Consider the following 57,671-nt stretch of genomic DNA (forward strand, 5'->3'; position numbering starts at 1 on the left):
TTGCAAAAGATATAATAAATCATGTTTTACCCATTCTGAAATCCAGTGACACCGTTGGAGACGCTTTGGGGTGGATGGAGGATTATAAGGTTGGGCAACTTGCAATTGTAGAAGATACCGAATACAGAGGATTGATAAGTCAAGATATACTGTTAGATGCTGATGAATCATTGCCGATGGTGGCCTTGCAGCCTGAGTGTCCAGAGGTTTTTGTATTAGAAACCCAACACCTATATGAGGTATTGGCTCAATCTCAAAAATTTGACTTAGAAGTGATTGCGGTAGTTGATCACGAACATCGTTTTGTGGGAACTATCCTTGTGAACGAGCTCCTCAATGAGCTAACCAAAAAGTTAGGTTCGCAAGAGTTAGGGGCTATCATCGAAATTGCTATCAGTAATCGAGACTATTCGCTCTCTGAAATCAGTAGGTTGATAGAGGCAAACGATACCAAAGTCATTAGCAGTTATTACACAAGTGGAGATGAATCGTCGAATTATCGAGATATTTTAACACTCAAGCTCAATCGAAGAGATATATCACCAGTGGTAGCTACTCTCGAACGTTTTGAGTATCACATAATTGGAGCTTATGCCTTTGAACCAATTGTGACTCCCGACAAAGAGCGATTCGACATGCTGATGAAATATTTAGATTTGTAATAAAATATTGAAAACCCATAAGAATGAACTAAATCTTATGGGTTTTATTATTTCTTGCAAAATCAAGCCTTAAATTTGCCTTTTCCAAAATGAATCTCTTCTTTTGTTTATGGGAGAAAAAAAGCAAAATACTATTTTCTTTGTGTTTTGTTGAAAAGCCCCTTTTGTTTGATTTTGTAGTAATATAAGAATTTGTAGTAGAATGAAAATAGCCATTCATGGGCGTAATTTCAACGATTCCGTAAAGCCTTTTGTACAAACAATGTTTGATACCCTCGATGCAAAAGGGGTATCGTTGCAAATCTCTGAATCGTATCATAAATTTCTCCAAGAAAAAGGAATTGTTTACAATTCAACCTCGATATATACTTCTCAAAAAGACCTAGCTGGTGCCCAATTTGTTTTTAGCTTGGGTGGCGATGGTACTTTGCTCGATGCTGTTACGCATGTAGGAGATTATGAAATACCAATTTTGGGTATCAATACTGGTCGTCTTGGTTTTTTAGCGACTATTTCACCTGATAAAATTCAAGAGAGCCTAGATGAGCTATTCAAAGAACATTATAGTCTCGATAAACGTACGCTTGTGAGTATTAGCACACAATTGAACGGAAACGCTGTTGATATATTCGATGGCTTGAATTTTGGGCTCAATGAATTGGGAATCATGAAGACCGACACCTCTTCTATGATTGTTGTTAAGGCATATCTTAATGGCGAATATCTCAATGCTTATTGGGCTGATGGCTTGATTATCGCTACTGCTACAGGTTCTACAGGATATAATTTGAGTGTTGGTGGACCTTTAGTAATGCCAAGTTCTGATATCTTTGTAATAGCTCCAATGAGTCCTCACAATTTGAATGTTAGACCATTGGTTGTGACAACAGACTCAATATTAGATTTTGAAGTAGAAAGTAGAAGTGCCAATTATTTGATTTCACTAGATGCACGGTCGAAAGTAGTGGATGGAAATGTGAAAATCAGAATGGAAAGAGAAAAGTTCAAGGCTAATTTGGTGAAATTATCCAATACTAATTTTCTCAATACGTTAAGAAGTAAATTGAATTGGGGACTTGATATTCGAAATTAGTAGGAGTGGTGTATTCGATAATTAACGTTTCAAAAAATTAGTCAGCATACCAAAAGCAAAATATTAACGTTTATTAACATATATTTACCTTAACAATCGCAAATAATCACGCTGTCAAACCAGAAGTTATTCAGACCCGACTTATGAAAAAAAATATTGCACTAGTGTTTTTCTTGATGTTAGGTGTGTTTGGTTTCCATGAGAGTCATGCTCAATTCAAGTTTTCGAACTTATTCGGAAGTAAAGACCAGCCAAAGAAAAGAAAGACATTCGAGGCTTATTCGTCAGTGAGCATTGGTGTAGGATCATCACACTATTATGGAGAACTATCGCCATACAACCGCTTTTTACAGTCCACTATCAATGGCGTTCGCTGGAATGCCTCCTTTAATTTTACTCGTCAGTTATCCCCACAATTTGGCTTAAGATTTGGCTTGACATGGGCTCGAATTTTTGGTGATGACAACTACATGGATGGCGTGGCTGGATACGAGGCAAACTTTATGCGCAATCTTCATTTTCGAAATGACATCAAAGAATTCTCAATTGTTGGACAATATGACTTTGTAAGAACTGCCAAAGGCTCTGCTCGTCGTGCAGCGGTTATTCCTTATATTTTTGGCGGAGTAGCTGTTTTTGCTCATGATCCTATGGCAAAACCTGATAAAACTTTGTTTCCTGACCAAAGTGAGTGGGTACGTTTACAACCTCTTCATACCGAAGGACAAGGTTTGCCAGGGTATGCGCAACCTTATTCGTTAATCAGCGTTTCGGCACCACTTGGGATTGGTGTGAGATACAAACTCAATCATAATTTTGACTTAGGATTTGAAATTGGTTATAGATTTACGATGACCGATTATCTTGATGATGTAGGTGGGTATTATGCCGATCCAGCCGATTTAGGAACACAAAGTGCCTTGTCTGTAGCGATGGCAAATCGTACTTTAGAGAGAACTGCAGCGTATTCGGGTAAAGACCGTACGAATGGTGTTATCAACTATCTTACTTCGATAGGTGTTTATAATCCAGGTTCAGGGGTGGATCCATTTACCTATCAGTCGGTGCCCGGGTTTTCAGATCGTACAGATTCTCGTGGTAATAGCAAATATAAGGACTCCTACATGCTTACTTCTGTGAAGTTGATTTATTATATTCCAACTAAAATAAAGTGTCCGCCACTTCGTTAGAAGATTATAAAAAATTGATATATTTTTTACTTATAAAAGTAATTTAAAAATACTCTACAAGCCTAAAAGTCAGGATTTAATGCCTGACTTTTTTGTTCCGTAAAAAACTACTTTTCCATTATTTTATGACCAACTTGAGAGTTTATGTGTTGATTGTCGCCATTGCTAGTGTGTACTCTACGCAGTTGTGGGCTCAAAAAATTGAAATTGGTGCAGGATTAGGGGCAATGAACTACAAAGGCGATATTTCCCCAGATTTACAAATAGGCACGGCAAAGCTGGGGGGAAATTTGTTTTTTCGTTACAATCTCAAAAAAGATTTGTCATTTCGGGCAAGTGCTTTGATGGGAAGTATAGCTGGGGATGATAAAAATAGCAGTGACCCGTTCAATCAGCAACGAGGAAAGAACTTTTCAACAACCATCAATGAATTGAGTTTGACAGCTGAGTATAACTTTTTTAATTACCAGTATCATCGCTATCATAAAGATTGGTCTCCGTATGTTTTTGGAGGTGTTGGTTTTATGAAGTTTTCCCCAAGAGATAACCCTTCGGCTGACTACAAACAAAATCAGATTGTCTTGCCTTTTGGTGTGGGTATCAAATACAACATTAAAGGACCTTGGGATTTGAATTTGGAGTTTGGAACAAGGAAGACCTTTACAGATTATTTGGATAATTTAGGTGGAAATGATCCTTCTTTACCTAAAACACAACAAAACGATTATTCTAAAGGCGATATGTATTATTATACAAGTTTGACGCTGAGTTTTAAATTCATCAAAATTTATTGTCCACCAAACTAAGTTGCAGAGTACGAGAGAAGAAACAAAAGAGGACTTAATTAAGCCTTAAAATATGATACCAGTGATGGCGCTCATTTAGGTAATACTAAATGGGCGCTTTTGATTTTTATAGTTCAAAGACCACTGGAAGTCCCCAATATGGCTTCCTGTCATTTTGAATAGGGGGTTTATTTCGTTAAATTTGCAATAATCTTAATAGATTCATGTAAATTAGAGGCTTTTAGGGCATTTTAGGATAGAATAGAGCTAGAGTTGAAAGCTTTTTGAAACCATCAAATTGGTTCAAAAACTAGCAAATGAGCGTAGAATAAGCCCTTTTGAATCCAACTGTTTGTTAAAAAGTGTTAAATCAGTGAAAGAACAATTAGACCGAAACAATCTACCAAAACACATAGCCGTTATCATGGACGGAAACGGCCGTTGGGCCAAGCAAAAAGGCTTTACTGATAGAATTTTTGGACATCGTAATGCCCTTAAAGCAGTTAAAGACGTGATAGAAGGCTGTGGCGAATTAGGAGTGAAATACTTAACGCTTTATGCTTTTTCTACCGAAAACTGGAATAGACCTAAAGCAGAGGTAGATGGTTTGATGAATTTGCTTGTAAAAACGATTAAAGAGGAGGTTCCAACGATGCACAAAAACAATGTGCGCTTGGACACCATCGGCGATACAAGCGCTTTACCTGATTATTCACGTAGAGAATTGTTGTCAGCTATTGAGGATACCAAAAATAATACAGGCTTAACCGTGATTTTGGCGTTGAGCTACAGTGGCAAATGGGATATTGTTAATGCAGCTAAGAAATTAGCACAACAAGTGAAGGAAGGTTCGATTGGTCTTGACGACATCAATGAATCCGTTTTTGAACTTTCACTTGACACAAAAGGTATCCCGAACCCAGATTTAATGATTCGCACAGGTGGCGATCACCGTATAAGTAACTTTATGCTTTGGCAACTAGCTTATGCGGAACTCTACATCTTTGAGGATCTTTTCTGGCCAGATTTCCGTCGTGAGCATCTACATATTGCGATTGGCGATTATCAGGCAAGAGAAAGAAGATTTGGCCGAACATCCGAACAGATTAAAAAAAGTATATAAAACAAAGAGCGTGTCACAGAATAGTTAGCCAAAGGTATGCCACACACAACATACCTCTAATTATGACTAACAAAAACTATACAATGAAGAAATATTCCTTTCTGTTTTGCTTAACCCTTCTTTCATTTATTACGCAAGCTCAGTTGAGATTTGGTGGTATGGGGCGTCCTGCAACTCCAGCTCAAACAGAGCTTAACTATGCTTCACCTCAAGAGTATGAAATTGCGGATATCGTGGTAACGGGTTCTAAATTTTATGATGGAAACTCGATGATTACCCTTTCGGGGCTTCGCGTTGGCGATAAAATCAAAGTACCTGGAGATGCTGTTTCTTCTGCTATCAAGAAATTAATGGATCAAGGTATTCTTGAAGAGGTAGAAGTACAAGCTGCGAAAATCGAAGGTGATAAAATTTGGTTAGTGATCCACCTAAAAGAACGCCCACGTCTTTTCAGAATCGAATATAACGGTATCAGAAAAGGAGAACAAGAAACGCTTTCTGATAAAATTAAGACCTATAAAGGTAAAATTATTACAGCCACAGTAAAGAAAAATATTGAGCTGGCTATCAAAAAGCATTATCAAGAAAAAGGATATCTGAATGTAGGTATCAAGATTGCAGAAAGAACAGATACGTTGCGTGGTAACAATGCTACCATGAAGATTTATATTAAGAAAGGCGATAAAGTAAAAATCTCGAAAATTGAGTTTGATGGTGTGTCAGAAATGAAACTTAGCACTTTGAAACGCAAGTTGAAAGGAACTAAGGAAAAGAAATTTTGGAGAATATTTACCCCTTCAAAATATGTCCCTAAGAAATTTGAAGAAGACAAAGGCAAGCTGATTGAGTACTACAATAAAAAAGGTTATCGTGATGCTCAAATTTTGAAAGACTCAGTATTTAAGGATAGCGATAAAACGGTAAAGGTGATTTTCAGAATGGAAGAAGGTCGTCAGTATCACTACCGTAATATTTTCTGGGAGGGTAACTATATCTATCCTGACTCAGTACTTACTGAAATTTTAGGGGTTAAGAGAGGTGATATCTACAATACAGAAGATTTAGAAAAACGCTTGAACGGAAAACCTCAGGAAGACGTAAGTTCGGCATACATGGACAATGGTTATTTGTATTTCCAATGTGAACCAGTTGAAACGGCCGTAGTAGGTGACTCGATCGATATTACTTTCAGAATCACTGAAGGTAAACAAGCAACTATCAACAAAGTAATTGTAAATGGTAATACCAAAACTTCTGACCACGTAGTAATGCGTGAGATTAGAACATTGCCAGGACAAAAATTCAATAAGTCGGCGATTATTCGTACAGTTCGTGAATTATCAACAATTGGATACTTCAACCCTGAAAAGATTACGCCAAACCCAATTCCAAAAGCGGATGGTACGGTAGATATTGAATACAACGTAGAAGAAAAACCTTCTGACCAAATTGAATTGTCTGGTGGTTGGGGTGGTTATATCGGATTTGTGGGTACGCTAGGAGTAACTTTCAACAACTTCTCTGCCAAAAATATTGGTAACTGGGAATCTTGGAAACCACTCCCTTCAGGTGATGGACAAAAATTATCAGTACGTTTCCAAGCGAATGGGGTTGCTTATCAAAACTACTCATTGTCATTTACGGAGCCTTGGTTAGGTGGTAAAAAGCCAAACTCATTCTCTGTAACCTTGAGCCGTAATATCTCGTATCCGTATAAGATTCAGCAATACAATTATTTGTCTAACCCTTATGCCTACGGTAGCTATGGTTATGGATACGGCTATGGATATGGTACAGGAACATCAACCTCGACTTTGACAACAGCACAACAGGATAGTGCTACAACTGCTCAAAACAGTGCTCACTTCAACAGTACAAGTTTGTCATTTAGTTTAGGAAAACGTTTGAAATGGCCTGATGACTATTTCTCATTGAGTAACTCACTTTCATTATCATTGATTGATATTGCGGGCTTAGGTTCAAGTTATTATGGATACCCAGAAGGAAAATCATTGTCAATTGCTTTTGTAACAAACTTGTCTCGTAACAGTATTGACAACCCAACTTTCCCTCGTTATGGATCTAGTTTCTCATTAACAGCATCTTTAACACCTCCATACTCGTTAATAAGTGGTAATACCAATAGTACTTTGATTGAATATCACAAATGGATGTTTGATGCCAGTTGGTTTACGGCAATTACTAGTAAGCTAGTGTTCCACATGCGCACGCACATGGGTTTCTTGGGTAGTTATAACCCTAACAAAGCAATCTCTGTATTCGAGCGTTTTGACGTAGGTGGTTCGGGTATGATGACAGGTTATACGATTGCTAGCCGTGACATTATTGGTTTGAGAGGTTATAAAGATCGTATTTTAGGTTCGCAAGGAACAGTGCCAAATGGTGGGGTTGCTTACAATAAGTTTGTAATGGAAATGCGTTACCCAGTATCGCTTAACCCATCGGCAACGATTTTCTTATTAGCTTTTGCTGAAGGTGGTAACAACTTTGCCAACTATCAAGAATACAACCCATTCAAGTTGTATAAATCAGCGGGTGTTGGTGCACGTATCTTCATGCCAGCGTTTGGTATGATTGGTATCGATTATGGTTGGGCATTTGATAAAGTTCCTGGTGTGTCAGATTTTGGTCGCCAAGCCTTTACTTTCTCAATCGGTCAACAAATCCGATAGTTTATTGATACTTAGCAAAGGGTAATAGGAATTATGGTTCTTATTACCCTTTGTTTCTGTAAAGGATAGAATCCATAGTTTCTGAAGGAGTTTTATCAGTAGTAATTTTACACTTGGCAAATTCAGTATATATTTGTTAAGCATTTGTTAATCTCTGAATTTAGGGAATTCAAGATTCAATATTACGAAGAGCTTCGACGTTAATGTTCTACCAAATGCTAATCAGGAACTGTAGATGCCACCTCAATTAATACATTTATAAGCACATACAGAACCTTCCTTAGTTTCAACTAAATAACCCTTATCACCGTGAATAAGCAGATTTTTTTACTAATTTTGGTTTTCTTTAGTGCTTGTATGAGTAGCTTCGGACAAAAGATTGGCTATATCGATACAGAGTACATTACTTCCAAAATGCCTGAATACCAAAAGGCGCAAGAAGATATAGAAAAACTCACGACTAAATGGGTGAAGGAAATTTCTGAGAAAAACGAGGAAGTTGCCAAACTTGAAAAAGCGTATCGTGCCGAAGAAGTATTGCTTACAGAGGAAATGCGTCAGCAGAGACTCCGAACCATCGCTGATAAAGATAAAGAGGTAAAAGAACTTCAAAATCGAGTATTTGGATTGAATGGAGAGCTTTTTAAGAAGAAACAAGAAATTATGCGTCCTATTTTGGACCAGATTGTGAAGGCTACAGAAAAAATCGTTAAGCTAAAAAGACTTGATTTTATCTTTGATAAAGCCTCTGATAGTCTAGTAATGATTTACACAAATCCTACCCATGACTATACCGATTATGTGATGGAAGAATTGGGTATCTCGGTTGAACAGTTAAAGGAAAAAGAAAAAGAAGAACAAAACAATGCCAAAGAGGAGCCAGCAGGAAACTCAAAAGCGAAAACAAACAAAAAAAACTAATTAACAAATCCAAATGACAAAAATGAAGAACAAATTTTTTATCGCCTTGTTTGCTATTGTGGCATTGGCTACCTCTAACGTAAATGCACAAACAAAAATTGGTTACATTAGCTTAGATTACGTATTGAACCAATTGCCAGAAGCAAAACAAGTAGAAGCTGAATTGAAAACTACGCAAACTCAATATGAAAACTTGTTGCAAGGTAAAATCAAAGATTTTCAAGCTAAATATGCTGATTACGAAAAAAATCAAGCTACAATGAATGACGTAATCAAAGCTGACAAAGAGAAAAACTTGCAAAACCTTCAAAACGAGATTGAAGAGTTCCGTCAATCTTCAGCAACTTCTTTGCAAAAGAAACAAGCTCAATTGTTGCAACCATTGTTGAAAAAAATCGAAGACAATATGCACGTAGTAGCTAAAGAAAATGCTTACACTTACGTATTCAACTACGATGCTGGTCAAGGTACAACACCAATCGTATTGCATGCTCCAGACGATGCTAATATCTCTGATTTAGTATTGAAGAAAATGGGTGTAACTCCTAAGCCAGTAACTGCTGCTCCAGCGGCAACTACTCCAGCTGCTCCAAAGAAATAATCGTTGATTTTTCGATAATAAAAAAGCCCAAGATTTATCTTGGGCTTTTTTTATGGGGCGCTTGTAATTAATTCTAACAACATTTCAGACCAGACTTGATAGGCATTTTTTTGTAAATGAACGCCATCAATACTAAAGGCACTCAATAAAAAACCATTTTCGCTAAGTTTAGTATTTATATCGCAGAATGGGATTTTTTCTCGATTACAGAGCCGTAACAAACCTTCATTGAGTTCTTTTACCTTTTGATTAATTTCAGCCTGATTTTCGGTATATATACAGCTATTGATGATAAGTTGGATAGACTGTTTCTTTGACTGCTGAATAAAAAACGCATAATTATCCAGAATATGCTCTACAGGTACTCCCGAAAATAAATCATTAATTCCACCATTCAGGATAACGAGCTTTGTTTTTTCAGGAAACCCTTTACCTATATTCCATCTTATTTGCTGCGTAATTGCCCCTCCATAAGCTTGATTACTGATATCAAGCCTTCTCAACCATTTACTCCAATTTTCTTGTGCAAGAATAGAGTCTCCAAGTAGGAGAATTGTAGCATTTTCTGGAAATAACTTTTGCATAAACTTATCAGAATACTTTCTTAAAAGCCAAAAAAAAGCTGCTACAAACAGAAGGTTGAGCAGCAAAGATATTTTGAGAGCAAGTTTCATTTTCGAGTATACTTCCTACAGTTTTGGAATTAACATAGGAACTTCCTTTTGGTATTTTTCATAAGTTTTACCAAAAATTTGGACCAACTTTTTTTCTTCAAAATAAATTCCAATACGAATATAAGCAGTCAATGCCAATGCCATAGCAAGATTGTTGGCTGTTCCTGTGATACCAAATACCCCCCAGACAATAACAAGCGTGCTTAAATAGAGTGGATGTCTAACAACACTCATAAGACCATCAGTGATTAGTTGAGCAGGAGCCTCGGCCTGTATGCCTAGAAATGCTTTTAAATCGTACTGTTTGAAGGAAATAAACAACATGTAAACCCCCAGAATAATCATCAATCCTCCAAAAATACTATTAGCAGTGCTTGTAGGCATTAATAACTGAGAAGGAGTTGTTATTTGAAAATATAGGATAGGAATCATTAGTACTACAGAAAGTATTGTATAGGCTAATCTGTAGTAAGGAAAGTTAATTTTATTTTTTACTTCATTGGATGCTAAAGCAGAATGAAGTGCTCCATACACAATCCATAATATGCCAATGATAATTTCTATTTTCATATTTTTATCAATTTATAGCTATTCTTGAGAAGATACAGGTTCACTTGTATCAGTGGCGTTAATGTCAGTATCCTCTGTTTGTTCTACTTGTACAGGTTTTGCTTCCAAAGAGGCAAAGAAAGTATTTTGCCAGATCATAATAGCCATCACACCACAGAAAATCGCAGCATCGGCAAAATTGAATATCGGCGTTGAATACCAACTTCCTCCCCAAACAGGAACCCATTCTGGAATCCATCCTTGATAGAAGTCAAAGAAAAACATATCGATTACTTGACCATGAAACCATGGGGTAGGAGAGTCATACGGAGCATTGTGTAATAATACACCATAAAATGTACTGTCAATTACGTTTCCAATTGCTCCACCCAAAATAGCTGCAATACTCCAAAGCAAACCCTCATGAGCGTTCTTTTTAGCAAGTTTTGTTAGATAATAACCAATACCAATCATAGCAAAAACTCTGAAAAGACTCAATACAATTTTGCTATATCCTTGCGGAAGAAAATCAAGCGTAATACCGAACGCCATTCCTTTATTAAGAACGTAATGAAGTTTAACAAAATCGCCAATGATAGGAACTTCGTTGCCTTCATATTTCAAAAAATGATAAATAGCAAGCTTAATAATTTGGTCGATGACGATAAGTAAGAAAGTAAGCCAAAAATATTTGTATGGGGAACGAAACATTTTGTTTAGAATTTTGCCACATCAAAACTCTCACAAGTCCATGAGCTAGGTGGCAGTTAGTACATTAAATGGTTGAACAAACCCGAGGGGTTGCTTTTGAATCGCAAAGGTACAAAATAAAAACGCCACGATGACAAAATAGCTCGTGGCGTTTTTATTTTTATTCTTTAGTAAATCATCCACTATCTTTTCTGACGACGTACCATCTCTTTTTTAATCAAGGTAAACTCACGACTTGCTTGTCCAGCTACAGAGGTATTTTCGGCAGCACGACGGAACAAATAAGGCATAACGGCTTCTACAGGGCCATACGGAACATATTTGGCAACATTGTAGCCTGCGTGAGCTAAATTGTAAGAAATGTTGTCGGACATACCCAATAACTGTGCAAAATAGAAATGTTTGTCCTTGGCGTCAATTCCGTTCTTTTCCATTAATTGCGCCAAATACTTACAGCTATATTCGTTATGAGTACCTACACAAATCGAAATAGCATCACGATTTGTTACAGCATATTCAACGGCTAGATTAAAATCTTTGTCCGTATTTTCCTTTGTTTCGTGAACAGGCTCGCAGTAATTACCTTCGTGAGCACGTTGTCTCTCTTTCTCCATGTATGCACCACGAACAAGCTTTACCCCTAGCAAATAACCCTTTTCACGAGCAGTTTCAGTAGCACCTTTCAAATTCTCAAGCATATCTTTACGATACATTTGGAAGGTGTTATAAACAATACATTCTTGCTTGTTGAAGCGAGCCATCATGTCGTAAGTCAGGGCATCAATTGCATCTTGAATCCAAGATTCCTCAGCGTCAACAAAAATACGAACATGCAGTTCAGCAGCTCTACTACACAAATCAAACATTCTTTGGTGAACTCTTTCAAATGCAGAAGATTCTTCGGCAGTCAATGGAACTTCACTTTGCACTTTTTCAAGTAATTCAGTACTGCTAATACCTGTTACTTTGAAAACGGCGAAGGGAATAGCACTATTATTCTGCGCTTTTTCAATAGTTTTGAGGATTTCTTCTTTTGTAAGCTCAAAACTAGATTCACTATCTTCTCCCTCCACGGAATAGTCCAAAATTGTGCCAATCTTAGCTTTGTCCAAATTTTCTATTGCTTTATTGCATTCCTGCAATGTTTCGCCTCCACAAAACTGTTCGAATACAGTAGATTTAATCAGTTTTTTGATAGGAAAATGAAGAAAAATGAACAGTTTGATAAAAAAAGTTCCTAACTTTACAAGCCAGTTCTGATTCATACTTGCAAAGATGAGATACATCTTCTTTAATTGTAAATCAGATTTGTCTGAAAATGCGATAGACATGTCCTCAAAGGATATTTTATCGGCCTTCATCATCGGTTGTGAAATGGATGTTTTAGTCATGTTCAAAGACGAAAAATCGACTAATATGTTGTTAAATGGTGATCGAGTTTTCAAATAATGTTTTAATTAAAAACCCGTTAGTATCACATTGTTAAGTAGTGTGTTAATTGCTTAAAATTAATTAAAACGTGCAAATATAGTATATTAGAATAATACAAAAATACATTGGGGTAGGATTTTTTTATTAATCCCCTGTTTGGTTAGAATTTGCAGTTCTTTTGGTGTTAGAACTGGAACCTATCTGGGCTCAATCAAATTGTCATTATGAAGCAAAGATAATAGTAATCTTTGAAGTTGCGTGATGCTTTATTGATATCCTAGTGTATCATGTAAGTTTATATTTTTTTACTTGAATTAATACTGTTTGCCAATGAACGCAAATTTAGACGTAGTGCCGATGCAGGAATGGATTAATACTGACGGCAAACCCTTAATTATTGCAGGTCCTTGTTCTGCTGAAACAGAAGAGCAAGTACTTGAAACAGCCAACCGAATCAAAGCGGAAGGTTATGCACACATTATGCGTGCAGGTGTATGGAAGCCACGTACTCGTCCAGGTAGTTTTGAAGGCATGGGAGAACCAGCTTTACAATGGTTAGCTGAAGCAAAGAAACAAACTGGATTACCATTAGCAATTGAGGTAGCAAATCCTGAACATATTGAGTTAGCATTGAAATATGGTGTTGATGTATTGTGGATTGGTGCAAGAACAACTGTAAACCCATTCAACGTACAAGATCTAGCTGATGCATTGAAAGGTGTTGATATTCCTGTATTAGTGAAAAACCCAGTTAACCCAGACTTAGCTCTTTGGGTTGGTGCTTTTGAACGTTTACAAGGTGCTGGTATCAAGAAAATTGGTGCTATCCACCGTGGTTTCTCTAATGCTCAGGAAACAAAATATCGTAACTCTCCAATGTGGCAAATGGCCGTTGAGATGAAACGTTTGTTCCCACAATTACCAATGATTGGTGACCCGTCGCACATGGCAGGTAAGCGTTCGTTGTTGATGGAATTGTCACAACGTATTCTTGACTTGAACTACGATGGTATGATTATCGAAACTCACCGCGATCCAGATAAAGCTTGGTCTGATGCTTCTCAGCAATTGACTCCTGAAGCTTTAGGCGAAATGTTGCGTGAGCTTGAGGTTCGTAAAGCTAACTATGGCGTTGAATTTACAGACGAATTGGCTGGCTTACGTGCTAAAATCGACAATATCGACCGTGAGTTGATGGAGGTTTTGGCTGCTCGTATGGCAGTAGTTGAGAAATTGGGCGAATACAAGCGTGATAACAGCGTTGCTGTATTGCAATTGGATCGTTGGAAACAAGTACACGCTGATCGTGCAAAACAAGCTTCTGGCTTAGGTTTGTACCCTGAATTTGTTGAAGAATTATTCAAACTTGTTCACTTAGAGTCTATCAGAAAACAAACTGAAGTTATGCACTCTTCTTTGGCATAATCTAGCTCTGAGCAATAAATAAAAAAGTGGTTGTCATGAAAATGGCAACCACTTTTTTTTCGGCATTGATTATCTCGGGAAAAACCTCTATTTTGCCTTTTCCACATGATACCCGTATAGTCTATGAAAAATACACTACTAATTCTATTCAATCTTCTGTTTTTGAATAACTTACTGACGGCACAAGTAGCTAAAGCTGACGATAGTAATGGGGTATTTTGGAAGCCTATTGTCGAAATGGACGATAAGCTTTATCCTTCCTATGTACTTGCCAATGTCAATCGGAATTATCTGAAAGATAATGATACGCCTCAAGACAAGAAAACCTATTTTGGCGATAGTGAAGGGCAATTTGGAATAGAAATTACCTACTTAAAATTGGGACCTGCAAATGTAAAATTGGTTATAGAATGCCCCAAAATAATGGAAACAAGCTCGTTTTCTGTTTACTTAAATGGTAAAAGTTCGAAATATCAGATTTTTCCAGAGATTGCCTACAAATGGGATGTTTTGACCAATATCGCACAACCTTTTCCTGTTAATGTCAACTACTATGTATATGTCAATGATGTATTAAAAGAAAAGCAAACCAAAATTGTGACTGTCAGGAGTATCAACGATTGTCCGTTTATTTTTATTCATAGACAAAAAGTAATACATGATATGAATTTTATGTACGCAGCTTATGTCAACGAAAATCATCCTGTAATTACCAATCAGCTTATGCCTGAAATTATGCGTACTGGAATTGTAAACAGTATTACAGGGTATCAGACAAACGATAGAATGGAGGTGCTTAGACAAGTATTTGCCGTTTGGAACGTGTTGCGACAAAGAGGCGTAAAATATAGTTCTTTAGTATCATCGAATAACGAACCTGCTCAAAAATATCCCTTAGTAGTTCATCAATTTGTGAGAAGACCTAGTGAATCACTGGCTTCGCAGCAAGCAAATTGCGTAGATGGGACGGTTCTTTTTGCTTCCATTTTATACAGAATGGGAATTCATCCATTGATTGTGACTACTCCCAATCATTGTTGGTTGGGTTTTTATACCAATGCTCAACATACAGATACGATGTTTTTAGAAACTACTATGATGGGAAGTTCTTTTTCGGCTGATCAACTTGAAACAGCGAAAGGTTTGGATGTATATAGTCTCATACTAGATCGACTATATCCTGATTCTTATAAAACCTTTTTACTCGCAGTGAAAGTTGGATTTTCGAATTATTCGAAGGATAAAAGTAAATTTCTAGTGGACTCGAAGGTAAAGTTTTTACCAGAAAATGCGGATATAGAACCTTTACAATACCAGATTTTTGAAATAGAGCGATATAGGAGAGAAGGGCTTTTGCCAATAATCTCAAATTAACTAAAAGGAAGTTATCAGTTAATAGTATATCAGTTATTATAATGTGTTAATAATCAGAAAAATACACTCAATGTATGCTACAGGTATATTATTCGTGTAATCTTTCCTGTTGCTTATATCTTAGTCATTATTCTGGCAGTAGAGACGCAATGATTGCGTCTCTACTGCTTTAAATTAATCACTCATTCATTCAATCGCTAAATCACTAAATTCGGGATGATTCATGTGTCTCTGATATCTAGTTCAATAAATTTTTATTCATGTCTTACTACTAATTTTTCTACAATTGGACTACCTACATTTTGACTTACACGAACGAAGTACATTCCTGAGCGAAGGTTTTCTACAGAAATTGTAATATCATTTTGATTTCCTGCCAAAGCTTCCTGTTGATAAACGGTTCCATCCATTCCAATCACTGCTAGCTCATTAGCACGTGCTGATACTTCTGGACTAAGATTTACTTTAGCATAGCTAGTAGTTGGGTTCGGATATAATTGCAAACTCATAGCGCTTGCATTTTCTTGTGTATTTACCTTGAAATCAGTAACTGATAAAGAAGCATTATTGGTATGTGCTACAAAACGGATGTTTTGAGTACCTCTTGGCAATTCACTAATATTAAAAGACAGGTTTTGCCAAGCGCTATTTGATTCTATGAATAGCACTTCTTTTGAGGTTAATAGTTTTCCGTAAGCATCGTAAGCTTGATAACTAAATCCAGCATTGTCCGATAATGTTTTCGCTTGAAGATTCACCGTATAATTAGCGTTGTCGTTAGTCACACGATAATCAAACCAAGCACTAAAATGATTGGCGAAGCTCTGAGGGTTTAGTACTAAAGCACTTTTTCCTAATTCGCTTCTAAATTGGGTAGATTGAGCTGGTGTTGCTTTCCATCCAAGCGTCTCTATTCGTTGTCCAATAATATTGAATGATGCTATTAGCGAAAAATAAATGATAATCGCAGAATGAAAGAAATTTTTTGGTACGATTATTGTAGCTCTTTTAAGCAAAGACGCATATTTGTCCAAATGGGAAGGCGTACATGCAGATACACCATACCCTGAGCTTTGACGAGCAAAGCTTACCAGTAAGTTTGTCATAAGTAGGAGTGGGCAAAAATGTTTTACAGGTATTAGTTTGTTTTAAGGGCAACTAATACACTGCACAGAATATCTACTCAATAATGACCGTGCAGGGTTACATTGATTTAGCATTCTGAAAAATTATTCCATACTCAGCTAGTGCATTCAATTTGAGTGTGCAGCCCAAAATAATGTGCTAGTTGAGTTAATTTTTTTGTTCGATGTGCAGTCGAACAAAGATTCTATTATGGTTTTTGTGCAGAAAACCACAATGAACAAATATATCAAAAGCGTTTGATAATGAAATAACCTTGTAATCAGTTATTTGTAAATAAGCTAACGAAGAAGCCAAAATACTTAATTTTAAGTATTTTGGCTTCTTCGTTTTATTTTGGTATAACTAATAAATTGAGGGGTAAAAATGTGCACTCATCAATACTTATATAGCCATAATAAGGATAGTTTAAGAAATTTTAAGGTATTTTTAATCTACCGAAAACTCATCCAAGAATCTAGCGCAGTAGAAATTAAATCTTAGAAAATTATTAAAATATACTACTGTAAATGAGTTAGTTATCGATAAATAAAATTGAAAAGTGCAATTGCTTTTCTATTTTTGCTGAGTTTTTCCGAAATTTGTACGTAAAATAAAAATGCAATAAAAGCAGGTCAAAGATGGTTAGAAACTTAGAAAACGTTTTGTAACTTTATTCGACCTTAAAAAAAGCATTGCTTTTGTACAATTAACATCAATTTTTATCATGAAAAAATTAGTTCTTTTTATTGCGCTACTACCTCTAGTATCGTCTTGCGTAAGCAAGAAAAAGTTTGCTGAGGCGCAGGCTAAGCTTGTAGAACTTGAAAAAAGCAGAGACGAAGCTCTTGCTAAAATTAAATCTGACGCTGCTGATTGCGACAAAAGAGTAGGTGACTTGCGCGCTGACTTGCAATCAAAAGACAATGATTTGAATGCAAAAACTAAACAAGTGAAGGATTTGTCAGATCAAGTTGATTACTTGAAAAAGACAAACACAAACTTGTTAGATCGTTTATCTGATTTATCAGTTGTTAGTAAGTCTGGTGCTGAGAGCATTAAGAAGTCTTTGGATGCTTTGAACGATCAAAGCAAATATATCCAAAACTTGAACTCTTCTATCCAACGCAAAGACTCTATCAACTTGGCATTGGTAATGAGCTTGAAACGTTCATTGGCTGATGTTAATGATGATGATGTAACTGTTGAGGTGAAGAAAGGTGTTGTTTACATCTCTATCTCTGACAAAATGTTGTTCCGTTCTGGTTCATCAGAAATCAACGCGAAAGCTGAAGCTGTGTTAGAGAAAGTTGCTAAAGTTGTAAACGATCATAAAGAACTTGACATCTTAGTAGAAGGCCACACTGATAGTGTACCTATCTCTACTGAATGTGTGAAAGATAACTGGGATTTGAGTGCTAAACGCGCTACTTCTGTTGTTCGTTTGTTGCAATCTAAATTTAGCGTTGCTCCTGAGCGTATGACTGCTGGCGGTCGTTCGGAATACTCTCCGAAAGAAAACAACGACAATTCTGCTGGTCGTAAGTTGAACCGTAGAACTGAAATTATCGTAACTCCTAAATTGGATCAATTCTTCCAATTGTTGACTAACGGTAAATAATTTTAATTACCATGTAAAAAGGGTTGGAAGCGATTCCAACCCTTTTTTGTTTTTGTATCATTAAACAACAATGTGAATTGTTGGGCTTTCTGAAATCTGCTATGAGTGCACGGCAAAATGCTTGCATGGTTTTCTAAGAAACTATAGCTTAGAGCCTATGGCAGGTAAAGTATCCGTCGAATTTTGATATTATCCTTCTAATGGTAACAGATATACGATTAACAAATAACTTCCTGATTACAAAAGTGCCGCACCAAAAACGCCTGCACTATCACCTAATAATGGTTTTACGATAGGCGTTGTGATTTTTTTATCGTTAAAAATATATTTCTTAATTCGCTCATATCCTTCTGTGTAAAGCAAATCAATATTGCCTACACCACCACCAATCACAATTAAGTTAGGGTCTAAAACATTGGTCAATGTAGAAATCGCACGACCAAAATATTCAAGTAGTCTCTCGATAGTTGCAGTAGCGACTGGGTCGATACCTGCCTCGTGGCGTTCAAGTATTTCTTTGAGTTTTAATGGTTTTTCTGCATTATCGGCATAATACTTTTCCAAGGCAGGACCAGCAATGACCTTTTCGACACAACCTGATTTGCCACAATAGCATGGCTCACCATTTTCTTCAAGGATATTATGCCCCCATTCTCCACCAATGCCGTGTTGTCCTCCAATTACTTTTCCATGAACCACTAATCCACCACCAACTCCTGTACCCATGATAACTCCAAATACAACTTCAGCATTAGGGTAGTCTTTACCTGCCCCCATCAAAGCTTCTGCAAGCGCAAAGCAGTTGGCATCATTAGCAAGTTTGACTGGTATGCCCAACACTGCTTCAAGGTCCTTATTCATAGGATTCCCATTCATGCAAACTGTATTGCAGTTTTTCATAGTTTGAGTAGCAGGGTCAAGAACTCCTGGTGTGGCAAAGCCAATTTTCTGAGGTCTTTCGCCAAGTTCATCGGCTACTAAATCGACTAATTTTTTGATTTGAGAAATAATATGCTCATATCCTTTGTCTGCTTCGGTCGGAATCCTCTTACGAATCAAAACATTCATATTATCGCTGCTCTCTAATACAGCACATTCGATTTTGGTTCCGCCCAAATCAATACCCCAAAGTTTCATTTTCTTAAATTTGTTAGAATAATTAGTTTAGATAGAAATTGAGTAATAGTCATTGTTAATAGCTAAGTATGAGTTGAATTATGAATTAATAGTGTAGGAAGGAAAAACTATCTATTTCGGATATCGGATTGCGGAAGTGTAACTTACTTTTTAAATTAAATTTTGTAAAAAATAACGGTATAATTCCATATTTCCGAAATCAGAAATCCAAAATCTGCGATAGCTTGAAATCCTTTGTACACTACTAACTCACAATTCATCACTCAAAACTCAGCATTAATACTAATGAAGCTCTTTTGATTATCTTCTGTTGTCGTCGTCATCCATCATTGACAGATAACTCATATAGCGACTTGCCGCTATTTTGCCCTCTCCAACAGCTTCGATTACAGCACATTTGGGTTCGTTAATATGCTGGCAATTGTTGAATTTACATTCTCCCATAAGTGCTCGCATTTCTGGGAAAAAATGTGAAAGCTCTTCTTTTTCAATATCAATGAGTCCTAACTCTTTAATGCCTGGCGTGTCGATGATAAAAGAATTATCAGCTAATTCGAACATTGTGGCAAAAGTGGTTGTATGAACTCCTTTGTTGGCAAAATTGGAAATCTCTGAGGTTTTTAAGTCCAAATGTGGAGCAATTTTATTGACTAAAGTTGACTTTCCTACACCCGAATGACCTGAAACTAGAGAGATTTTATCTTTCAATAAATCTCTAAATCCATCTATTCCAATGTTTTCTGGCACAGATGTGAAGATACAAGGATAACCAATTTCTTCGTACATTGCTGCCAAATCAGCTAATTCATCTTTTTCTTCTTCCGAAAGTAAATCTACCTTATTGAAAACAATTGTTACTGGAATCCTGAATGATTCTGCTGAGACTAAAAAACGATCGATAAAGCCTTGTGATGTTCTGGGATAATTAAGCGTGGCAATGATAACCGCTTGGTCAAGATTGGCAGCCAAAATATGCCCCTGAGCAGTTTTGTGTACCGATTTACGAATGATATAATTTTCTCTTTGTTCAATTTCGTAGATAATCACCGTATTTTCAACGGTATCTTCGATAGTGAACATTACTCTGTCGCCTACAGCGAGTGGGTTTGAAGTTTGAAGTCCTTTGATTTTGAACTTACCCTTCAAACGACCTTTCCAGACGTGCTTGTCTGAGTCGGCCATTACCTCGTACCATGAGCCAGTTGAGCGTATGACTAATCCTCTGTGCATATATTAAATCGTAAGAAAAGTAATTCATTCGAAACGTATTTCTTCTTGCAATTACTTTTCAGTGAATCACTTATTCGTTGTTTGAATAAGATTTTTTACAAAATTGATAATGGTTTGAGTACTTCCAATATTACTTTTAACATAGGTTAAAATCTTGTCAGAAACCTCTTTCCGTTTGTTGGAATCTTGATATAAACTGGTGAAAATACTTTCAAAAGTTTGAGTGTTATCAATTACCTGAGCACCTCCTATGGCAATTAAATCCATAGCCTCCTGGAATTTGGTATAAACCTTATTTCCAAAAAAGATTGGGAGTCCAAAAGTGGCTGCCTCCAAGGTATTATGTAAACCTTTACCATAAGCTCCTCCAATCCAAGCATAATCGGCATATTGATAAAGCGATGAAAGCATACCAATATTATCGATAAATAGTACTTCGGCGTTACTGAGTTCTTTACCATTCAGTGCTTCAGAATAGCGAATACTTGGCTTTTTGAGCTGTTTTTGCCATTGTACGATTGCTTCTGGATGAATTTCGTGAGGTGCAATGATTACCTTTAATGGATGTGCAAAACTATTGATAAGAGGGCAAATTACGTCAAAATCTTGTTGCCAGCACGAGCCAACAATTAAAGTTTGAGTATCGTTTTTAAACTGTTCTGCAATAGGAATTACTCTTTTATTTTGGGCAATTTGAGCAACTCGGTCAAAGCGGGTATCACCTGCAATACTTACATTTTCTTGAATTTGAATACCAGCTAAAAGAGATGCCGATTTATCGTTTTGTACAAAAATGTGAGTTAATAATCGCAGAATACTACGATTGAATTCACCATAAGATTTAAAGTAAACCTGATTTTCTCTAAATATAGTCGAAAATGAAATACTTGGAATGTTGGCTTGTTTGAGACAATTCAGATAGTTATACCAAAACTCATACTTTACAAAAAATGCCACCGTGGGGTTGATAAGTTCCACAAAGCGCTTGGCATTACTTGGAGTATCGGCTGGAAGGTAACAAATAAAATCTGCCCCTTCGTAATTTTTTCTAATCTCGTATCCAGAAGGGGAGAAGAAGGTTAGTAATATGTGATGATTGGGAAATTCTTTTTTGTAAGCTTCGATCACAGGACGACCTTGCTCGAATTCACCCAAACTTGCACAATGAAACCATGCAATAGAAAGTGGGCTTTGTGATTTTTGACGAGCTTGTGTTAGTTGATATTCGAGTTTTTCGAAAAGTCCCTCTCGACCCTTGAGCCATAGCTGAGCCTTTTGATTGAAAGGACTTGCCAGACGAATTAGCCATTGATACAGCTCAATCGATAAATTATATAGTACTTTTGCCAATGCGTTATTAGAATTGTATCATGAAATTTGAATCAAATTTACTAGGATTTCGTTTAGCAATAAAACAATTATAAAAGACAAACAACAAAAATACCATAATCCTTGATAGAAAAATGATAATTAGGTCATAGATAGGTTATCATTTTGGTATCTGTAACACATATTTTACCCCATGAACTGGAATCAATTAACCACAGTAGAGCAATTACAAGCCATTAAAGAAGAGTCATTTAATCAACCAGTGTTGATTTTTAAACATAGTACTCGTTGTTCAATTTCATCTACAGCCTTAAGTCGTGTTGAGCGTAATTGGAAACAAGAAGCGGTTGGCGAATTAAAGCCTTATTATTTGGATTTGATTGCTAATAGACCTATATCAAATGCTATCGTAGAAGAATTTGGCGTAGAGCATCAGTCGCCACAAGTGATTCTAATCAAAGACGGAGCAAGTGTGTATGATGCTTCTCATTTTGATATTCGTTTCGAAGAAATTGCAGAAACAGTCTAACGATGTCGGATTGGAGATTTCGGATTGACGATTAGAAATTAAATGGCTTTTGAGTTTAATCTTTGCAAATCGCTGACATCAGAAACTATAAAGGCTACCTAATGCAAATAGGTAGCCTTTATAGTTTTTATCCCAAAAATATTTGGGTAAAATGGATGAATTTCTTTGAAAATTAGGCAAGTATGCCCTAAGAATACTTTCAAATAACAAGTACACTGCTAACAAATAACATTCATTTACCTATAGCCATTGAATATCAATTACTTGTTCGACATCAGGATGAAGGCTCAACGATACAGGACATTTGTGTGCTGTATTTTCTAATTTTTTAATATGTGCATCGTCCAAGGCAACATTTGTCTTCATTTTCAGGTTAATCTCTAAGCGAGCGATTCTGCGTGGAGGAGTTTGAGACATGATTTTGGTAACCTCAACCTCCGAACCTGCTAATTCGATTCCATCTCTTTGGGCAACGATTGCCATCGTTGTAAGCATACAAGTCCCCGTGGCAGTAGCTACCAAGTCGGTTGGAGAAAATGCTTCGCCTTTGCCCATGTTGTCGGTAGGAGCATCGGTAATGAGCTGATTGCCTGATTGTAAGTGAGTAGACTCTGTACGAAGTTCTCCAAGGTAAGTTGTTTTTACTGTGGGCATATTAATAGAGTTGTTATGATGATTGTAAGAAAAAGGTAATTTTAATTGAAAATAACCAAGCTCCAAAATAAATTGCTTTATATTTCGTATTGCTTAAGAAGCATTGGCTTTTGTTTTTCTTGAATACAAAGGTCAATATTTGTATTACCGAAATTTCCTGTTTACTTTTCCTAAAATTACTCAAAAACCTTGATTTTTGATGATTTTAGGCTAAAATGAAAAGTTTATCGTGAAAAAAACTACCCAATATTTAGCAATGAGTTTACTGTTGATGGCTTGGTCAAATTTGTCACAAGCGCAACGTAGAAATACTCCTGCCAACACAACAACAACTACTACTACCAAGTCTGCTGCTCCTAACCGTGCGCCTTCTGCCAAACCTAAAAAAGAGGTGGATGAAGAAAACTTTAACTCGATTTTCTCGGTGGGTATCACTACCAATACCAATTCTGGATTACTGGGCGGTTTTATGGTACGCAAAGAAATCGTTATTGACAATGGTGCGGCACGTAGACAGATGCACTATTTCAACGTCGAATTGGTGAATGTAGATAATTACCAAGAAAGTACGCTTCATGCTGGAGGAAATGGCTCGGGCTACGCCTATGGTAAAAAGAACTATTTGTTTGCTTTGCGTCCACAGTATGGCCGTGAAATAAGCTTATTTAGAAAATCTTCAGATGGAGGTATCAATGTGAATGGGTTCATTGCAGCTGGACCAACGCTTGGTTTCTTGAAGCCTTATTACGTAGATGTGTACTACGGAAGAGGCTATTTGGTAAGCGAACCTTATGATCCCAATGTTCATTCTATCAATAATATTGCTGGAAGTGGAGGCTTTTTTAAAGGATTTGGTAATATGAAATTTACGCCAGGAATCAATATCAAAGCTGGTTTGAATTTTGAGCTAGATGCTTTCCGTCAGAGCAACATTAGCCTTGAAGTGGGCTTTTTAGCTGATATTTATAGCAAAAAGGTAGAAATTATGGCACTTTCTGATAATCAAAGTGTCTTTACTTCGGGATATTTGACAATTTTCTTCGGGGGTAAAAAGTAAGTTCGTATTTTTGCACATTGTTGAATCAAAAATAGGGTAGAGTTTGTTAGAAGTATAGATTACTTTTTCAACATACCTCAATTTATTGTAATGATAGAACTTCCAGTAGTAGCTCCTAGTGCTACCAAGCATAACAAAAAACCAGATTGGTTGAGAGTAAAATTGCCAATCGGTAAAGAATACGCAAAAGTTCGTAGTATTGTCGACGAATATAAGCTACATACCATCTGTCAATCAGGGAATTGTCCAAATATGGGCGAGTGTTGGGGAGCAGGTACAGCTACCTTTATGATTTTGGGTAATGTTTGTACTCGTTCGTGTACATTTTGTGCGGTGGCTACCGGTCGTCCAAACGAATATGATGCTGATGAGCCACGTCGTGTAGCTGAGGCTATTAAGTTGATGGGAGTAAAGCACGCTGTTATTACTTCAGTAAACCGTGACGAATTGAAAGACCGTGGCGCTGAAATTTGGTATCAGACTGTAGTGCAGGTAAAACAAGAGTCTCCAACAACTACCATCGAAACGCTGATTCCAGATACAAAAGGTAATTGGGACGCTCTATATCGTATGATTGAAGGTGGACAAGAGGTGGTTTCGCATAACATGGAAACGGTTGAGCGCTTGTATCGCAATGTTCGCCCTCAGGCAAAATATGCGCGTAGTTTGGAACAAACTAAACGTACCAAAGAATTTGGTAAACGTACCAAAACTGGTATTATGTTAGGTTTGGGCGAAACTAAAGAAGAGGTTTTCAAAGCGATGGACGATTTAGTGGAAAATGGCTTAGATGTTTTGACTTTGGGACAATACTTACAACCAACTAAAATGCACCATGAGGTAATTGAGTGGATTCATCCAGATACTTTTGCCATGTATAAAGAAGAAGGTTTGAAAAGAGGTATCCAGTATGTTGAATCAGGTGCATTGGTTCGTTCAAGCTACCATGCCGAAAGACATATCTAGATATAACAGATAAATGGAATAATTATAAATAGGTAGTAAGTGTAATACTAATGCTTACTACCTATATTTTCTTTTAGGGGTTTATAACATGGCTATGTTATGTACATTAACCATTTTCAAGTGACTTTTTAATTTTTAAATACTGTTTGTTTTGAGTTGGTCGTTAAATACTAGTAGAAATGTAAAAATCTAAAAGGATCTAAACACAATATTTAAAGTAAAAAAGTATTTCTGACTAAATACAAATTTATACATGATGTATTTTACCAATGTAAACCTGAGAATTACCTCTCTAATTTATTTATTTATACCCAATTTAATCTTTACTGGTGCATGGTTTAAAGACATAATATCACTTCCTCTTGCATGCTTGTTACTACTTTTTGTTTTCGACTCAGTTAAATCAGAATTAAATCAAGATAGGTTTTCTGTTCAAACTACCTACCTCCCTTTAAAAGATATTGTAATTTTATTATTGTTAAGTTTAGGTCTCTGTCTTGTCTTTGGAATAGGAGAATATCGCCAACAAACTGTTGACTGGGGTACCAATAACTTTAAAGTTTATGATTTGGTAAATTATAAATGGCCAACATATTATGATAAATACAATACTTTCTCTAGTTATTATTGGGCATATTACTTACCAACGGCTTTTCTAGGAAAACTACTAGGAATAGCATCTTGTAGATATATCATTTTGTTATGGTCTTGGATAGGCGTTTTTTTGATTTTGATAGGACTATATAAAATTGAGAAGGGATTAAAATTTGTTTTTTTATTTTTACTTTTCAACAATGGAAACACTTTGATGTTTATTATTCAGATGTTGAATATTCCATATTTGAATCAATTTATAATAAATAGTAATGTTCGACTAGCTGATTTTAATATAACATTCTGGTCACCGATGATAGCATCTCTACAATGGGTGCCACAGCATTTAATACCTGCAGGTGTAACAACATTGCTAATATTAAATTCAGAAAGCAGCAAAAATTACAAACTTGAAATTCTAATATTGCTTTGTAATATTATTTGGAGTCCTTTGATTTGCATCGGACTACTTCCTATAGTAATTGCTAGGTATTTTGATAAAATTACCACTCCTCAATTTTATAAATTATTACCTTATTTTTTACTAATGATTGTTCCATTTATTCCTTCAGTTCTATATCTTACTTCTAATAGAGCCATAGAGTTGAGTGATACAAATGGCTTTATTTGGACAAAAAGTAATTTTTGGATAGAAGGATATTTAGCCTTTTGGTTTTTAAATATTGCTGTTTGGTTTTTTTTAATAAAAGAATCATTGAAGTCTTCTAAGCAAAAACAATATTTATTTTGCGCTTTAGGTGCATTCGCTTTATTACCATTATATAGAGTAGGAATGTTTAATGATTTGTTACTAAGAGGTATAATCCCTTCTACTTTTGTACTGGGTGTTTTTATTACACAACAACTAGCAAATCTGAAGATTCAGAGCTTTAAATTTATTGCTTATGTCTGTCTATTATGCTTTTTGTCAGTCCCTTCTTTTATAAGAATTTTTGAAGGAATTAGACCTAGCTCTCCTGTGACTTCTATTACACATCCTTTTCAAGGAGATATGAAAAATACAATGGATTTTTTAAAAGAAGTGTACACTGAACGAGCATTGGTACAATATCAATTACAGTCAGACTCTTTCTGTGAAAAATATTTATTGGATACAAAAAAAGATTAGTTGGATAGATGGCAGAGATTATCTGCCATCTATTATTTTTTTAGGAGGTACTTTTCAAAAAAACTGTCCTTCTTTAATAGATATTGCTCTCCTTCTTGTTGCGAATAGTTTTTTACCAAAACTTCATACATATCTCCTGTATCTGTCTTTTTAGACATTGTTCCGATTAATTGATTATTGCTCAATTGAAAAAAAACTATTTTAAGTAATGGAATAGTCACTAACATATATATAACCAATAGAAGAACTTTTTTGGGAAAGTTTTTGGTATGTACGATTTGTGAACAAATATAAATTGAAAAAATGAACATTAAAGGGATATTTCCTCTAGCCATCAGATCATTCCAAACTCCATATTTTGTTAGACATAAAAGACAGAAAATAATGATGCTAACATAAAATAAATAAGATAGTTCTTCTGGTAATTTTGCACTAAATTTTGTGATTAGGAATATAGCAATAAAAAGGAATCCAATTTCGGAAAGAAGATAACCTACTAAAATAGCGAACCAGTCAGCATTATAGTTCCATACAAATCCACTTACTCCAGAGCTAGAAGTTGCTGATAGATAAATTGCAATAGGAGCAAGGAATAAAAAAATTAAAATACCAATCTTAACAAAACTTACAAACTCATTTAACACATGGTAATGTTTTTTGAACAGAATTAACAGATATAAAAGTGAGGCTATAAGTGTAGGAAAAGGCGCCCAAAAAAATGAGCAAGAAATATAAAATAATGGCAATTTTATATTGTCATTACGGGCCGAAATTAGAATGACAATAGCACACAATAGACTTGGAATAATTTGATTTGGAACCCACATTGCACTACCAAAAATTGAATAGGCAACGTAATATATTTGATCAGCGTTGGCTGAGATTAATAAATTAGAATGAATAAATTTTTGATTGATATAAAAGACAAAGCTATAACTACCTGAAAAAAACAACGATAGAATTAATACCTTTAAATCTTTTTGTAGATATAGATATACTAATGACATACTAAAAAACATTCCTAATGTTGCCCATAGAATCCAGATAACGTTTGTAATAAATACGTTAGCAAATATCTTACTGAAAAATGCTGGAGCTAAGTAATATCCAAAATAATAACATGGATAACGATTAACTTTTGCATAAGTAAACGGCCAATCGTACTTTACTAAATCTTGAATTTTGGCAGTATGTCCAATATAATCTCTGATTTGACTTGCAAAGTCTCCTACACCTGAAAGAAGCACTATTGTTAATGATAATATGAATAATAAAACCACTTCGTTCAGATAGAGAGTTGAATAATGTTTACGATTTCCTAACGTGGCATTAAATTGTTTTACTACAATAAGAAATGCTGTGATAGAAATAAGTGCAAAAATCAATTTTACCCAAGTTGTGATGAACAGAATGCAGGGAAAAGCTAAAAAAAGAAAAGAACCAAATAATAGCGTTTTTTGAGAAGTAATAACCTTATTGGAGTACATTATTTACAATATTAGAAAAACAAAAATGTATTGAGTGTGTTACTCAAGTAAAGAAATACAATATTACTAAAACTACATAGTTTTCCAAAGTTTCGTTAGAATATGAATCAACGTGATATTAATAACACTCATTACCTGAATGTATCAAGAACATCGTAAACAGTTTGATTTTATTATAGCAGGAGGAGGCTTGGCGGGTCTGTCGTTGGCTTATTATCTATCTCAATCGAGTTTAGAGAACGCTAAGATTCTAATTATTGATCAGTCAGAGAAAAAGGAAAATGATAAAACATGGTGCTTTTGGGAAGCTCAACCTAATGCTTTTGACGAAATTGTCAGACAGAAATGGAATGGTGTTTGGTTTCATGGAAGCAGAAATTTTAGTCAATTTTTGCCCATTGACGAATACCAATATAAGCTAATTCGAAGTCCTGATTTCTATCAATTTATCTATGATGCTATTTCTCGAAAAAAAAATATTAACTTTTTGATTGATAGTGTATTCTCAGTAGAAAAGGATATTGATGATAAACCACAAGTTAAAACTGTAAAAGGTATCTATAAGGCGTCTCAAATAGTTTTTGACAGTACATTTCGTTCGCCATACGATGATAAGCGATATAGCCAAATGCTTCAGCATTTTAAAGGTTGGGTTATCGAAACTGATGAGCCTTCCTTTGATGAAACCAAGCCTACCATGTTTGACTTTAATGTAGAACAGAACGATGAATGCCGATTCGTTTATGTATTACCTTATAGTAAAACCAAAGCCTTAGTTGAATACACGATTTTTTCAGATAATTTACTTGAGGACTCAGTCTATGACAATGAGTTAAAGGATTATATCACTCACCAGCTAAAAATAGCTCATTATCGTATTGAGGAGGTAGAAAAAGGAGTAATCCCGATGTCTGATGAGCCTTGTATTCAAATACCTGACCATGGCATTGTTCGCATAGGTACGTCTGGGGGCTATGTGAAGGAGTCGACAGGGTATAGCTTTACTCGCACACAACGTATTTTAAAGAACCTTGTGCGAGATTTAGAGCGAGCAAAGGGCAATTTTGATTCTTTTGAAAAAGAAAAAAAGGCATGGCGGAAAGGTACATATATTCCCAATTGGAAAGCATTATTAGATAGTATTTTGCTAGATGTAATGCTCAAAAATCGCCATTCGTCAAAAGATATTTTTACTTGTTTGTTTAGTAAAAATCGACCAGCCCAAATTTTGAAGTTTTTGGACGAAGATACAAGTCTATTAGAAGACTTGGCTATAATGCACACTGTTCCGATAATTCCATTCTTGAAATCCGCATTTGTAGTGATATTTAGAAAAATATGGTTATTTTTAAGATAATTTATCTATAATCTAGTAGTCAACTAAGCTAAATTGTCATTTAAAAATATTAGTTGTAGTTTTGTAATACAATTCTGACCCTTGGCTGTAAGCACTGAGCTAGATACAAGAATTTTGAGCGTTTTTCCGCTTATTTTTGTCGATAATTTCGCTAGTAAGCTTTTGTGCTTGGGTCGAATATTTCCGTAGAATTTCAAAAAAAAATTAATTGTAGAAATGGCATATCTTTTCACCTCTGAGTCAGTTTCTGAAGGACACCCAGATAAAGTTGCTGACCAAATATCGGACGCTCTTATCGACCACTTCATGGCGTTTGACCCTTCATCAAAAGTAGCTTGCGAAACTTTAGTAACCACTGGTCAAGTAATTTTGGCGGGTGAAGTAAATACTAACACTTACTTAGACGTACAGAGTATTGCACGTGAAGTAATCCGCAAAATTGGTTATACAAAGTCTGAATATATGTTCGAAGCAAATTCTTGTGGTATCCTTTCGGCTATTCACGAGCAATCTGCTGATATTAACCAAGGTGTTGATCGCAAGAACCCAGAAGAACAAGGTGCTGGTGACCAAGGTATGATGTTCGGTTATGCTACAAAAGAAACCGAAAACTATATGCCATTGGCATTGGATTTGGCTCACAAAATCTTGCAAGAACTTTCTTACATCCGTAACAATGAGCCAGCTTTGATTGGTTATTTGCGTCCAGATGCTAAGTCACAAGTAACTATCGAATATTCTGATAACAACGAACCTCAAAGAATTGATACAATCGTAGTGTCTACTCAGCACGATGATTTCGACTCGGAAGAGGCTATGTTGGCAAAAATCAAAGAAGATATCATTGCTATTGTTATTCCTCGTGTGAAAGCAAAATTGACTCCTGAGCTTCAAGCTTTGTTTAGCGATGAAATTACTTACCACATCAACCCAACAGGTAAATTTGTAATCGGTGGTCCTCACGGAGATACAGGTTTGACTGGTCGTAAGATTATCGTAGATACTTACGGTGGTAAAGGTGCTCACGGTGGTGGTGCATTCTCTGGTAAAGATCCTTCAAAAGTTGACCGTTCTGCTGCTTATGCTACTCGCCACATTGCGAAAAACTTGGTAGCTGCTGGTCTTTGTGACGAAGTATTGGTTCAAGTTTCTTATGCAATCGGTGTTGCTAAACCTTGTGGTTTGTATGTAAACACTTACGGTACTGCTAAGGTTGATTTGACTGACGGTGAAATCGCTCGCAAAGTAGAAGAAATCTTCGATATGCGCCCTTACTTCATCGAACAACGTTTGAAGTTGAGAAACCCTATCTATTCTGAAACTGCTGCTTACGGTCACATGGGACGTAAAAATGAAGTTGTTACAAAAACGTTCAAGTCTCCAGATGGTAAAGTTGTAGAGAAAGAGGTAGAGTTATTTACTTGGGAAAAACTTGACTATGTAGATGCAGTAAAAGCTAAATTCGGTTTGGCATAATATTGACATTCTTGATAAACAAAAAAGGCAAAGTCCACGGACTTTGCCTTTTTTGTTTACCTTAAGTGAAATGCTTATCGATAGCTTTCTAATTTCATTAATGGTGTTTGTCCATTAAAAAGGGTTAATTCTCCACCGACGATATCAAAGCGATTAGCTTTGCCAAGTGCTTCAATAAAACGAGTTTCAGCTTGTAATTTATCGCAAGCCATTTTGGTACTTATAATTTGGCTGAAAGTAACGTTTGTGCCATTGGCCTCTAGGTCTCCTCTCAGTCTGTTGCAACCTCCAGTTCCAGAAAATCCTTTTAAGTCTCTCGCAATTGTCAAATAAGCTGACTTCGAATTGGTTGGCTCCCAAGCACTACCTGTGTAATAAGCCGATAAAATCCATTGTGATGCCAATGGAAGTTTGGGTAACTCAGGTTCTTGCTTAGAAACTACTCTTACCAAGGTCCATTTGGTATCTGGTGCGTCGGCAGGAGGGTTTTTAAGTTTAGTTTCTTTTACCTTGATTTGATATTCAAATCCTTCAACAAACTTAAAACGGTCAATTGCTCCTGAGTACGTTTGCCATTCTTCTTGAGGACTATATTTTACCTGAAAACATTTGAGAGGCGCTACGCCATTACAGTCGACTTGATGCGGGGCAATCCACACAGATTTGTAATTTCCTCCTCCACTTGAGCGACGAACTACACGAGTCACACGGTGTTTACTACGTTTTGATTGATGTTTTTTGCGACGAGGGCGTGCGTCAACTAATAGGATGCTACTTAATAGAAGCGATAAGGTTAAAATCCAATATTTCATGAAAATTTAATGGTTTAAAAAACCTTGTATCTTCACAAGCGGGATGATACAAGGTTTTTGAAAGTAGTCGTATTTACGCAAATTAGTAAAACTCCTTTAGTTTATCGATAACAAATGGTAATTTTCGAATAGTCTGGATAGAATATATTTAAGATGAGAGATGCTAAAATAAAAAAAGAGGTTACCTTTTGGGGCAACCTCTTTTTTTTATTATCCTATTTCGTCCAAATTGATTGGTAAATTTCGAAGTCGTTTACCCGTTAGGTTGAATATCGCATTACAAAGTGCAGGAGCAATAGGTGGTAAGCCTGGCTCGCCAACACCTCCTGGTTCTTCGGTGGAATCAATGATATGAATTTCCGTAGCTGGCATCTCGTTGATGCGCATTACGTTATATTCATGGAAATTGGTTTGTTCAGTGATACCATCTTTGATTGTGATGCCATTTTTGATGGCTGCTGTCAATCCCATTACGATATTTCCTTCTGTTTGAGCTTTGATATTGTCAGGGTTTACTGTCATACCACAGTCAATAACAGAAACAACTTTTTCAATTTTTACTCCTTTTCCTTGTTTCGAAACCGTAATAGCGTGTGCGGCTATGGTACCAAACGAACGAGCAACAGCAATACCTATAGCCTGATTGTTTGGTAACTTCTGATGATAGTTCGATTTTTTGGCTAAAGTTTGTAAAACTCTTGAGAAACGTGGAGAATCTGCTAACATTTCGAGTCTGAAAGCCAATGGGTCAATCTGAGCTGCATGTGCTAATTCATCCATAAACGATTCTTGTCCAAAAGCAGTAGTCGATGAATATACCGAACGCCACCAAAGGATAGGAATATCAGTTTCTGCTAAGTTGAAAGAAAGCTTTCTATTGGCAATATCATAAGGACTATCTTCAAAGTTAGCCGTCTCATGTGCCCAATCATCGGCTTTATCCTTGAGCGGTACTCCGAATACTTGATGTTGGATAGAAGAACCAACAATTTGGTGATGGTGAGCCACTAAAGCACCTTTTTCATCAATAGCACCTTCCAAGCGGTCAAGCATTCCCGGACGGAAAGGCCCTTGCGTCATATCGTCTTCACGCGTCCAGATTACTTTAATTGGTGCGTTGAGTTGCTTAGAAATATGTGCAGCTTCCATCACGTAATCGAAATAGGCTTTTCTACCAAAAGCCCCACCCATGAATGGCACGTTTACCTTAACATTTTCAGGCTTAATTTTCAAATAAGCTGACAATTGTTGAATAAGCCCATCAGGTCCTTGAATTGGCGCCCATACTTCTACCTTGTCGCCTTGTACCCAAACAGTTGCATTTTCTGGCTCGAGAGGAGCGTGTGCTAAGAAAGGAGTTTCATAAGAAGCCTCTAATTTCTTAGTTGCTTTTTGGAATGCACCTTTAAAATCACCTACTTTTTCTGGATAATCAATCCCGTCTTTTTGTGCTAACTGACGAAGATTGGCATAATAAGCATCTGTCGAAGTTTTGTCTGAACCCTCTGCATCCCATTGAATTTTAAGAGCTTTTCTTGCTTTCAAGGCTGCCCAATAGGTATCTGCTACAACAGCAACGGCTTCTACAGCACGATGAGGCATTTTGCGTTCGGTTTTTACGACCTTTTTCACACCTTTTACCTTCATGGCCTCTGCGCTATCTATACTTTTGACTTTGCCCAAAATCGTTGGAGAGCGTTGAATGCTTGCATATAACATGCCAGGAACTTCAGCATCAATACCAAAAACAGCAGTACCATTAATTTTAGAAGGAATTTCTGGTCTTGGAACAGATTTGCCCAATAGTCTAAAATCTTTCGGGTCTTTTAGCTTGGGGTTTTTAGGTACTTCTAATTTTGAAGCTTCTTCTACCAACTCCCCGTAGGTATAAGACTTGCCAGAAGGTTTGTGATACACTTTACCTAACTGAGCGTAACAGTCTGTAGTAGGAACATTCCATTTTTTTGAAGCAGCCGTAATCAACATTTCTTTTACCGCTGCACCTGCTTTACGCATAGGTTGCCAGCGTGTGCGAATAGATGATGAACCACCTGATAACTGCGCACCATATTTACCTTGACCGTCGGTATTACGGATTTGTACTTGAGATAAATCTACCTCTAGTTCTTCTGCCAACAATAGTGGTAAAGATTGATAAGTACCCTGCCCCATGTCTGGACGAGCATTGAATAGAACAATCTGTCCGTCGTCGTTAATTAAGATATAAGGGTTGAGTTCTAGTCCTGCTAATGAACTCGTTGTGTCAATTTTGGTAATGGTTGCAGCTTGCCCTTGTTGCCAAGGCAACGAAAAGCCGATGGCTAACAAAGCCCCAACTTTTCCTGTAGATTTCAAAAAGTCTCTACGACTTGAAGATTCTAATGATTTTGTCATGATGTTTTGCGAGAATTTAAGATAAACAATGGTGCTAGAATATTCTTATCTACCAGTTGTATTACCTGAATCTTTCATTAATTCTGCCGCACGGTGAATCGCTTTGCGAATACGTGGATAAGTTCCGCAACGACAAATATTACCAGACATAGCCTCATCGATATCCGAATCACTAGGATTAGGATTAGTTTTTAAAAGTGCCACCGCAGACATGATTTGTCCTGATTGGCAATAACCACATTGAGGTACTTGGGCTTCAATCCATGCTTTTTGTACAGCATGATCGGTATTATTAGAAATTCCCTCAATAGTTGTGATTTTATTCGTTGCCTTTACTGTAGAAACTGGCGTTGAGCATGAGCGAATTGGTTGTCCGTCTAAATGAACAGTACAAGCACCACAAAGTGCCATTCCACAGCCAAATTTAGTTCCTTTCAAACCCACATAATCACGAATCACCCACAAAAGAGGAGTGTCTGGGTCTGCATCTACAGTATATTTTTTGCCATTTACAGAAAGATTGTACTTTGCCATGATGTGCGAAAGTTTAGGAGTTGATTAGTATCTAGAAGGATAGTGTTTGTAAAAGCATCAAGAAAGTCGTCTGACTTTGTCTTTAACATTTATAAAAATACAATTTGTCCTTATTTTGTTCAAATTTTTTAGATGAAAGACAAAGTATTTCAGATTGCGGATGATTGATTGGAGATTTGTTACAATATGAAGATAAAAAAAGAGACGTAATTCCTTACGTCTCTATAATTTACTAAAATTAAAAATGTCATATTACCAGTCAGGTGTTACACCTCCACGTACTCTTGAGTTGAGAGAAATACGAATAATAGGAGTAATTCTCGAAGTTGGGGTGTCTTTGGTAAATGTACCATTTTCGAGTCTATAGCCAAATTCCAATCGGAAAATACGAGCAATACCATCGATACCATAACCAAATTCAGCATAATGAAAATTCTTATTGGCAGTGTACATGTAGTTGGCAAAAAACTCCTCACGTAAAGCTAGCTTTCGAGCGATATTTAGTCTTGAAACCAAAAACTTACGCATCCCCACCATCGTCATAATATCGATATAAGCTCCGTTGGTCGAATACAAAAATGGATCAATAAATTTCTTACTAGCTCCCCAAATATAGTTGTCATAAAAACCGACTAATCTATGTGTTGTAAGCATATTTCCAATCGAAATCATGTTGTTATTGCCATTAAAATGCTTGTAGTCGGCAAAGGTCATATTCTTTACGTCGAAAAATGTACCAGCTTGTGCGATGTAGTTAAAATTGGTATTGAGCGATAACGGAAAGTTATGTGTAATACCTAATTCAACGGTATGAAAGTCAATGTCTGTATTAAGAACTTCGCTGAAAGCACCACGATATTTGAACATAATTAATGGCGACGAAGACAAATCGACCATTCGAATGTTGTTACGATATTGCTTTTTGAGGGTAGGACGATAGTTTACCTGAAAACTGACCGAAAAAGCTGTATTGGTCTTAAATTCGGTATTGCCAATTTCTTTATTTTCTGGGTTATTAGGCAAATATGGCGTATTCTGGAAGTTAATCCAGTAATAATTGGTGGTGTTTTCCAAAGGAAACCTTCTTGCCCATTCAGCCGAACCTCGAATGGCAAAGGCATTTGAAATTCTTTCGACTAAACTAAAATTGATAAACTCTTTCTCGTAAATCTTTACATAGTTTTTCTTTAGTAATAAAGTCGATAGTGAGTTCAGGTCAAAAGCAATTGGGGTATCTACATTGTATTGCGATACAAATTTTCCACCAGTGATACTGATATCGTCTTGTTGGGTTTTCCAACGAAGCTTTAGTGTTCCTGATGACTTATTTAAGTTGTAAGAATATCGCCACGTTGGGTCTATTTCGAACCAATCATAACGAGCTTTTCTAAAGCGATATAAAGCTCCCGTATTTTGAACAAATCCTTCAACGGTATTGAAGTTGAAGTCTAAAACAGGAGATTTATAGTAAATTTCGTGTGGATAAAAACCTCTTGTATTATCTCCCCAAAAATATGAGCGACTAAATAAAACACTTCCGACTCCAAATTTAAGGTTGGTTTGACGATAGGTAGCATACTCGTCAGGTTGCGGAGGCAGTGTTGATTTGGAAATCGCCGAAATAGAGAGACTTGGGAGGTAGGTTTTTGTTTGGTAAGATTTTTTTAGGTTATCCCACCATTCTTGCGATTGTGATTCAGGCAAAACCTCCAAATTTATCTTATCATATCGTTTTAATCCTGAGCCAATATTGGCATCACTCCAAGTGTTTTCCAGATTAGAGCCAAGCGTTCCCATGACTTGCTTAAACTGCTGAACTTCGAAGTTACGTTCTTGGATATTATAAACTTCACGAAATTGATGTTCCGCAGGTCTTACAATAGGCTCGATGTTGCCAAGCTGATAATTCCAAACGTGGGCTATGTACTGGTACTCACCCTGAAATCCCATGAGTTTGCCAGTGGTAGAAATTTGATATTTTTGAGGAAGAACCACAGATTGGACAGATTCAAAATCTATTTCAAAATGATACTGAATTGCATAGTGATTTACCGAAACATCTAATCCGACAATCCATCCTTCGTCAGTAGACAAAGCAATTTTACCAGAAAAAACTTTCTCGTCATTATTAAGTTTGGGCGTAATTTCAAACCAATCAGCTTCTTTTCCAGCCAGAAAAGCCTTGCCTATCCACTTAAAATCATAATAGTGAAAAGCTTTAGGCGAGAGAGGAGAAATAGCTTTTGGTCCCACATTTGCCTTATAAAAGTTGGGATTTACAAACTTGTCAGCACGAGCTTCTGCATGATAATTGTTACGAGCAGCCTTAAAATCAAATACATAATTATAAGCAGTATCTACCCGAAACTTGCCATAAGATTCTGATTGATATGCTAATTTGCCCTCTATCCCTTCCTTTTTGAGAAGTCCCTTCCAAATACTAGGGATACGATTCCATTTACCTGTATTTTGGATAAAAATCTCAGCAGAAAAATTAGCCTGTTTTTGGTCATGCTTACTAGCATTCAAAATAGCTTTTTCTACGGCTTGATGAGCATATAATGAAGAATCAGTCGTATTGATTTGAAAGGCATTAGCAGTATAAATTTGGCAGCATATAGATAATAGTAATATCAGTGGCCGAATGAATTCTTTAAACATAAGGACTTGCAAAGCAAGGCTTTGCCTCAATGGTTGATATGGAGCGTATCTCCAAAATTTAGTAAACGGAAAATTACCCCCTTTTAGTTTTGTTTATCTGAAAAAAAATGTGATATTTAATTAAAAAGAAAATTTAAGCAAAAAGGCTTATTTTTTCATGAAATAATACCATTACTCTTAACCTAGGACTAAATTACTAAATAAAAAAAGGCAAAGCAAATTTAAGTACTTCTTCCATAGCCCTCAATGAGAAAGCTCATTAAAGGAAAAAATTCTAATCTAAGATTAATGTCAGTCTCCCGATTGCGAGTAAAATAATAAGTAATTTTGTGCGTTCGATTTTATTTAGATTCTTTCCAAACTGTTCGGACAAACTAATACTTCGTTGTTAGTTAACTATTAACCTTTAAAAAACCAACAACCACATGCAAAGCACTCAGTTAAGCCTTATCGTTAAGAAACTGACCGAGTTTTACGGCACTGAATTTAACAATTTCACATATCAGTCACCGCTATCACCGACCCGAACCTACGCTAAGGATAGCATTTATGATTTTGTGAATGACCTTATCCAAGAGGCCAGAAAACAACAGTTTTTAGTCGTCGAAAACTACGCAGACGCCAAAGAGTTCCACGTTCTAATCGAGCAAAGCTCTCATCCAATTATATTTTTTGATGATTCTCACGGAGAGATTAGACCAATTTTAGCATCCAGAAAGCTCAAAGATGATGCGCCGTTCTTTTGGCGGATTTTGGATAACGAAACAGAGGCTATTTCCTCGTCTTCTTCATTTAGGCCAGCTACCGTTTCAAATGCTCCCGACAAATCGAATAATGGAAAAGTTAGATTTTTGAAGGTCTTTCCCCTCGAAAATATTTCGGAGGATAATGCCTTCGAGCAGTTATCTCCTGTACAGAGGCTGTTTAATATGCTTCGTAAGGAGAAAAAAGATATTACCACTATCTATATTTATGCCATTGTAGTGGGTATCATTAGCTTAACCTTGCCACTTGGCATTCAGGCCATTATTGGGCTTGTATCTGGAGGCCTTTTCTTTAGTTCTGTTTATGTTTTAGTAGGTGTCGTAATACTTGGAATTGTTTTTTCGGGTATCCTACAAATTTACCAACAAACGCTCGTCGAAATTCTTCAAAGAAGAGTTTTTGCTAAAGCTGCCTTCGAATTTACCTATCGTATCCCTAGAGTCAAATCTGAATCCTTATTAGGGGTCTACGCACCAGAGTTAATGAATCGCTTTTTTGACATTCTGAATGTTCAAAAAGCACTTCCCAAAGTACTTATCGACGTAACAGCAGCCGTAATCCAAATTTTGTTTGGAGTTATCTTGCTATCGCTTTATCACCCTTACTTCATTGCATTTGGGGCTATTATGGTCATTGTTGTATCATTGGTAGTCTATTACAATGCACCCAAAGGACTTGAATCTAGCTTGATTGAATCGAAGTATAAATATAAAGTAGCACAATGGCTCGAAGACATTGCTCGTACTTTATATGCCTTCAAATCGGCTGGCTCTACCAATTTGCCTATGCAACGCATGGACTATCTGGTGAATAACTATCTCAAATACCGTAAAAAACACTTCAATGTACTGCTAATCCTTTTTGGAAATGCGGTATTCTTCAAAGCATTTATTACTGGTTTGCTCCTGATTTTGGGGACAGCCTTAGTCATCGACAGACAAATTACGCTTGGGCAGTTTGTAGCTTCTGAAATTATCATCGTATTGGTAGTAAACTCTGTAGAAAAATTGATTGGTAGTATCGAAACAGTTTTTGACTTGTTGACGGCCGTTGAGAAAATGGGAACTGTAACAGACCTTCCACTAGAGCGCCAAACAGGCTTAAACTACGATTTTAATCAACATTCAGAAGGAATGGCTATCAAGTTGCAAAACTTGAGTTACAAATATCCAGATGGAAATAAAAAGGTGTTGAAAAACCTGAATTTGGATGTTCAGCCCAATGAGAGTATCTGTATTACTGGGACTAACGGGTCAGGTAAAGAAACTTTACTCAAAATCTTATCTGCCATTTTCACCGAATACGAAGGCTCTGTTTCTTACAATGGTATTTCGATTCGTGATTTGGACCTAAATGCTGTTCGTGATGCCATTGAGCGTAACCTTGCTATAGACTTGATTTTTGATGGCTCCTTAATCGACAATGTGGTAATGGGACGCAAGAATATCACTTTCGATGATTTGCAGTGGGCGCTCCGAAGCCTTAATATGCAAGATATTATAGCTGAGCTCCCTGATGGACTCAGTACCCAAATGATTGCGGGAGGTAAGCGTTTTTCTGAAAGCTTTATCGCCAAAGTATCAGTTGCTAGATGCGTAGTTGAAAAGCCAAAATTGCTAATGATTACTGACATCTATCGCGAGCTTCACAAGGCTGAACGTATGAAATGTATCTCATTCTTGACCGACAAAGAGAATCCTTGGACATTACTCACTATCTCAAACGACCCGATGGTTATGGCGGCCTGTGATCGAGTTTTAGTAATGAATGAAGGCGAAATCGTGTTGGACGGGCCATTTGACGAGCTTATGAAAAACGATAAGTTTATGTCATTGGTGGACTAGTTGTTGAAGAATAGGCTTTGAGCCAAAACAATTATTTCAAACGTAATCTTAAGAATTTACTCATGTTAAATATATCAAAACAAAAAGTTCACGACCGTGTTCATGAGGAGTTTGATTTATACTCCCTCAACACTTTGCATACGCCACGGTCAGCGGTCGTCTTAAAAAGATGGCTTATCGGGATTGGGGTTGTTTTGTTGCTTATAATGTTTTTGCCTTGGCAACAGAATATCAATGGCAAAGGCGATATTACAGCACTTACTCCCAAAGACCGTCCCCAAAATATTCAAAATATCATTGCAGGTCGAATTGAAAAATGGCTTGTGAAAGAAGGTGACTTTGTCGAAAAAGGAGATACCATTTTGGTGATTTCTGAAATTAAAGATGATTACTTTGATAAAAACCTTTCGAAACGTTTACAGGAGCAACTTGCTGCCAAAAAATCTGCTATTGAAAGTTATCATATCAAAGTAAAAGCCCTTGAGTCGCAAATTGTGGCTTTGCAACAAAATCAGCAGTTTAGTTTACAAAAAGCTAAAAACAAGGTCAAACAAAACCAAGCCAAAGTGGTGTCGGATAGTACCGATATGTTGGCAGAGCAAGTGCAAGTTAATATCGCACAGGTACGTTATGACCGTGGTGAAGATCAATACAAAAATGGAGGAATTGTATCGTTGAGCGAACTAGAATCTCGTAAGCTCAAATTGCAAGAAACAAAAGCAAAGTATGTTTCGGTACAAAATAAATTGTTGGTTTCTCGTCAAGAGCTTATCAATGCCCGTATCGAACTTAATTCCGTGAATGCCGAATACGCAGAGAAAATCTCAAAGGCAGAATCTGATAAAAGTACAGCATTGTCTTCAGTAGCTACTGGAGAATATGAATTGTCGCAATTACAAAATAAAATTTCTAATGTGGATTATCGTCTCGGACAATATGTTGTTCGTGCGCCACAAGATGGTTTTGTGGTAAAAGCTTTGAAGGCAGGTATTGGTGAAACCATCAAAGAAGGCGAGTCTATCTGTACGCTTCAGCCTTCTAATCCAGATACAGCTGTAGAACTGTACGTAAAAGCTATGGACGTACCCCTCATCCAGGAAGGTCGTGAGGTGCGCTTGCAGTTTGAAGGTTGGCCAGCTCTAGTATTTTCGGGATGGCCGTCTACCTCTGTAGGTACTTTCGGAGGTACTGTAAAAGTTATCGACCGAGTAGATAGTAAAGGTGGCGAATATCGTATGCTAGTAATTCCGAAGAAAGGTGACGACCCTTGGCCAAAGCAATTGCGAATGGGCTCAGGTGTAGTAGGCTGGGTTATGCTCGACAATGTACCTATTTGGTATGAAGTATGGCGCCAGCTCAATGCTTTCCCTGCCAACTTAAAGAGTGAACCAGAGGAAAAACAACCTGACAAACAAGCTAAAAAAGAAGATAAAAAATGATAAAGATGCAGAATAACACACATCAGGGTGCTTTTCTTGTCAAACCTTTCTTTTTTATTCTTGTACTCTGGAGCTTTACAAGCTTCAGAGTATCTGCTCAGACAGCTTTTAGTTTTGAGGATTTTAAAAGTTTGGTGCTCAAAAATCACCCCATGGTCAAGCAAGCTGATTTATACCCACGCGATGCCGAAACCGAAATTATGCAAGCCAAAGGACAGTTTGACCCTAAGCTCAGCTCCACGCTCGACCGCAAAGCTTTGGGTGGAAGCGAGTATTATAATCGTTGGGAAAACGCCTTAAAAGTTCCTGTTTGGACAGGTACAGATTTAAAATTAGGATACGAAAATCGTACAGGTAAAAAACTTTTACCTGAAGAATCTCCCGAATTATTAGTAGCAGGTATCACTGTTCCGATTGGACAAGGTATGATTATCGACGCACGTCGTACCACCTTAAAACAGGCGCAATTGGCTAAAACAATTTCTGAAGCAGAACGATTGAAGTTAATTAACAAAACCGTATTGTCCGCTTCAAAAGCCTATTGGGAATGGTGGTTTAGCTATCAACAATTACAGTTTATTCAAGAAGGTTTGAATTTGGCGAATACTCGATATGTAGCAACCAAAGAACGTGCTGCTATTGGCGAACAAGCTGCGATTGACTCTGTGGAGGCAAAGATTACCTTACAAGACCGTCAGGTTGCATTGGAGCAAGCTTATGTAGAGTTGCAAAACACTCGTTTGGCACTTTCTAATTATTTGTGGGATGCCAACGAAAATCCATTGGAATTACCCGAGGGTGCTATTCCTCCTAAAATAGCTACCAGAAAACTTGACGAGGTAACTCTACAAAACCTTATCACCCAAGCAAAAGTACAACATCCTGAAATTGTAAAATTGGATGTTAAAATCAAACAGTTGGGTTTAGAGGAAAAACTAAGAAAAGAGTTATTAAAGCCACAATTGAATTTCAATTTTAACTTTATAACCAAAACCCTCAATAGCAATTACGGACCAGAAGGAGGTATCTCTTTTGATAATCATAAAATGGGTGTTGAATTTGTGATGCCAATTTTTCTGAGGAAAGAAAGAGGCAAGTTAGAGCAAGTTCGTATCAAGCAACTGTCGACAGGTTTTGAATACAATTTGGCAAAAAGAGAAGTTGTCAATGATATTTATGCCGCTTACAACGATGTGAAAAACCTTGAACGTCAGCTTTCTATTCAGCAGCAAGCTACCAGCAATCAGGAACTTTTACTAAAGGCGGAACAACGTAAGTTTGAAATAGGCGAAAGTACACTTTTCCTAATCAACTCCCGTGAAAGTAAGTTTATCGACATGAAAGTCAAAGTTGAGTCTTTGCGAAGTAAATACGAAAAAGCACTAGCAAGTTTGGCGTATTACTCAGGTTTAAGTGAATTATAATCCTTTGCCCTACAGTTTAAGCTGTGGGGCTTTTTTTTTGCCTTGCATTTATTCTAGTACTTTTGTGGTATGAACGCTCCTTTATTTAGCCCAGAAGAAATCCAGTTTATACAAGAACATCTCAACGATGAACCTAGCAAATTGATGTTGCAGGCGCGTCGTTATCCGCATTTGCCTGTAGCCAAGTTGGTGCAACAAATTCAAGCTCGCCAGAAAGCTCAACATAAATTACCCGATTGGTATGCCAATACCAAGTTGGTTTTTCCTGCCAATCTTTCGGTAGAGCAGTGTTCTTCGCAAGTGACGGCGCTCTTCAAAGCGAGTTTAATTCATGGAGAAAGTATAGCCGATTTGACGGGTGGAATGGGAGTGGATACAGCTTATTTAGCACAAGGTTTTCAGAAAGCTTTTCATTTTGAGCAGAATCAAGAGCTACAAGAGATAGTGGCGTATAATTTTGAACAATTGGGGTTAAAACATATAACGTTTATTGGGGGTAATTCAATCGATTGGCTCAATGCGCAGAATCCAACCAATACACATTTTTCATGGATCTATCTCGACCCACATCGTCGTGATGAAGCAGGAGGGAAGGTTTTTGCCTTGAGCGATTGCGAACCCGATGTAGTGAAATACCAAGACTTGCTTTTTCAATTTTCTGAAAATATTCTGATTAAAGCATCTCCTATGCTCGACCTCGATCAGTCTGTTCGGGAATTGAAGAGTATCAAACAAATATGGGTAATTTCGGTAGATAACGAGGTGAAGGAAGTTCTTTTTCACTTGAAATCAAACCATATCGACGCTCCACTGATAACTTGCGTGGCTTTATATAAAAATCAGGATACTCAAACTTTGAGTTTTTACAAAGAAGAAGAAGCGCAAACCGCTCCGAGTATTGGTCAGCCCGCTCGTTACTTGTATGAACCTAATGTAGCATTATTAAAAGCAGGCGCTTTTAAGCTTCCTTGTAGTCGCTATGGATTACAAAAAATTGCACCTCATAGTCATTTATATACATCAGAAGTTTTTCAGGCTGATTTTATAGGACGTTCTTTTGAAGTTCTGGCAGTGTGTAAACTTGATAAAAAAGCAATAGCGCCATTTATTTCGAATAATCAAGCCAATATTACCATCAGGAATTTTCCTTTAACAGTAAAACAAATCAGAGAAAAACTTAAAATCCAAGAAGGAGGAAATACCTATCTTTTCGCTACGACCGATGCTCAGGGGCAAAAAATTGTGATAGTTTGTCAAAAGGTGACTTCCTAAAGCTATATAAGTCTTATAGCTACCAAATACTCAAATAGTTGCTTGAAATCAAACCGAATAAGCACTAAATTCGTTGGTAAGACACAATCAAAATTTTCGAAATCATGAAAAAACTTCTCATCTTATCCATCCTATTATTCATTGGCAAATCTGCCTTTAGTCAGGTTTTTACAGGAACTCTCGAAGTAGACCGTGCCAATAAAGAAGGCTTATACACAACCGTATCAGTCGATGAAAAATATGTAAAAGAATCTTGGGCGCAAGAATTAGCCAAGTATGGGCGAGTAGAAGACGGACGTAGCGGCGTGTATCGCATTACAGGTGCAAATATTCCTAGCGTTTCGAGTCTTCCCCTAATGGTTGTTAGTAAGGTGTTCTACGATAAAGGTCGTACCAAAATCTTTGTTTCCTTTGGCTTTGAAGACCAAGTTTATATCAACGGTGGGCACTCACAATATCCACAAGCTGAAAAGTTTTTGAATAATTTTGTTGACCTTATTACCCAACAAGAAAATGTACGAATTCAACAAAAAGCTTTGGATGATGTAACAGAAAAGCAAAAGAAGTTTGCAAAGTCAGGAGATAGATTGGTGAAATCTATTGAAGACAATAAAAAAGAGAAAGAACGTTTATTGAAAAAAATTGAAGAAAACGGCGCAGCTTTAGAAAAACTCCTTTCTGATGTTGAACAAAATAAGAAAGATCAAATCAAAATTCAGGAAGAACTAGCCAATCAACAAAAAAAACTGGAAGAGGCTAGAACAAAATTGCCAAAATAAATTAATCTAAAAATTCCTAATCAAGCCTGTTTTGATTAGGAGTTTTTTTTGTGACCCATCCAAAAATTCCATTTAGCCTTCCAAAACTGCCGTCCGTTTATTTTCGTCTTGATAATTCTAGGTCTCCACATAACTTTCGAACATCAAACAAGGCAAAACAGCTACAATATCCCAATAATTAACTAAATTAGGCTGTAACCTTTGATTTGAAACTAGCATCAAACCTCGTAACAATTAATACTTACTATCATGAACGAAAGACTTTATCGCAATCCTTCAAAAGCTACTTTGGGGGGTGTTTGTGCAGGACTCGCAGAAAGATTCGGAATAGAAACTGTTATTATTCAATTAATATTTTTCTTCGGAACAGTATTGTCACACGGCTTTTTCTTTTGGATGTATATCATCCTTTGGATTGCCTTACCAGTCAAAAATACTTGGGACACCACTGTAAACGATGCCACTGCTTTCAATTTTAATAAACCTGACATGAAAAAAGAATCAAATAAAATTTGGGGTGCCGTGCTTATCGGCCTAGGCTTAATTTTCTTCTTGGATGAATGGATTCCGAGCTTTGATATGCATAAATTATGGCCATTGGTGCTAATCGGTGTAGGTGGTTATATCATCTTCAAGGATAGAAAATCAAATGGCAATAACGACAATTACGGTCAATTCTAATCTTCAAAACCTTTAAGCCATGAATTCTAAAAATATATTTGCAGGAGGTTTTCTAATTTTATTAGGTATCCTCTTCCTCGGAAAAGAATATGGGTGGTTTCATATCCACTGGCATGATATTGCTCGAATGTGGCCATTGCTATTGATATACATGGGCTTGATGGCCTTCGTTGGCAAAACAAGTCGTTCGGCTACGGTAATTTCTATTATCATGATGGCTATTTTTATTCCATTGGTACTAGTTAAGAGCTGTGTTGATGATGTCAAGTCAGAAGTGTTTGATGGAGATAGAGATTTCCACTTAAGATTTGATGATGATGATAATCGTAATGATAATGACGATAATAGTCAAAATGAGGATAATGATAAGGATGACAACAATGAAGACGAAAAATCTTACGGAGTTGGAGGTAAGCAGCACATCACTGAACCGATGAACTCATCTATCAAAACTGCTAATTTTGAGTTAAATGGTGGTGCTGCGGAGTTTATCATCGATGGAGGAACTTCTGAATTGGTAGAAGCAGATGCCGATCTTGATTTTGGGAAAATCTCTTTAGGAAAAACGGGTGAGGGCGATAATCCAAATGTTAAATTTAAACTTTCAGGTAAAAAAGAAGGTATCAATTTTGACAGTGACCGTCACAATAAAGTTGATTTGAAATTCAATCCGAATGTGCTTTGGAACATGAAGTTTGAATTCGGTGCTGGAAAAGCAGATTTTGATTTATCATCATACCGTATCAAACAGTTGGACATCAAAACAGGTGTAACCAAAACCGACATCAAATTAGGTGATTTGGCTGACAATATGATTGTCAACGTAGAGTCAGGACTTACCTCTATCGAATTTGAAGTTCCGCAAGGTGTAGGTTGTCGTATCAAAGTAGATGGAGGGTTAAACTCGAAAAACTTTGAAGGATTTACCAAAAGAGGTGACTATTGGGAATCACCAAATTATGACAAGTCAAGTAAAAAAATCTTGATTAATTTTGATGGTGGTTTGCAAGATTTGAAAGTGAAAAGATACTAAGAATTGCTGATTCTTGATTTCGGATATAAATAGAAAGGAGCTCTCATTGATTTGAAGGGCTCCTTTTGCTTTCACAGATATTGAATAATGCAAATCCGTTATTTAATCGTTTGACACAGCTCCACCAATACCGAATTTGTTGATTTCGGATGTAAAAAGCATACTAGTTTATTGTCAGCACCTTTTTTAGGCACCTCATTCAATAGGATAAAGCCTTCTGATTTTAATCTTGCCATTTCTGCTTCTATATCTTCTACTTCAAAGGCAATATGGTGTATACCTTCGCCTTTTTTCTCGATGAATTTTGCGATTGGACTATCGGGATTCGTTGCCTCTAAAAGTTCAATTTTAGTTTGTCCTGTCTGAAAAAAAGAAGTTAAAACACCTTCTGATTCCACACCTTCCTGTTTGTAAGGTGATACGCCCAATAATTTACTAAATAAGGTATTAGATTCGGACAAGCTTTTTACTGCAATTCCGATATGTTCTACATGTTGCATCTTATGGTTTTGTTTTGATTTTCGATTAAACATTTATCTTTGACAAATATCTAAAAACTATTATTTGATAGCCACAAAACTATCTCAACTTAGCACAAATAGATTGATCAAACATAAAATTCTTTTGATGATTTATGATGAATATCAATATGAATCATCAAAAGGAAAGTTTTTATGAAGAAGTAATCGTTTGAAAAATAGGGTTTTGTGTTCAAAATTCTATTCCTTTAATTCAACACTATCAGTATGTCCAAACGAAAAAGAAATAACGCTCAAACAACTTTAGGCACTTCGCCTGGTACACTTACCTATGTAGGAGCTGACGTAAATTATGCCACCAAAATCACTTGGGTAGAATACAATAATGAAGAATATAAGGTATGTCAAATACCACATTTTTCGGATTTGAATCAGTTAGAATTAAGTAAAAACAAACGACATTGGTTTAATATTGATGGTATTCATGAGCCACAAGTAATTGCAACGATTGGTGAAATATTCAATCTTCATCCGCTTATTTTGGAGGATATCATGAATACTGAGCAAAAGCCTAAGTTTGAGTCTTATGAAGGAAATCAACTCTTTTTTACCTTCAAAATGCTCAATTATAACGCTACCACAAGAGAAATTGAAAGTGAACATTTGAGTTTAGTCTTGATAGATAATTGCGTCCTTTCATTTCAGGAAGAACGAACTACCGATATTTTTCTGCCCGTTCAAAATCGCATTGTGGCATCGGCAGGTAAAACTCGTAAGAATGGAGTTGATTACTTGATATATTGCCTAATCGACTTGGTGGTAGATAATTATTTTATGTGTCTGGACTGTCTTTCTGATGAAATTGAACGATTGGAGGAGGATATTATTCAAGATGCCAAACCATTGGCAATGCGAGAGCTATATGGCCTAAAGCGAGAAGAGATGACATTGCGTAAATCGATTTACCCCTTACGTGAAATGATAGCTACCGTTCTTCGTGAAGATTACCCTAGCATTACGCATTATACCTCGCTTTATTTTAGAGATGTACTGGACCATACCTCACAATTGATTGAGAATATCGATTCACACCGAGATTTGATCGCTTCTTTAATGGATTTGTATTTATCTCAAGTGAGTAACAAAATGAACAATATCATGAAGGTACTCACGGTGATTTCTGTCATTTTTATGCCATTGACATTTGTGGCGGGTATTTATGGGATGAACTTTGATAATATGCCCGAATTGCATTGGAAATACAGTTACCCAGTTGTTTGGGTAGTCATGATTGTCATGGTTATCCTAATGCTGATAGGGTTTAAACGAAAAGGGTGGTTGTAGTCTAGTAAGAAATACTCATATTGAAAATTTGTAGAAAAAGTGATTTTACTCAGTTAGAAAAAAATATTTTTTTATGTTTTTGAGAAATTAACCTCATTTTATTAACCTATTTTGGTGAAAAATATACTTTTTTAACAAAAATAGGGTAAATATGAATCCTCTATCATTATCAAATAGTGTTTTGGCTTATAGAACTGTTGATTTATAAAGCTTTTAACTACAAAAAGTACAAAAAATAATTACCATAAATCAAAAAATATTTTTTATTCCAAGTGTGGTTGCAAAATCAATGTATTTTTTCAAAAAAATATTAATTTCTAAAAAAACAGGTTTTAAAAATCTATAAATCTTCTCAAAAAAGATATAATTAAAGATTTTGAGGGTTATTTTAGAAGATAATGGGGTTTTTGAGGTGAGCTTTAACTGCTTGATTTTCTGATACTTTAGTCGGATATTTGAATCATAAAATGGTCTAAGTAACCAATGGTTTAGATAATCACAAAAAATCATAGAAGAGTATGGAAAGCGTGTTTGCTTCGATTTTGTTAATCTCGGGTCGTCCGACTCAACCATTTACTGGTGTACCGCCAGTAGTAATGGTTATATTCATGGTAGTTTCTGTTGCATTGATAGTGTTGGGTTTAGTAATTTCTAGAAAGCGCCAATCATGGTTGGAGCATTCACAAATTACAGAAGGAGAAATCGTAGAGGTAAGTAAACGTTACGAACGTAGTGACAAAATGGGACAATCCCCGATTTACTTCCCTGTGGTATCATTCAACTTCAAAGGAAGAACATTTAAGATAGAATCTGAGACTGGCATGCCAAGAATCAGTCAAGTAGGAGAAAAAGTGGAGGTTCGCTTTAACCCTGAAAACCCTTACGATTCTACTTTAGGTACGTCGAGTATTCCTGGTACAAAACCTGGTTTGTTCTTTGTTCTTGGAGCTTTGTTATTAGTAGCAAGTGCAATTCTAACGGCTCATGCTCAAATGCCAATCGCTCTTAAGTAATTTTGGACTCCAAATAATAAAAAAAGGTGTTAGCAATAACACCTTTTTTTATGCAAGTATTTGCAAGCTTATGCAAACTATAAGATTTCTACTGATTTGCCTTTGAAAGGTTGCAAGATTTTTTCATTTGGATTAAGGCTCGTAACCAAATAATCCAAATCGTCTACATCGCATACTTTGTAGTTTTCTACACGATTCATTTTTTCTTCAATCACACAGCTTACCGTTTTTTTGGCAACGCTCATCATCTTTTGTTTTAGTAACGATTCCTCATATTGTCTGATGGCTAATCCTTTTTGTGAATGGATACTGTTGATGCCCATGAAGTAAAGGTCGGCATTGATATGCTCTAAATCTTGCATGGTTTTACTACCAAGTGTTATTTGGTATCGCTTATAAAACGATCCTCCGAGCAAAATTACTTCTATTTTTGGATGTTCAGCCAATGCCGTAGCTAAATGCGGATTGTTGGTCACCACAGTAATTTCTAAACTTTTAGGGAGTTGCTCAGCAATATAAAAATTGGTGGTACCTCCGTCCATCAATACAATAGAGTGATTCTCAATTAGTTTTTGAGCTTTTTTTGTAATGATATTAAATTCATTGTTAGCAATACCCAAACCACGACTTGCTTTCATTGATAAGTACGAGTTGGCAATAGCACCCCCATGTACTTTTTTCAAGAGTCCTCGGTCTTCTAGCTCTATAACATCTCTCCTTACACTATCATACGAGACATTTAATAATTGTCCCAGCTCTACTAATGTTACTTTCTTGTCAGTTCCTAACTTTTCTAGAATTAGTTGTTGACGTTCTTCTTTAAGCATAACTTTAAACCTTTAAAGGCCCACGCTTGCGTAAGATTGCAAGCACTTCTGTTTTATTATAATAAGTAGTCAAATTTACAATTATTTCTTGCTAATATCCTAGAGTAGAATGTTTTTTTTCGCAAATCTTTGAAAAAAGGTCTCAAACTATTGCAATTTTTTGCAAATTTACTTGCAATAGTTTGAAAAGTTTTTTATACCTTTGTCTTGTAATAAATTAACCATTTTTATATCTTTAGAGAATAATTAGTATTAATAATTGGATAGTAAGAATAATGTTCTGAAGGGTTATTAAAAAACGGTGACAGCTGTGCTGACACCGTTTTTCTTTTTTATTACACTTGGAAAAAAACTCGCTTGACTCTTTCGCTTACATTTGTCAAAATTTCATAAGGAATAGTATCTATTTTTTGAGCCAGTTCTATAATCGATAAATCTTTCCCAAAAATAATCACATCGTCTCCTTCTTGCACATTTGGCACATCGGTTACGTCTATCATACACATATCCATACAAATATTTCCAATTACTTTACATCGTATACCATGTACTAAAACTTCGCCATTTCCACGGCTAAATCCTCTGTCAAAACCATCAGCATAACCAATGGCAATGGTGGCAGTTTTAGTTTTTCGATTAAGAATACCTTTGCGGCTATAACCTACGGTTTCGTGAGCTTCGACTGTTTTGATTTGCGAGATAACCGTTTTGAGTGTACCTACTGTTTGTAACTGCGCTTGGTCTTCGGGGGTAGCAGCTACGCCATATAGCCCAATTCCCAAACGCACCATATCCAAACGTGCTTCAGGAAAACGTGCTATTCCTGCTGAATTGGCGAGATGTCTTGAAGGAAAATAACCAATTGCTTCAGAAATCTCGTTTGCCATCTCGGTATAAAGTGCTGCTTGATTTCTGGTAAAATCATCGTGTTCGGCACCGTCTGCACCAACCAAATGACTAAAAATGGTCGACACCCAAAGGTTGGGATTACAGGTTAGTACTTCTAATAGCGCAGGTAATTCGTGTTTTTCAAAGCCCAAACGGTGCATTCCCGTATCGAGCTTGATGTGTATTTTGGCAGTTAGATGATGTTCATCGATAAATTCTGAAAACTCTCTTAATATGCGTTTGCTATAGATTTCGGGTTCAAGATTATACTGAACAATCTGCTCAAAATCGTTAGGGGATGGGTTCATGACCATGATAGGCAAATAAACACCATTTTGTCTCAATGCTACACCTTCGTCTGCATAGGCTACAGTGAGGTAGTCTACTCCATGAAACTGTAAAAGGTTGGCTACTTCGGTGCTACCTGCCCCATAAGCAAAAGCCTTAACCATGACCATAATTTTGGTTTGTTGACCGATTTTATCTCGGTAATAGTTAAGATTGTGGGTAATGGCATCCAAATTGATTTCGAGGATGGTACCATGAGTTTTCTTAACCAATTTACTGACAACCTGTTCGAAGCCGAATTTGCGTGCCCCTTTGACCAAAATAACACTATCTTTGATTTCTTTGATGAGCCTACTTTCAAGAAAATCTTGGGTCGTTCTGAAAAAATGCAAAGCACCTTCATGAACTCCATTTTTAGATGGAATTGAAAACAAACCACAATTGCGCGTTATAATTTCGCCAATACCAATGACCATATCCAAATGTTTGGCTTTGACCAAATGTGCAATATGTTTGTAAAGCTCACTTTCTATAACTCCTGTCTCTAGCAAGTCGCTCAAAATCAATACTTTTGCTTCTCTTTGCTTTTGCTGATTTAGAAAGTTGAGCGCAATCGTCAAACCTGCTAAATCATTGTTATAGGTATCATCAATTAAATAGTTTCCTCTGACTCCTTGTTTCATTTCAAGTCGCATCGAAATCGGACGAAGGATTTGTAGACGAGCTTGAATCTCTAATTCATTATATCCCAGATGAATCATAGAGACAATACAGTGAATAGCATTCTCAATAGAGGCTTCGTCAGTAAACGGGACATCGAGTTTCATTGCATGACCGCCTTGAAATGGCAAATCCTCCTTTTCGGTATCTGGATCATCTAACTGTAAGGTAACCAGCGTGTTTTGAAGTCCCACTTCCCAGTCTACTCTAATACCAAAGGGCAACACTCTCGACCATGAAAGGATTTTACATGAAGGGTTTTCAAAAATGAATTCCTTTTTTACAATCTCATCAATCTCAACGTAATCAGAGCAATATATTAAAGTTTTAGCCTGCTGAAACAACTTCATTTTCTCTCGAATTTTTTGACTAGTTTCAGCAAAAAACTCATTGTGAGCTGTGCCAATATTGGTAAAAATTCCGATAGTTGGTTGTATAACTTTTTGCAAAGCTTCCATTTCTTCGGGACGAGAAATTCCTGCTTCGAATATGGCAAGCGTATGAGCCTTATTCATTTGCCAAACCGACAAAGGCACACCAATCTGCGAATTATAGCTTTTAGGGCTTTTGACAATCTGAAAACGATTAGCTAATAACTGTGATAACCATTCCTTTACCACCGTTTTACCATTACTTCCTGTTACTCCAATGACAGGAATAGCAAATTGGGAGCGGTGCTGTGCCGCCACTTCTTGCATGGTCAAAATACTATTTTCTACTTGCCAAACTTTTGCTTCTGGCATGTGTGAAAGTTCACGCATGATCCCTGTTGTACAAGCTGACTTTTCAACTACAAATTCACGGACGCCTTTGCGGTACAAGTCATCCAAATACTGATGTCCATCATGATGAAGCCCCTTTATGGCAAAGAAAATAGAAGAACTTGGAGATGAAAGCTGGCGACTGTCATTCAGCAAATATTGGGCGTGGGTGCTAATGGGGGCTGTTTGAAATTTCATTCTACAAAATATCCAAAAAATATTGAGCGATTTGCAATTGAGCGTGGGATTGATTTTTAAAACACATTTTAGAAAAACCCACCCGAAAGTATCACTTTTAGCTCAATCCATCATTAAATCCTTATGAAATAGCAACAAAAAAAGTGAGGTAAAAATTACCTCACTTATCTTAATTTTATATTAGAAAAAGCTAAGTGGCTTATGATAAAGCAGCTACACCTGGCAAAACTTTTCCTTCCATATATTCTAACAATGCACCACCACCAGTAGATACATAAGATACACGGTCGCCATAACCAGCGTTGTTTACAGCCGAAGCTGAGTCACCACCACCGATTAATGAGAAAGCACCGTTTTCTTCAGTAGCTTTAACAACTGCGTCAGCAATTGCGTTGGTACCGATAGCAAAGTTAGGGAATTCAAATACACCCATTGGACCATTCCAAAGAACTGTTTTAGAGTTAGCAATTACTTCGCTAAACAATTTCACAGACTCAGGACCGATGTCAAGACCTTCCCAACCATCAGGAATTTCGCCACGATTTACGATTTGACGGTTAGCGTCATTACTAAAGTTATCAGCACAAGTATTGTCTAATGGCATATAGATTTTTACACCTTTAGCTTCTGCTTTTTCCAACAATGATTTTGCTAATTCTACTTTATCTGGCTCGTTGATAGACTTACCAATTTTGCCACCTTCAGCCAAAGAGAAAGTATAAGTCATACCACCACCGATGATAAGGTTGTCTACTTTGTCTAAAAGACGCTCGATAATCAAAATTTTATCAGAAATTTTAGAACCACCCATGATAGCTGTGAATGGACGCTCAGCGCTTTCTAAAATTTTGTTAGCATTTTCGATTTCAGCCAACATCACATAACCACATACGCGGTCTTCGAAGAATTGACCAACTACAGCCGTCGAAGCGTGTGCACGGTGAGCAGTACCAAAGGCATCATTTACCCAAACATCGCCCAATTTTGACAATTTTTCAGCAAACTCAACATTTCCTTTTTCTTCTTCTTTGTAAAAACGAAGGTTTTCCAACAAAAGGATTTCACCTGCTTGCAAATCAGCAGCTTGATCGATAGCCGATTGTCCGATACAGTCATCTGCAAATTTAACTTTGCGACCAAATACTACTGACAATGGATTTACTAAGTGCTTCAATGAATATTTTTCAGTTGGACCGTCTTTTGGTCTTCCCAAGTGTGACATCAAGATAACCGAACCACCATCATTAAGAATTTTGGTGATTGTAGGAATAGTTGCCTTAATACGAGTATCATCAGTGATTTCGAAACGTTCGTTCAATGGAACGTTAAAGTCAACACGGACTAATGCACGCTTGCCTGCAAAATTGTAGGAATTGACAGTCTTCATTTTTTTTCTTATGTTAATAGTTGTTTATAATTGGGAGATTTATGAATCAACAAAGAAAAATTACGAAACGTCTAGTTCTTTCAAAATAATATTACGTGAAATTAAGATTTTGTAAAATTATTATAACCTCGATGCTTCGTTGACTTTCCTTTAAAAATCTTCGGGGCAAATATACATTTTTCAAGAATAATTCACGAAAAAACACAATCATTTGAGTATTTTTAATTAGAGATTATGTAATAAGTTACATTTTTTAAAAGAATATTGAAATAATACTAAGTCGAGCTTCGGTATTTGTACTATTTTCAGTAAATCCTTTCAAGTATTCTTCTTTCCTGAATTATTCGAGCGCTTAATCCGTTCTGTTATAGCAAATCTAACATTTGAAGCTCAATTCAATTTTATGATACCAATCGAGAAAAAAGAACTTCCTCCCAAATACTATTTAACCTATTTTCAATACCTGTTGGACTTTGTCAAACAGAAATATACCACAATTCTCAACGAGCAAGAAAATGCTTTTATTCAGGCATTTGAGGCGCTCGACGAGGATGAACAATGTTTGTATATTCGCTTCTCAAATCGTCGTGGCTCGTTCTTCAAAACAGATAAACTGAAGTATGCAGAAATCGAAAATATTGATATTATTCTTGATGCCTTAATAGCTAAAAACTTTTTATCTGCACTTAGTCATGAGCATATCGTCTTGGCTGGTAATGTTTTGGATATCCTCAATAAGTCGGAGTTGATTCAGTTAGCTAAAATGTTGAATCTGGATGTCAAGGGTAAAAATGGACTTAAAAAAGAGGAGCTCCTCGACTGGCTTTTAGAATCAGCTACTTTTGATGAAATGGTGGCGTGGCTCAATCCCGAAATCGCCGAAAAACCTGCTATTATAAAAGTCAATTATGAGGAAGAAGTACAGATGCTCAAGTTCCTATTCTTTGGAAGTCGATATGGAGATATGACCGAATTTGTGGTGCGAGATTTAGGCTTTCAAACTTATGAGCACTACGATATGGATCAATTGGTTCCACATTTCCAGAGTCGACAAGAGGCGGAAGATAAATTCAAGGTGAGTTTAGCAAGAGAAGATTTTTATGAAATGCAGGAGCAAAACATAGCGCCAGAGGAAATATATCATTGGTTTATGACTTGGACTGAAAAGCATAAGGAATCACTTTCAGAAATTGCTCAACCCAGCTATGCAAGATTTGCCTTGAAAGTGGGAAGTTATTTCGAAAAAGCCAAATTGCCAGACCTTGCTTTGCCTGTATTTCGACTTACCCACGAACCTCCTTCAAGAGAACGGCAAGTAAGAATTTTACATAAAATCAAAAATAATGAAGAGGCTCAAGCCTTATGTGAGCAAATTCTTTCGGAGCCACAAAATGCTGATGAGCAGTTTTTTGCACTTGATTTTTTCAATAAACTAGAAGCCCAAAATGCCAAGAAGAAAGTTAAAAAAGCTGTGACAGATAAGCTTCATAAGGCAGATGTGTTGGCGTTGGATAAATCATGGCAACGTCAAGTAGAATTTGGAGTAATAGACCATTACGAAAAGCTTAATAAAAAGGCTGCTTTTACCGAAAATCACCTTTGGAGAAGTTTGTTTGGACTACTTTTTTGGGATATTATTTTTGATACAGAAAGTATGGCGATTCATCATCCTCTTCAACGTTCGCCTTCAGATTTGTTTAAACCAACATTTTTTGAAAAGCGTCAACAAAAAATGGAAGAGCGTCTCGAAATACTTGACGATCCCGATGCTTGGAATATCTTTATGAACCAAACTTTCTTTGAAAAATATGGTATTACCAATCCTCTGGTGGACTGGTATGGAGGCTTATTTCCTTTGATTATTACTTTGTTGGAACGCCTTTCGAGCGAGCAAGTAAAAGCCGTAATGCTCGAAATGGCTCGTAATCTTCGTGAAAATGTCAGAGGTTTTCCCGACCTGTTTATTTGGGACGATGGCGACTATCAGTTTATAGAGGTCAAGTCTCCAACAGATAGTCTTTCTAACCAACAATTGTATTGGTTAAGGTTTTTTGAGAGCATAAATCTGCGAGCTAAGGTACTCAGAATAGAATGGAAAAAGCCTGATACAGAGTTAATAACGGCGTAATGTACAGTTTATAAACATGGAAAAGTTTTATTTTTTCTTGAATTAAATATAATAAATTCTTTACGAATTCTTATTTTTTGTACATTTTCAAGATTATTACCTTGTTTTATTATATAGAAGATTTCTAGTTTTGATTATTCGAAGAATCTGAAAAATGGGCTTGGATTTATCAAATTAATCTTCTAAATTCATTCTAAGGAAATCGCCCAACAATGTATTTCAGTCCTATAAAAGAATAGGGCTTTTACAGAAAAATAAGTTTGGAGTCCGAGGAGTTAGCCTTTTGATAAAAGTATCGTATCGCTAGTTCCCAACTCCAAACTTGGGCAAATTCCTACTCAACGTCATTGGCACATCAATCAGATATACATACATTGTTCAGCCTTATATTTTATATACTAAAATTAAGCAGTGCGACGTTGAGGGGAAAATGATCTTTTAACCTTAAACTAGAGTGCGTATGAAATTACAGGTGCATTCAATTCACTTCGACGCAGACAAGAAGTTGTTGGAGTTTATCCAATCAAAGTTAAACAAATTGGATACGTTTTACGACAAGATCACAGGTGGGGAAGTTTTCCTTCGACTCGACAAAGGGGAAAATACAAAAGTGAGAGGTAAAACGTTAGAGGTGAAAATAAGTTTGCCGGGGGCTACACTATTTGTGCGGGAGATGGCTACGACTTTTGAAGAGGCAATGGACATTGCAATTGAAGCTTTGAAAGTTCAATTAAAACGATTTAAAGAAAAAGTTCAGGAGAAATCATTAGGCAGTCGCCAAGTTTTGATGAATTTGTCAATGGCTTCTGAAAGCTAAATATTAAAAGCCCAAGCGAAAGCTTGGGCTATTTTTTTGTATCTGTAATGAATTGTTAGTCATTAGTCAGGTTCGACTATTTAATTCTGTTAAAAAATGCGTTGAAGAAATAAAAATGATTTCTCACAGATACAGACCAGTATTGCCAATTGTGAGCTCCCGGGCGTTCAGTATATTCATGCGGAATTTTATTATCCATGAGTTTTTGGTGCAAAGCACGATTTACACCAATAAAGAAATCATCAATTCCACAGTCAATCAAA

General features: G+C 36.5%; 47 protein-coding genes (2 of these 47 cut by a window edge). 28 read left to right on the forward strand and 19 right to left on the reverse strand.

What is annotated here, in order from left to right; genetic code table 11:
• From QM481_RS13340 to QM481_RS13375, 8 genes are all read left to right on the forward strand, one after another.
• On the forward strand, nucleotides 1–662 hold the 3' portion of the coding sequence (locus QM481_RS13340) for a CBS domain-containing protein (RefSeq protein ID WP_166551288.1). The gene continues 4 nt to the left of window position 1, outside the view; the window shows 662 of its 666 coding nt (coding positions 5–666); its start codon lies beyond the left edge, outside the window; its stop codon occupies nucleotides 660–662.
• A gap of 202 nt (nucleotides 663–864) precedes the next feature.
• A complete protein-coding gene (locus tag QM481_RS13345; protein ID WP_283382110.1) occupies nucleotides 865–1,755 on the forward strand; it encodes an NAD kinase in 891 nt (296 codons plus the stop codon).
• A gap of 143 nt (nucleotides 1,756–1,898) precedes the next feature.
• Nucleotides 1,899–2,945: a DUF6089 family protein gene (locus tag QM481_RS13350; protein WP_283382111.1), complete on the forward strand. Its 1,047-nt coding sequence runs from the start codon at nucleotides 1,899–1,901 to the stop codon at nucleotides 2,943–2,945.
• A gap of 125 nt (nucleotides 2,946–3,070) precedes the next feature.
• Entirely contained in the window at nucleotides 3,071–3,751 is a 681-nt protein-coding gene (gene porG, locus QM481_RS13355; RefSeq protein ID WP_166551290.1) for a type IX secretion system protein PorG, read from the forward strand.
• A 352-nt stretch (nucleotides 3,752–4,103) separates the two neighbouring features.
• On the forward strand, nucleotides 4,104–4,853 hold the full coding sequence (gene uppS, locus QM481_RS13360) for an undecaprenyl pyrophosphate synthase (protein WP_166551291.1): 750 nt from the start codon (nucleotides 4,104–4,106) through the stop codon (nucleotides 4,851–4,853).
• An 83-nt stretch (nucleotides 4,854–4,936) separates the two neighbouring features.
• Nucleotides 4,937–7,546 (forward strand): outer membrane protein assembly factor BamA, encoded by a 2,610-nt coding sequence (gene bamA, locus QM481_RS13365; protein WP_283382112.1) that lies wholly within the window; start codon nucleotides 4,937–4,939, stop codon nucleotides 7,544–7,546.
• Nucleotides 7,547–7,855: 309 nt separating this feature from the next.
• Complete coding sequence (locus tag QM481_RS13370) at nucleotides 7,856–8,467, forward strand: OmpH/Skp family outer membrane protein (protein ID WP_283382113.1); 612 nt, start codon at nucleotides 7,856–7,858, stop codon at nucleotides 8,465–8,467.
• A 22-nt stretch (nucleotides 8,468–8,489) separates the two neighbouring features.
• Complete coding sequence (locus QM481_RS13375; RefSeq protein ID WP_166551294.1) at nucleotides 8,490–9,068, forward strand: OmpH/Skp family outer membrane protein; 579 nt, start codon at nucleotides 8,490–8,492, stop codon at nucleotides 9,066–9,068.
• 50 nt (nucleotides 9,069–9,118) lie between these two features.
• On the opposite strand, the gene QM481_RS13380 is transcribed toward QM481_RS13375, so the two are convergent.
• From QM481_RS13380 to QM481_RS13395, 4 genes are all read right to left on the reverse strand, one after another.
• Nucleotides 9,119–9,652: an SGNH/GDSL hydrolase family protein gene (locus QM481_RS13380; RefSeq protein WP_283382114.1), complete on the reverse strand. Its 534-nt coding sequence runs from the start codon at nucleotides 9,650–9,652 to the stop codon at nucleotides 9,119–9,121.
• Nucleotides 9,653–9,757: 105 nt separating this feature from the next.
• A complete protein-coding gene (locus QM481_RS13385; RefSeq protein ID WP_283382115.1) occupies nucleotides 9,758–10,312 on the reverse strand; it encodes a methyltransferase family protein in 555 nt (184 codons plus the stop codon).
• An 18-nt stretch (nucleotides 10,313–10,330) separates the two neighbouring features.
• Nucleotides 10,331–11,002 (reverse strand): lipoprotein signal peptidase, encoded by a 672-nt coding sequence (locus QM481_RS13390; protein WP_283382116.1) that lies wholly within the window; start codon nucleotides 11,000–11,002, stop codon nucleotides 10,331–10,333.
• A gap of 182 nt (nucleotides 11,003–11,184) precedes the next feature.
• Nucleotides 11,185–12,393: a proline dehydrogenase family protein gene (locus QM481_RS13395; protein WP_240915625.1), complete on the reverse strand. Its 1,209-nt coding sequence runs from the start codon at nucleotides 12,391–12,393 to the stop codon at nucleotides 11,185–11,187.
• 370 nt (nucleotides 12,394–12,763) lie between these two features.
• On the opposite strand from QM481_RS13395, the gene QM481_RS13400 reads away from it, so the two are divergent.
• Together QM481_RS13400 and QM481_RS13405 are read left to right on the forward strand one after the other, a co-directional pair.
• Nucleotides 12,764–13,858 carry a chorismate mutase gene (locus QM481_RS13400; protein ID WP_166551298.1) on the forward strand — a complete coding sequence of 365 codons (1,095 nt, stop codon included), beginning with the start codon at nucleotides 12,764–12,766 and terminating at the stop codon, nucleotides 13,856–13,858.
• A 123-nt stretch (nucleotides 13,859–13,981) separates the two neighbouring features.
• On the forward strand, nucleotides 13,982–15,232 hold the full coding sequence (locus tag QM481_RS13405; RefSeq protein ID WP_283382117.1) for a hypothetical protein: 1,251 nt from the start codon (nucleotides 13,982–13,984) through the stop codon (nucleotides 15,230–15,232).
• A 254-nt stretch (nucleotides 15,233–15,486) separates the two neighbouring features.
• On the opposite strand, the gene QM481_RS13410 is transcribed toward QM481_RS13405, so the two are convergent.
• On the reverse strand, nucleotides 15,487–16,338 hold the full coding sequence (locus QM481_RS13410) for a T9SS type A sorting domain-containing protein (RefSeq protein WP_283382118.1): 852 nt from the start codon (nucleotides 16,336–16,338) through the stop codon (nucleotides 15,487–15,489).
• 743 nt (nucleotides 16,339–17,081) lie between these two features.
• Between QM481_RS13410 and QM481_RS13415 the strand changes: the two genes are divergently transcribed.
• On the forward strand, nucleotides 17,082–17,975 hold the full coding sequence (locus QM481_RS13415) for an OmpA family protein (protein WP_166551301.1): 894 nt from the start codon (nucleotides 17,082–17,084) through the stop codon (nucleotides 17,973–17,975).
• Between the two features lie 237 nt (nucleotides 17,976–18,212).
• Here the strand turns inward: QM481_RS13415 and QM481_RS13420 are convergent, their stop codons facing one another.
• From QM481_RS13420 to QM481_RS13430, 3 genes are all read right to left on the reverse strand, one after another.
• Complete coding sequence (locus QM481_RS13420) at nucleotides 18,213–19,112, reverse strand: ROK family protein (protein ID WP_166551302.1); 900 nt, start codon at nucleotides 19,110–19,112, stop codon at nucleotides 18,213–18,215.
• Between the two features lie 300 nt (nucleotides 19,113–19,412).
• Entirely contained in the window at nucleotides 19,413–20,342 is a 930-nt protein-coding gene (rsgA, locus tag QM481_RS13425; RefSeq protein WP_166578141.1) for a ribosome small subunit-dependent GTPase A, read from the reverse strand.
• 66 nt (nucleotides 20,343–20,408) lie between these two features.
• Nucleotides 20,409–21,692: a 3-deoxy-D-manno-octulosonic acid transferase gene (locus tag QM481_RS13430; RefSeq protein WP_283382119.1), complete on the reverse strand. Its 1,284-nt coding sequence runs from the start codon at nucleotides 21,690–21,692 to the stop codon at nucleotides 20,409–20,411.
• 172 nt (nucleotides 21,693–21,864) lie between these two features.
• Between QM481_RS13430 and ytxJ the strand changes: the two genes are divergently transcribed.
• Nucleotides 21,865–22,200 (forward strand): bacillithiol system redox-active protein YtxJ, encoded by a 336-nt coding sequence (ytxJ, locus tag QM481_RS13435; RefSeq protein WP_283326148.1) that lies wholly within the window; start codon nucleotides 21,865–21,867, stop codon nucleotides 22,198–22,200.
• Nucleotides 22,201–22,440: 240 nt separating this feature from the next.
• Here ytxJ and QM481_RS13440 read toward each other — a convergent pair whose 3' ends face one another.
• The gene (locus tag QM481_RS13440; protein WP_095161163.1) at nucleotides 22,441–22,854 is read right to left on the reverse strand and encodes an OsmC family protein; all 414 of its coding nucleotides are present in this window, start codon (nucleotides 22,852–22,854) and stop codon (nucleotides 22,441–22,443) included.
• 229 nt (nucleotides 22,855–23,083) lie between these two features.
• Between QM481_RS13440 and QM481_RS13445 the strand changes: the two genes are divergently transcribed.
• The 3 genes from QM481_RS13445 (at nucleotide 23,084) to QM481_RS13455 (ending at nucleotide 26,600) form a co-directional block, all read left to right on the forward strand.
• Nucleotides 23,084–23,911, forward strand: a complete 828-nt coding sequence (locus QM481_RS13445; RefSeq protein WP_166551306.1) for a hypothetical protein — start codon at nucleotides 23,084–23,086, stop codon at nucleotides 23,909–23,911.
• A 90-nt stretch (nucleotides 23,912–24,001) separates the two neighbouring features.
• Nucleotides 24,002–24,877, forward strand: a complete 876-nt coding sequence (gene lipA / locus QM481_RS13450; protein WP_166551307.1) for a lipoyl synthase — start codon at nucleotides 24,002–24,004, stop codon at nucleotides 24,875–24,877.
• A gap of 253 nt (nucleotides 24,878–25,130) precedes the next feature.
• Nucleotides 25,131–26,600: a hypothetical protein gene (locus QM481_RS13455; protein ID WP_283382120.1), complete on the forward strand. Its 1,470-nt coding sequence runs from the start codon at nucleotides 25,131–25,133 to the stop codon at nucleotides 26,598–26,600.
• 32 nt (nucleotides 26,601–26,632) lie between these two features.
• Here QM481_RS13455 and QM481_RS13460 read toward each other — a convergent pair whose 3' ends face one another.
• A complete protein-coding gene (locus QM481_RS13460; RefSeq protein ID WP_283382121.1) occupies nucleotides 26,633–28,087 on the reverse strand; it encodes a hypothetical protein in 1,455 nt (484 codons plus the stop codon).
• A 139-nt stretch (nucleotides 28,088–28,226) separates the two neighbouring features.
• Here QM481_RS13460 and QM481_RS13465 point away from each other — a divergent pair, with 139 nt between their 5' ends.
• Together QM481_RS13465 and metK are read left to right on the forward strand one after the other, a co-directional pair.
• Nucleotides 28,227–29,444 (forward strand): lycopene cyclase family protein, encoded by a 1,218-nt coding sequence (locus QM481_RS13465; RefSeq protein WP_283382122.1) that lies wholly within the window; start codon nucleotides 28,227–28,229, stop codon nucleotides 29,442–29,444.
• 216 nt (nucleotides 29,445–29,660) lie between these two features.
• The gene (metK, locus tag QM481_RS13470; protein ID WP_166551311.1) at nucleotides 29,661–30,920 is read left to right on the forward strand and encodes a methionine adenosyltransferase; all 1,260 of its coding nucleotides are present in this window, start codon (nucleotides 29,661–29,663) and stop codon (nucleotides 30,918–30,920) included.
• A gap of 74 nt (nucleotides 30,921–30,994) precedes the next feature.
• On the opposite strand, the gene QM481_RS13475 is transcribed toward metK, so the two are convergent.
• The 4 genes from QM481_RS13475 to QM481_RS13490 all read right to left on the reverse strand — a co-directional run bounded on the left by QM481_RS13475 (nucleotide 30,995) and on the right by QM481_RS13490 (nucleotide 37,321).
• Complete coding sequence (locus QM481_RS13475) at nucleotides 30,995–31,732, reverse strand: DUF4377 domain-containing protein (RefSeq protein WP_283382123.1); 738 nt, start codon at nucleotides 31,730–31,732, stop codon at nucleotides 30,995–30,997.
• A 210-nt stretch (nucleotides 31,733–31,942) separates the two neighbouring features.
• Nucleotides 31,943–34,126, reverse strand: a complete 2,184-nt coding sequence (locus tag QM481_RS13480; RefSeq protein WP_283382124.1) for a xanthine dehydrogenase family protein molybdopterin-binding subunit — start codon at nucleotides 34,124–34,126, stop codon at nucleotides 31,943–31,945.
• Nucleotides 34,127–34,171: 45 nt separating this feature from the next.
• Complete coding sequence (locus QM481_RS13485) at nucleotides 34,172–34,660, reverse strand: (2Fe-2S)-binding protein (RefSeq protein ID WP_095160847.1); 489 nt, start codon at nucleotides 34,658–34,660, stop codon at nucleotides 34,172–34,174.
• 252 nt (nucleotides 34,661–34,912) lie between these two features.
• Complete coding sequence (locus tag QM481_RS13490) at nucleotides 34,913–37,321, reverse strand: DUF5686 family protein (RefSeq protein WP_283382125.1); 2,409 nt, start codon at nucleotides 37,319–37,321, stop codon at nucleotides 34,913–34,915.
• Between the two features lie 425 nt (nucleotides 37,322–37,746).
• Between QM481_RS13490 and QM481_RS13495 the strand changes: the two genes are divergently transcribed.
• The 7 genes from QM481_RS13495 to QM481_RS13525 all read left to right on the forward strand — a co-directional run bounded on the left by QM481_RS13495 (nucleotide 37,747) and on the right by QM481_RS13525 (nucleotide 46,558).
• Nucleotides 37,747–39,930, forward strand: a complete 2,184-nt coding sequence (locus tag QM481_RS13495) for a peptidase domain-containing ABC transporter (protein WP_283382126.1) — start codon at nucleotides 37,747–37,749, stop codon at nucleotides 39,928–39,930.
• Between the two features lie 62 nt (nucleotides 39,931–39,992).
• Nucleotides 39,993–41,369 (forward strand): HlyD family secretion protein, encoded by a 1,377-nt coding sequence (locus QM481_RS13500; protein ID WP_283382127.1) that lies wholly within the window; start codon nucleotides 39,993–39,995, stop codon nucleotides 41,367–41,369.
• Between the two features lie 5 nt (nucleotides 41,370–41,374).
• Complete coding sequence (locus QM481_RS13505) at nucleotides 41,375–42,793, forward strand: TolC family protein (RefSeq protein ID WP_283382128.1); 1,419 nt, start codon at nucleotides 41,375–41,377, stop codon at nucleotides 42,791–42,793.
• Nucleotides 42,794–42,862: 69 nt separating this feature from the next.
• Nucleotides 42,863–44,065 (forward strand): THUMP-like domain-containing protein, encoded by a 1,203-nt coding sequence (locus tag QM481_RS13510; RefSeq protein WP_283382129.1) that lies wholly within the window; start codon nucleotides 42,863–42,865, stop codon nucleotides 44,063–44,065.
• Nucleotides 44,066–44,169: 104 nt separating this feature from the next.
• Complete coding sequence (locus QM481_RS13515) at nucleotides 44,170–44,844, forward strand: hypothetical protein (protein WP_166553580.1); 675 nt, start codon at nucleotides 44,170–44,172, stop codon at nucleotides 44,842–44,844.
• Between the two features lie 249 nt (nucleotides 44,845–45,093).
• Complete coding sequence (locus QM481_RS13520) at nucleotides 45,094–45,525, forward strand: PspC domain-containing protein (RefSeq protein ID WP_166553581.1); 432 nt, start codon at nucleotides 45,094–45,096, stop codon at nucleotides 45,523–45,525.
• Nucleotides 45,526–45,544: 19 nt separating this feature from the next.
• Nucleotides 45,545–46,558 (forward strand): toast rack family protein, encoded by a 1,014-nt coding sequence (locus QM481_RS13525; RefSeq protein ID WP_283382130.1) that lies wholly within the window; start codon nucleotides 45,545–45,547, stop codon nucleotides 46,556–46,558.
• 98 nt (nucleotides 46,559–46,656) lie between these two features.
• On the opposite strand, the gene mce is transcribed toward QM481_RS13525, so the two are convergent.
• Complete coding sequence (gene mce, locus QM481_RS13530; RefSeq protein ID WP_283382131.1) at nucleotides 46,657–47,058, reverse strand: methylmalonyl-CoA epimerase; 402 nt, start codon at nucleotides 47,056–47,058, stop codon at nucleotides 46,657–46,659.
• A 246-nt stretch (nucleotides 47,059–47,304) separates the two neighbouring features.
• Here mce and corA point away from each other — a divergent pair, with 246 nt between their 5' ends.
• Both corA and QM481_RS13540 read left to right on the forward strand, forming a co-directional pair.
• Nucleotides 47,305–48,381, forward strand: coding sequence for a magnesium/cobalt transporter CorA (corA, locus tag QM481_RS13535; protein ID WP_166553584.1), 1,077 nt, complete (start codon nucleotides 47,305–47,307; stop codon nucleotides 48,379–48,381).
• 518 nt (nucleotides 48,382–48,899) lie between these two features.
• Complete coding sequence (locus QM481_RS13540) at nucleotides 48,900–49,394, forward strand: DUF3592 domain-containing protein (RefSeq protein ID WP_166553585.1); 495 nt, start codon at nucleotides 48,900–48,902, stop codon at nucleotides 49,392–49,394.
• A 77-nt stretch (nucleotides 49,395–49,471) separates the two neighbouring features.
• Here the strand turns inward: QM481_RS13540 and QM481_RS13545 are convergent, their stop codons facing one another.
• The 3 genes from QM481_RS13545 to QM481_RS13555 all read right to left on the reverse strand — a co-directional run bounded on the left by QM481_RS13545 (nucleotide 49,472) and on the right by QM481_RS13555 (nucleotide 54,463).
• Entirely contained in the window at nucleotides 49,472–50,221 is a 750-nt protein-coding gene (locus QM481_RS13545) for a DeoR/GlpR family DNA-binding transcription regulator (protein ID WP_166553586.1), read from the reverse strand.
• A gap of 335 nt (nucleotides 50,222–50,556) precedes the next feature.
• A complete protein-coding gene (locus QM481_RS13550) occupies nucleotides 50,557–53,076 on the reverse strand; it encodes a bifunctional UDP-N-acetylmuramoyl-tripeptide:D-alanyl-D-alanine ligase/alanine racemase (protein WP_283382132.1) in 2,520 nt (839 codons plus the stop codon).
• A gap of 199 nt (nucleotides 53,077–53,275) precedes the next feature.
• Nucleotides 53,276–54,463, reverse strand: a complete 1,188-nt coding sequence (locus QM481_RS13555) for a phosphoglycerate kinase (RefSeq protein WP_166553588.1) — start codon at nucleotides 54,461–54,463, stop codon at nucleotides 53,276–53,278.
• 403 nt (nucleotides 54,464–54,866) lie between these two features.
• Here QM481_RS13555 and QM481_RS13560 point away from each other — a divergent pair, with 403 nt between their 5' ends.
• Both QM481_RS13560 and hpf read left to right on the forward strand, forming a co-directional pair.
• A complete protein-coding gene (locus QM481_RS13560; protein WP_283382133.1) occupies nucleotides 54,867–56,591 on the forward strand; it encodes a VRR-NUC domain-containing protein in 1,725 nt (574 codons plus the stop codon).
• 460 nt (nucleotides 56,592–57,051) lie between these two features.
• The gene (hpf, locus tag QM481_RS13565; RefSeq protein ID WP_166553590.1) at nucleotides 57,052–57,408 is read left to right on the forward strand and encodes a ribosome hibernation-promoting factor, HPF/YfiA family; all 357 of its coding nucleotides are present in this window, start codon (nucleotides 57,052–57,054) and stop codon (nucleotides 57,406–57,408) included.
• A gap of 76 nt (nucleotides 57,409–57,484) precedes the next feature.
• On the opposite strand, the gene QM481_RS13570 is transcribed toward hpf, so the two are convergent.
• A protein-coding gene (locus QM481_RS13570) for an alpha/beta hydrolase (RefSeq protein WP_283382134.1) crosses the window boundary here: on the reverse strand, nucleotides 57,485–57,671 show its 3' end. It continues 626 nt past the right edge of the window; only the last 187 of its 813 coding nucleotides appear in the window; the start codon falls outside the window, past its right edge; it ends in the stop codon at nucleotides 57,485–57,487.

The organism is Flectobacillus rivi (assembly GCF_030056655.1).
In the GTDB taxonomy this organism is placed as follows: Bacteria; Bacteroidota; Bacteroidia; order Cytophagales; family Spirosomataceae; genus Flectobacillus; species Flectobacillus rivi.

Bases quoted from the DNA above. Each gene is read 5' to 3' on its own strand.
- QM481_RS13405 (WP_283382117.1), top strand. From the start codon at position 13,982: ATGAAAAATACACTACTAATTCTATTCAATCTTCTGTTTTTGAATAAC.
- QM481_RS13400 (WP_166551298.1), top strand. From the start codon at position 12,764: ATGAACGCAAATTTAGACGTAGTGCCGATGCAGGAATGGATTAATACT.
- porG (WP_166551290.1), top strand. From the start codon at position 3,071: ATGACCAACTTGAGAGTTTATGTGTTGATTGTCGCCATTGCTAGTGTG.
- QM481_RS13540 (WP_166553585.1), top strand. From the start codon at position 48,900: ATGGAAAGCGTGTTTGCTTCGATTTTGTTAATCTCGGGTCGTCCGACT.
- QM481_RS13555 (WP_166553588.1), bottom strand. From the start codon at position 54,463: ATGAAGACTGTCAATTCCTACAATTTTGCAGGCAAGCGTGCATTAGTC.
- hpf (WP_166553590.1), top strand. From the start codon at position 57,052: ATGAAATTACAGGTGCATTCAATTCACTTCGACGCAGACAAGAAGTTG.
- metK (WP_166551311.1), top strand. From the start codon at position 29,661: ATGGCATATCTTTTCACCTCTGAGTCAGTTTCTGAAGGACACCCAGAT.
- QM481_RS13490 (WP_283382125.1), bottom strand. From the start codon at position 37,321: ATGTTTAAAGAATTCATTCGGCCACTGATATTACTATTATCTATATGC.
- QM481_RS13350 (WP_283382111.1), top strand. From the start codon at position 1,899: ATGAAAAAAAATATTGCACTAGTGTTTTTCTTGATGTTAGGTGTGTTT.
- QM481_RS13495 (WP_283382126.1), top strand. From the start codon at position 37,747: ATGCAAAGCACTCAGTTAAGCCTTATCGTTAAGAAACTGACCGAGTTT.
- QM481_RS13345 (WP_283382110.1), top strand. From the start codon at position 865: ATGAAAATAGCCATTCATGGGCGTAATTTCAACGATTCCGTAAAGCCT.
- QM481_RS13500 (WP_283382127.1), top strand. From the start codon at position 39,993: ATGTTAAATATATCAAAACAAAAAGTTCACGACCGTGTTCATGAGGAG.
- QM481_RS13485 (WP_095160847.1), bottom strand. From the start codon at position 34,660: ATGGCAAAGTACAATCTTTCTGTAAATGGCAAAAAATATACTGTAGAT.
- QM481_RS13375 (WP_166551294.1), top strand. From the start codon at position 8,490: ATGAAGAACAAATTTTTTATCGCCTTGTTTGCTATTGTGGCATTGGCT.
- QM481_RS13520 (WP_166553581.1), top strand. From the start codon at position 45,094: ATGAACGAAAGACTTTATCGCAATCCTTCAAAAGCTACTTTGGGGGGT.
- QM481_RS13475 (WP_283382123.1), bottom strand. From the start codon at position 31,732: ATGAAATATTGGATTTTAACCTTATCGCTTCTATTAAGTAGCATCCTA.
- QM481_RS13525 (WP_283382130.1), top strand. From the start codon at position 45,545: ATGAATTCTAAAAATATATTTGCAGGAGGTTTTCTAATTTTATTAGGT.
- QM481_RS13480 (WP_283382124.1), bottom strand. From the start codon at position 34,126: ATGACAAAATCATTAGAATCTTCAAGTCGTAGAGACTTTTTGAAATCT.
- QM481_RS13460 (WP_283382121.1), bottom strand. From the start codon at position 28,087: ATGTACTCCAATAAGGTTATTACTTCTCAAAAAACGCTATTATTTGGT.
- QM481_RS13380 (WP_283382114.1), bottom strand. From the start codon at position 9,652: ATGCAAAAGTTATTTCCAGAAAATGCTACAATTCTCCTACTTGGAGAC.
- QM481_RS13465 (WP_283382122.1), top strand. From the start codon at position 28,227: ATGTATCAAGAACATCGTAAACAGTTTGATTTTATTATAGCAGGAGGA.
- QM481_RS13395 (WP_240915625.1), bottom strand. From the start codon at position 12,393: ATGACTAAAACATCCATTTCACAACCGATGATGAAGGCCGATAAAATA.
- QM481_RS13505 (WP_283382128.1), top strand. From the start codon at position 41,375: ATGCAGAATAACACACATCAGGGTGCTTTTCTTGTCAAACCTTTCTTT.
- QM481_RS13420 (WP_166551302.1), bottom strand. From the start codon at position 19,112: ATGAAACTTTGGGGTATTGATTTGGGCGGAACCAAAATCGAATGTGCT.
- QM481_RS13410 (WP_283382118.1), bottom strand. From the start codon at position 16,338: ATGACAAACTTACTGGTAAGCTTTGCTCGTCAAAGCTCAGGGTATGGT.
- ytxJ (WP_283326148.1), top strand. From the start codon at position 21,865: ATGAACTGGAATCAATTAACCACAGTAGAGCAATTACAAGCCATTAAA.
- corA (WP_166553584.1), top strand. From the start codon at position 47,305: ATGTCCAAACGAAAAAGAAATAACGCTCAAACAACTTTAGGCACTTCG.
- QM481_RS13455 (WP_283382120.1), top strand. From the start codon at position 25,131: ATGATGTATTTTACCAATGTAAACCTGAGAATTACCTCTCTAATTTAT.
- QM481_RS13545 (WP_166553586.1), bottom strand. From the start codon at position 50,221: ATGCTTAAAGAAGAACGTCAACAACTAATTCTAGAAAAGTTAGGAACT.
- QM481_RS13390 (WP_283382116.1), bottom strand. From the start codon at position 11,002: ATGTTTCGTTCCCCATACAAATATTTTTGGCTTACTTTCTTACTTATC.
- QM481_RS13415 (WP_166551301.1), top strand. From the start codon at position 17,082: ATGAAAAAATTAGTTCTTTTTATTGCGCTACTACCTCTAGTATCGTCT.
- QM481_RS13385 (WP_283382115.1), bottom strand. From the start codon at position 10,312: ATGAAAATAGAAATTATCATTGGCATATTATGGATTGTGTATGGAGCA.
- QM481_RS13515 (WP_166553580.1), top strand. From the start codon at position 44,170: ATGAAAAAACTTCTCATCTTATCCATCCTATTATTCATTGGCAAATCT.
- QM481_RS13550 (WP_283382132.1), bottom strand. From the start codon at position 53,076: ATGAAATTTCAAACAGCCCCCATTAGCACCCACGCCCAATATTTGCTG.
- bamA (WP_283382112.1), top strand. From the start codon at position 4,937: ATGAAGAAATATTCCTTTCTGTTTTGCTTAACCCTTCTTTCATTTATT.
- rsgA (WP_166578141.1), bottom strand. From the start codon at position 20,342: ATGCACAGAGGATTAGTCATACGCTCAACTGGCTCATGGTACGAGGTA.
- lipA (WP_166551307.1), top strand. From the start codon at position 24,002: ATGATAGAACTTCCAGTAGTAGCTCCTAGTGCTACCAAGCATAACAAA.
- QM481_RS13440 (WP_095161163.1), bottom strand. From the start codon at position 22,854: ATGCCCACAGTAAAAACAACTTACCTTGGAGAACTTCGTACAGAGTCT.
- QM481_RS13560 (WP_283382133.1), top strand. From the start codon at position 54,867: ATGATACCAATCGAGAAAAAAGAACTTCCTCCCAAATACTATTTAACC.
- mce (WP_283382131.1), bottom strand. From the start codon at position 47,058: ATGCAACATGTAGAACATATCGGAATTGCAGTAAAAAGCTTGTCCGAA.
- QM481_RS13510 (WP_283382129.1), top strand. From the start codon at position 42,863: ATGAACGCTCCTTTATTTAGCCCAGAAGAAATCCAGTTTATACAAGAA.